Source organism: Actinacidiphila acidipaludis (assembly GCF_019890725.1).
GTDB classification, from domain to species: Bacteria; Actinomycetota; Actinomycetes; order Streptomycetales; family Streptomycetaceae; genus Actinacidiphila; species Actinacidiphila acidipaludis.
On record NZ_JAINZZ010000060.1, the window covers coordinates 1 to 49,541 of the forward strand.

Below are 49,541 nucleotides of genomic sequence, written 5' to 3' on the forward strand. Positions count from 1 at the left end.
ACCCGTTTCCCGCGCGATCCCTCCAGGCGGACACACGGCTCCGCCCGTCCCCCCACCCCCACGATCCCCAGAAGCAGAGGTCCGCCGATGACTCGGCCCCTTCACTCGCTGGCGACAGGCATCGTCGCCGCCGCGCTCGCCCTGGCCGGCACCCTGGCCTACGGCGGCGTGAACGCCACCGCGTCCCACGCCGCCACCTGCAACGGCTACGTCGGACTGACCTTCGACGACGGCCCCTCCAACGATCACACGCCGGCCGTCCTCAACGCCCTCAAGCAGAACGGCCTGCGGGCCACCATGTTCAACGAGGGCCAGTACGCCGCTTCCTACCCGGCCCAGGTGCGGGCCGAGATCGCCGCCGGCATGTGGGTCGGCAACCACAGCTACACCCATCCCCACCTCATCCAGGAGAGTCAGTCCCAGATCGATTCCGAGGTCGGCCAGACCCAGCAGGCCATCGCCAACGCCGGTGGCGGGACGCCCCGGCTGTTCCGGCCGCCCTACGGCGAGACCAACGCCACCCTGAAGTCGGTCGAGGCCAAGTACGGCCTGACCGAGATCATCTGGGACGTCGACTCCCAGGACTGGAACGGCGCCTCCACGGACGCGATCGTGCAGGCCAACTCCCGGCTCACCAACGGGCAGATCATCCTGATGCACGAGTGGCCGGCGAACACCCTCGCCGCGATCCCGCGTATCGCGCAGATGCTGGCGGGCAAGGGCCTGTGCGCCGGCATGATCTCCCCGCAGACCGGCCGGGCCGTCGCCCCCACCGACGGCGGCGGCACGGGCGGCGGGACCGGCGGCACCACCGGAGGCGGCACCGGGGGAACCACCGGCGGTACCACGGGCGGCGGCGGAGGCGGTGGCTGCACCGCGACGCTCTCCGCCGGCCAGTCGTGGAGCGACCGGTACAACCTCAATGTCGCGGTCGCGGGTTCGGGCAACTGGACGGTGACGATGAACGTGCCGTCGCCGGAGAAGATCATCGCGACCTGGAACATCAGTGCCAGTTGGCCGAGCGCTCAGGTGCTGGTGGCCAAGCCCAACGGCAGTGGCGACAACTGGGGCGTGACCATCCAGACCAACGGCAGCTGGACCTGGCCCACGGTCTCCTGCAGTACGAGCTGACGCCTCATCCGTAGCAACCCCCGCACCCCGTACCTCCCCGCGGGCGCGGCGGCCGTTCGGCCGCCGCGCCCTTGGCGTTCCCGGCCACCTGGTGATGTTACCGATGCCATGACGAGACGGACGGAGCATCGGACAAGCACGCCAGACCGAACCGTGACGGCGCAGCATGGGCGGGCAACGCACACAAGCTCAGCCGTACTTCGTTCCCCGCACTCTTGGCATCGATAACAACCTCTGCCATAGTTCCGGCTGACTCGTTCGCCCCCCACGTCAAGGAGTACTCGTGTCAGCTCCTCGGGCAAGACTCTTCGGCGCCGTCGCCGCGGCGGTGCTGGCCCTCACCGCCGGCGGCCCTGCCACCGTCTCCGTCGCGCCGGCCGCCGCCGCGGCCCGCGCCTACACCGTCACGGTCGGCGCGAAGGGGACCTGGTCCAGCCCCGACGACACCCCGGCCGCCGCGTACATCGACAAGGACGGCACGTTCTACTACCAGCAGTCCCACTCCCTGTACGGCGCGAGCGACAGCCGCCAGTGGAGCTTCTTCACCGGCACCACGTTCGACACGGCCACCCGCTCGACCGCGATCGGCAACGCCGGCACCAACGCGGACACGACGGTGTTCTGCAACAACAGCCCCACCGGCGTGGAGGCGACCGCCGCCCCCGCCGGATCCGGCTACTCCCAGCGGAACTACTGCGACCTGGCCGGTGTGTGGGTCGACCCCGACACGGGCGACTGGTACGGGCTGGTGCACAACGAGTTCACCCCGCAACCCTTCGGCGACGGCGTCCACTTCGACGCGATCGACTACGCGGTGTCCAAGGACCAGGGCAGGACCTGGACCATCAAGGGGCACGCCCTCACGTCGCCGTACAGCACCAGGCGCGGGGACACGGCCGCGTTCCCCAACCAGACCTACTCCTACGGGGACGGCGACCAGCGGCTGTTCGTCGACACCGCCTCCGGCTACTTCTACGTGTATTACGGCTCGCGCGTGATCGACAAGAACGGCGGCTGGAAGGCGTTCTACGAGCACGTGGCCCGGGCGCCGCTGTCGTCGAAGATGGCGACCGGCTCCTGGCAGAAGTGGTACGGCGGTTCGTGGTCGCAGCCGGGCGTCGGCGGCAGGGAGAGCAACGTCGTGCCGGTCACCCCGGGCGACACGACGGGCTACACGCCGACGTCGAAGGAGTACAGCCCGGCGACCACCGGGACCACCGACCAGCAGGTGGCGGCGGGCACGGCCCCGCCCACGTCACCGCTGTTCGTCATGGACGTCACCTACGACGCCTACCTCGGGCTCTACATCGGCGAGCCGCAGGCCGTCGACCAGTCGGGCGGCGCCCCGCAGCAGTTCTACGCCACCGACAACCTCGCCACCCAGAAGTGGACGCTGATCGGTGACACCGGCGGCTACACCGACGCCTCCTGGTACCGCTGGTTCCTGGACGGAGTGAACCGGACGAGCTCCACGATCGTCGGCAAGTCCTTCCGCTCCTACTGCTCGTTCGGGTGCTCGGGGACCTCCTCCTCGGAGTACGTCGACCTCACCATCGGCTCGTCCGCTCCTCCCGCGGCGCCCTTCGACCCGGCCAGGACCTACCGCGTCGCCGCCGGGAACGGCCGCGTCCTCGCGCAGGTCCCGGGATCGTCCGCCACCACCTCCCTGGCGGCCGCGAGCGGGACCGGACTCGACGCCTGGACGTTCGCCGCGATCGGTGACGGCTCGTATCGCGTCGCCAACGCCTCCACCGGGCAGTTGCTCGGTGTCGACTCCACCTCCACCAGCCGCCGGGCCTGGGGCACCGCACCCACCGCCACGGCGGCCGGCACCGGAGGACCCTCTGTCGGCCAGCAGTGGTTCGTCATCCCCGGCACCTCGGTCGCCGACGGCACCGCGACCGGGACCTACCGGCTCGTCAACCGTTACAGCGGTCTGGTGATCGGGCTGTCCGGGGCCGCCGGCCGCCTCGCCGAGACCACGCCCACCCGGGCCTGGACCGACACCAGCGGCAGCGGCGTCGGCGCCGGGCGCACCGCGTCCGAGCAGACCCTGAGCATCACTCCGGTCGGCACCTCCGGCGGTTCGCTCGACGGAGCCCACGCCCTCACCGATTCGGGCAAGGCACTCGACGACCCGGGCCACAGCACGACCGCCGGCACCCAGCTCATCACCTGGGGTCCCAACGGCGGGCCGAACCAGACCTGGACGTTCACCCAGCAGGCCGACGGCTCCTACCAGCTCACCAACGGCGAGTCCGGACTGTGCGCGGACGTGGACGGGGGCTCCACCGGCGCGGGTGCCGCGGTCATCCAGTGGACCTGCACCGGGGGCGCCAACCAGCGCTGGAAGGCCTCCCCCCGGCCCGACGGCACGTACACCCTCGCCTCCGTCAAGAGCGGCCTGCTGCTGACCACCGCCTCCGGCAGCGACGGCGCCCTGGTCACCCAGCAGGCGGACACCGGCTCGGCGCTGCAGCACTGGACGATCGCCTAGCCGTTCCGCCGGTGTGAAGCCCCCGGCGGGTCGCCCCCTGCCCGCCGGGGGCGCCTCGCCGTCGGCCCGACCTGGCGCGGTTGGCAGTGGGGGCAGAACACCGTCGTACGGCCGGAGACGCGGATGCTGCCCAGGGAGGTGGAACAGCGCGGACAGGTACGCTCGCGGCCCTCGCGGTGCCCGGTCAGCCACGACGGACGGCCGGGGACGCGGCCGGCCCGCACCGAGAGCCGCAGGACCTGCCGCATCGCGCCGTAGAGGTGCCGGCCCTCCTCGGCGGACAGCCGGTCCGCCGGGCGCGCCGGATGGACGCGGGCCCGCCACAGGATCTCGTCGGCCAGCAGGTTGCCGAGTCCGGCGAGCACGGACTGGTCCATCAGCACCGTCTTGATCCGGGCCCGGCGTCCGGCCAGCAGGTCCAGGAACGGCTCGCGGTCCAGGGACAGCGCATCCGGCCCCTGTCCGGCGAGCGCCCGCTCCACCGCCGCCTCGTCGTCGGCGAGCCGCAGGCCCTGCAGCTTGCGCTGGTCCTGGTACCGCAGGTCCCGGCCGCCGGTCAGGCCGAAGCGGACCCGGTCGTACCGGTGCGCGGGCTCGCCGGGCGAGCAGCACAGGAGCCGGCCGGTCATGCCGAAGTGGAGGAGCACGGCCGCGTCACCGTCGGTACGCAGGATCAGGTACTTGCCCCGCCGTTCGGGCGCGGCCAGCCGCCGGCCCTCCAGGGCCCGGCGCAACCGGGCGGCGCTCACGCCGCGCAGCACCCCCGCGTCCGCCACCTCGACCTTCTCGACGCGGCGGCCGGTCCCGCACGAGTCCAGGACGTCCCGGAACCCCTCGACGTCCGGCAGTTCGGGCATGGCCTCAGGCGCCGGGCGACCGGCCCGGCGGCGCGCAGGACAGGGACGGGTGTCGCCACCCGGTGATCGAACCTCTGGGCATGACGCCCACCTCTCACATGACGGCCGCGGCCCCGGGGCCTGCCGTCAGGTCGTCTTCCCGGACGCCGGCGGGGTACGCGCGGCGGAGCCCGGTGCTCCGTCCGGCACGCGGCGCCCGATCCGCAGGCCGGGCCGCCGGCGGTGGACGGTCAGATAGGACAGGCCCTCGGGCCCGGCGTCGATCCGGCGGGTCGAGCCGTGGGGAAGCCACAGGAGGGCTCCCGCGGTGAGCGCCTGGTCCGCGCCGTCCGGTGTGCCCAGTGTGCCGCTGCCCGCGACGACGAGCAGCAGCACGTCGAGGTCCGGCTCGCGGTGGTCGGCCACATGCCCGCCCGGCGGCAGATGGACGACGTTGGCGTCCAGCTGTCGCCCGGACTCGGCGAGCCGCCACATCGCGCCCGCGGGTGCCGGCAGCTCCCCGGCCAGGGCCTGCACGTCGCACAGCAGATGGGGAGCCGGTGCGGTGCCGGTCGCGCCGTCGGGGGTCTCGGAGGGCGAGGTCATGCCCTTAATTATGACAGGTAGTATTTGGAGAAATTCCCCGGAGGTGAGGAGGCGGATCATGGCTCGCGCCGCCGGCCCGGCCCCTTCACCGCGCGACGACGCCACCGACCCCGGCGCCGCCGGGCTGACCCCGCGCCGCCGCGCCGTGCTCGACGTGCTGCGTGCGGCCGCCGCTCCGCAGGGCGTCGTGGAGGTCGCCGAACGTCTCGCCGTCCACCCCAACACCGTGCGCTTCCACCTCGACGCGCTCGTCGCGGACGGCCACGTCGAGCGGATTCTGGAGGAGCCCTCCGGACCGGGCCGGCCCCGGACGGTCTACGCCGCGCGCGGCGGCATGGACCGCGGGGGAGCGCGGAGCTACCGCCTGCTCGCCCGCATGCTGCTCAGTCACCTGGCCGCGCCCGCCGGGAACGGCGACGCGGGTTCCGCTGCCGATGCCCGGGAGCCGTCCCGAGCCGAGACCGCCGCCGTCACCGCGACCGGTCGCGGCTGGGGCCGTCACCTCGTCGAACGCTTGCCGCCCTCGCGGAAGCCGACCGCAGACGACGCCGTCGAGCGGCTCACCGCCATGCTCGCCGACCTCGGGTTCGACCCCGAGCCGCAGGCCGCGGCGGCCGACCCGATCCGGCTGCGCCACTGCCCGTTCCTCGAGCTCGCCGAGGAGTACGGGCGGATCGTGTGCCCGCTGCATCTGGGCCTGATGCAGGGCGCGCTCGCCGAGCTGGGGGCACCCGTGGCGGCCACCCGGCTGGAGCCGTTCGCCGAGCCCGGCGCCTGCCTGGCCCACCTGACCCGGCCGACCCCGCGACGCGAGCGGTCGCCCGAACGCAGTACCCCCTCGGACGGAGAGACACCCCAGCGATGAACACCACCTCAGCGGCGGCGGCCGGCGCCGTCACCTTCGTCTGGCTCGGCATGGTGCTGGCCATCTCGTTCCTGGAGGCACCGCTGAAGTTCCGCGCGCCCGGAGTGACGATCCCCATCGGGCTGGGGATCGGACGCCTGGTGTTCCGGGCGCTCAATCTCGTCGAGGCGGTCTTCGCGGTCGTCGTGATCGCCCTCGTGGCCACCGCCGGCCCGACGGCGGCCGCCGTCGCCCTCACCGCCGTCGCCGCGGCGGTGCTCGTGGTGCAACTGGTCGCCGTCCGTCCGCCCCTCAACCGGCGGTCCGACGCGGTGCTGGCCGGTGAGGACCCCGCCGAGCACCGCTCCAGCGTCCACCTCTTCTACGTGGGCCTGGAGATCGTGAAGGTCGCCGCGCTGATCGCGCTGGGCTGCGTGCTCCTGGCCCGGTAGGCGGGGCGTTCGGGGCCCGCCGTCCGGCGCATCCCCGGTGGCCCTCTGGGTAGGGGGCCGGGCATGGCCAACGGGTTGATGACGAGACTGCGGCAGGCGGCGCCCCGGCCCGGGGCCGGCGGCGCCTCGCCGAACACCGTCCTGGTCGTGATGTGCGTCGGCTACTTCCTGGTGCTGCTGGACGTGACCGTCGTCAACGTGGCGCTGCCGCGCATCGGGTCCTCGCTCGGCGCGGGCGTCAGCGGCCTGCAGTGGACGGTGGACGCCTACGCCCTGGCCCTGGCCTCGCTCATGCTGGCCAGCGGGACCGTCGGCGACCTGCTGGGTCACCGCCGGGTGGTGCTCGCCGGCCTGGCCGTCTTCGGCGTCGGGTCGCTGGCCTGCGGACTCGCACCCGACGTGGGCTCCCTCGTCGCCGCCCGGGCCGTGCAGGGTGTCGGCGCGGCGCTCCTGCTGCCCGGGACCCTGGCGATCATCAGCCACGCGTACGCCGACGAGGCCGAACAGGCACGGGCGATCGGCGTCTGGGCGGGCATCGGCAGCCTCGCCCTCCCCGCGGGACCGCTGCTGGGCGGCGTGCTGATCTCCGGATTCGGCTGGCGGGCGATCTTCCTGCTCAACGTGCCCATCGTGCTGCTGTCCCTCGGCGCCGTCGTCCTCACCGTCCGGGAGAGCCGCGAACCGCGCGCCGGGCGGTTCGACGTCCCGGGACTGCTGTTCGGCTGCGGGGCCCTGCTCGCCACGGTCTTCGCGTTCGTCCAGGCCGGCCGGTCGGGTGTCGGCTCGCCCGTGGTGATCGGCGCCGCGATCGCGGCGGTGGTGCTGCTCGGCGCGCTCGTGGTGACCGAGCGGCGGGCCGGCGACGAGGCGATGCTGCCGCCGGCCCTGCTGCGGCGTCCTGTCTTCGGGGCGGCCAACACCGCCGCCGGGGTGATGAACCTCTGCACCCTGGGGCTGTTGTTCGTGCTGATGCTGTTCCTGCAGTCGGTCCAGCACCACTCGCCGCTGGCCGCAGGCGTGCTCATCCTGCCGCTCTTCCTCCCGCTGGCGGTCGTCGCGCCGCTGGGCGGCCGGATGACGAGCCGGCTCGGCGCACGGCTGCCGGGGACGGCGGGGCTCGCCGTCGCCGCGGTGGGACTCGCCCTGCTGGCCCGGGCGGAACCGGGTTCGGGATGGCTGGTGCTGCTGCCCGCGTTCCTGCTGTGGGGCGCGGGCATGGGCCTGCTGACGCCCGCCGTGGTCGCGGCGGCCGTCGCCGCGGTGCCGGGGGAGCGGGCCGGACTGGCATCGGCGATCAGCAACACCGCGCGTCAGACCGGCGGCGCGGTCGGGATCGCGGTGGCGGGCGCCGTGGCCGGACAGCCGGGAAGCGGCGGGCACTTCGTCCGCGGCTTCCATGTGCTCGCCCTCGGCAGCGCGGTCCTCTATCTCGCCGCCGCCGCGCTCGTCGCCGCCCTGCTTCCCGGCGCGCCCCCGCCGGACGAGCGGAAGCCCTGACGAGTACGGGCCCCTTCGTGCATGCACGGGCATTGACGTGCGATCACGCTGACGTTAGCGTTCACACGCTCACGTTCCAACAATCTTCGACACATTCGAACGTCACGTCCGACATTCGCTTGGGTGTCACATCGGTCGCACCGGCCGCCCACGGCCGCATCCGCTCAAGGGGACCGCAGTGGAACTGTCTCGTCGTGCCTTCGGAGCCCTCACCGGCTCCGCCCTGTTCTCGCTCGCCCTGCCCGCCGGAGCCGCCGCGGCGGCACCGCCGCCCGCCGGGCCGCCGTCCGCCGGCACCGTCACCTTCGACCGCTACTCGCTGATCATCGACGGCCGCCGGGTCCCGCTGTGGTCCGGCGAGGTGCACCCCTTCCGGCTGCCGAGCCCCTCGCTGTGGCTCGACGTCCTGCAGAAGATGCGTGCCAACGGCTACAACGCCGTCAGCATCTACGCCTCCTGGAACTACCACTCACCCGCGCCCGGCCGGTACGACTTCACCGGTGTCCGTGACCTCGGGCTGTTCCTGCGGATGGCCGCCGACGCCGGTCTGTACGTCATCGCCCGTCCCGGCCCCTACATCAACGCCGAGGTGGACGCCGGCGGTTACCCCGGCTGGCTCACCACCACCCCCGGCCGGGCCCGCAGCAACGACCCCACCTACCTGGGGCACGTCGACGAGTGGCTCAGCGCCGTGAACGCGGTCATCGCCCGGCACCTGCACACCGACGGCGGCGGCAGCGTCGTGCTCTACCAGCTGGAGAACGAGTACGCCTCGCACACCGCCGACCCGGTCGGCCAGCAGTACATGGCGCACCTGTACGCGAAGGCGCGCGCCGACGGCATCGACGTCCCGCTGTTCCACAACGACAAGGGCCGCAACGGCTACTGGATCCCCGGCAGCTTCGACACCGGCGGCGAGCAGGGGCGTTACCTCTACGGCTTCGACGGGTACCCCTCGCCGACCGGAGCCCCGCCGGACTGGGGGTACTTCGGCTCCGGTGGCGCCAAGGGAGGCGCCACCGCCAGCCCGCAGACCCCCGGTCTGATGGCCGAGTTCGGCGGCGGCTGGTTCGACCCGTGGGGCGGCGCGGAGTTCGGCGGCGGCTGGTTCGACCCGTGGGGCGGCGCGGAGTTCGGCGGCAAGGGCTACGCCGAGTCGCGCCGCACCCGCGACGCCGCGTACGAGCGCCGCTTCTACCTCACCAACCTCGCCAACGGCATCAAGATCCACAACGTCTACATGACCTTCGGCGGCACCTCCTGGGGCTGGCTTCCCGCACCGGTCGTCTACACCTCCTACGACTACGGCGCGGCCATCGACGAGGCCCGCAACGCCACCTCCAAGGTCGTGCCGATGCGCCAGACCGGCACCATGCTCGCGACCTTTCCGGACTTCGCCGCCCTCGACCGCGCGGCTGACGCCGCCGCGTCGAGCACCGCGGTGCGCGTCTACCACCTGACCGCCGCCGAGACCGGCGCCCACGTCTACTTCCTGCGCAACGACACCTCCGCCGACGCGACCTGCACCCTGCCGGTGGTCACCGCGGCGGGTACCGTCACCGTGCCCGCCGCGCCGGGCGGCCTGCGTGTCGGCGCCAAGGACATGAAGATCGTGGCCACCGAACTGTCCCTGGGACGGCGCACGTTGCGCTACACGACCGCACAGCCCATGCTGCGCGCGGCAGGCGCCCGGCGGGACGTGGCCGTCCTCACCGGCCGCCCCGGCGACCCGGCCGAGGCGGTCCTGGCCGTCGACGCCGATCCCACGGTGACCGTTCTCGGCGGCAGCGCCGACACCGTCCACGACGCGGCCACCGGTACCCTGCGGATCAACACCGTCCTCGGCGGTCTGACCCGCGTTCTGGTCACCGGTGGCGGCGCCGAGGAGCCGCTGCTGCTGCTCTTCGCGGACGACGACGCGTCCGCCGTGCTGCGCTTGCTGACCGCCGCGGGTGAACCAGTCCTGGTCAGCGGGCCGCCCCTGGTCAGGACGGCGGAACGCGAGGGCGCGGTGCTGCGGCTCACCGGCGACACCACGCAGGACTGCCCGCTGGAGGTCTGGGCCGAGCCCGCCGTCCGTGAGGTCTTCTGGAACGCCCGCCGGGTCGCGGTCACCCCGACCGCGTCGGGCAGCCTCCTCGCGCGCGACCCGCTTACGGGCCCGCCGTCCGTCACACTGCCCGACCTCACCGGCTGGCGGCAGGCCCCGGAGAACCCGGAGTCCGACCCCGCGTACGACGACAGCGCGTGGCGCGCGTGCGACCTCACCACGTCCGGCGGCACCACACCGGTGCCCGCCGGCAGCCCGGTCCTCTTCGCCGACGACTACGGCTTCCACTACGGCGACGTCTGGTACCGCGCGCGCGTCGACAGTCCCGGCGACGCCGGAACGCTCAGCCTGTCGTACTCCAGCGGCACCCAGGGCCTGCTCATGGCCTGGTGGGACGGCCGCCCGCTCGGCACCCACCGCCAGCCGGTGCCCGCCAAGTCCCAGGACACGCAGGGGACCTGGACGGCGACCGTCGACCTTCCGGTCCCCGGCGACCTGGCCGGGCCGGGCCGGCACACCGTGGCCGTCCTGGTGCGCAGAATGGCCCACGAGGAGGACGGCGGCGCCAACGACGCCTTCAAGTCGGCCCGCGGCCTGACCTCCGCACGCCTGGACGGCGCCACCTCCGCCCTGACCTGGCGCGTCCAGGGCGGCAGCACCACCGGCGACCCCGCCCGCGGCCCGCTCAACACCGGCGGCCTCCACGGCGAGCGCGCCGGCTGGCACCTGCCCGGCTTCCCCGATCGCGACTGGGCACCGGCCGCCACCCTCCAGACCGGGCCGCGGCAGGGCGTGTCCTGGTACCGCACCGACTTCCGCCTCGCCATCGACCGCGCGGTGGACGGCTCCGTGGGCCTGACCCTGGACGACGATCCGGCCCACGCCTACCGGGTCCAGATCTTCCTCAACGGCTGGAACATGGGCCAGTACATCAACGACGCCGGACCGCAGCACACCTTCGTGCTGCCCAACGGCATCCTGCGGCCGCGCGGCACCAACACCCTGGCGCTCGCCGTCCTCGCCGACGGCACGACACCCGCCGGTCCGGCCGGCGTGTCGCTCACGCTGATGGGCATCGCGGCCGGGGGAGTGCCGCTGACCCTGGTCGACGCCCCTGGCTACGCCGAGTCGCGGGCCGCCGCGGGCTGACCGGCGGATTCGGCGACGCGCCGTCGCCGCGCGTGACCTCACGTCCCGCGCGGCGACGGCGCGCCCGCAGAGCCGTGACTTCGTGCGGGGACACCGTCCCCCGAGCCGACGCGGCCGCCCCGAGGGCGTCGGCACGGATGCGATTGCCTCGCATTCGGGTCATTCGTGACGCCATCCTGGGTAGCAGGACGAATATGACGACGGAGGTGACCTTCGGGGTCGAGGAGGAGTACCTGCTCCTCGACGAGAAGTCCGGGCAGGCCAGCCCGAGGGCGGCACGCGTCCGGGCGGCGGCCGACCACCAGCCCGGCCTCGGGCGGCACGAGGTCGACGACGAACTGCTGCAGGCGCTCGTCGAGGTCGCCACGCCGGTGTGCTCGGAACTCGACGAGATCGCCGGCCATCTGGAGCGGTTCCGGCGCGCCGTGGCCGAGGCGGCACGGCTGGCCGGCTGCCGCATGGCCGCCACCGGTGGAGCGCCGCTGTCCTCGCAGCCCGTTCCGGTGACCCGCAAGCAGCGGTACCGCGACATGCGCGCCGACGCCGGCCGGCTGGTGGACGAGCAGCTGATCTGCGGCATGCACATCCATGTGGCCGTCCCCGACCGTTCGGCGGGCGCCACCGCCCTGGGCCTGCTGCGGCCCTGGCTGCCGGTGATCGTCGCCCTGGGCGCCAACTCGCCGTTCTGGGAGAGCCACGACACCGGCTTCGCCAGCTGGCGCACGGTGGTCTTCGGGCGCTGGCCGGTCAGCGGGCCCCCGCCCTTCATCGCCGACGGCGCGGTCTACGAGGAGCGCGTGGAGGCGCTGCTCGCCACCGGCGTCATCCCCGACCGCAAGCAGATCTACTGGCACGCCCGCCTGTCGGAGACGTACCCGACGCTGGAAGTCCGCGCCCCCGACGTGCAGTTGGACGTCGAGAGCGCGGTCACTCTGGCCGGGCTGGTGCGCGCGCTGGTGGTCACGGCGCTGCGCGGCGGCCGGCGCGGCCACCGCCCGCTCGACCCGCCGGCCAGCATCCTCGACGCGGCCGGCTGGCACGCCGCGCGTCACGGCCTGAGCGCCGATCTGGTCGACCCCCGGCACGGCACCCCCGCCTCAGCCGCCGACGTGGTCAGCGCCCTGACCGATCATGTCTCCGGCTCGCTGAAGGAACTCGGCGACCACGACCGCGTCACCGCCGGTCTGGAACGCCTGCTGGACGGGGGGACCGGCGCGGAACGCCAGCGCCGCGCCCTGGCCCAGGGCGGCCCCGAAGGGCTGCTCGACGTCATCGCACCGGACCCGGCGGGCGGGCCCGGCCGGTGACGGCGCGAGCGTCGAGATCGCGGGCGGCCCGGGGCTCCCGGACCCTCACGCCTCCTCGAGCAGAGCGTCCAGCCGCTTGCGGGCGGGTCCGAGGGAACGGCCGCGCGGGGCGTGGTCCCACGGGTTGTCCGCCAGCAGTCCCTCCACATCGGTGATCGTCCACCGCTGGGCCGTCAGTTCCGGATCTGCCACGTCGTCCCATGTGATCGGCGCGGCGACGGGCGCGCCCGGCAGCGCGCGCACCGCATAGGGCGCGACGGCGGTCTGCGCGTACGCGTTGCGCCCGATGTCGAGGTAGAGCCGGCCGCGGCGGGCCTGCTTGCGCGCCTCGACGGTCAGCTCGTCCGGATGCCGCGCGGCCAGCAGGCCGGCGACGTCGCGGGCGAAGGCCCGGACCTCGTCGAAGTCGGCCCGGGCGTCGAGCGCGACGATCACGTGCAGACCACGCGAGCCGGTGGTCATCACCACCGACGGCAGCCCGAGATCGTCGAGCAGTTCGCGCAGCACCAGGGCGGCGCGCCGGACCGGTGCGAAGTCCCGGCCGGGCGGGTCGAGGTCGAACACCAGCCGGTCCGGCCGCTCGGGGTGCCCGGCCGTGGACAGGAAGCGGTGCGGGGTGATGCACGCCTGGTCGGTGAGGTAGATCAGGGTCGCCGTGTCGTCGCACAGCGCGTAGGTGACCGTGCCGCCCTGCTGCTTGGGCAACTCCACCCGGTGCACCCAGTCCGGGAAGTAGTCCGGGACGTCCTTCTGCATGAACCCGTGGTCCTCGATCCCGCCCGGGTGCCGCTCCAGCATCAGCGGCCGGTCGCGGACCTGCGGGACCATCCGGCGGGCGACCTCGCGGTAGTAGTCGGCGAGGTCGGACTTGGTGAATCCGTCGTCGGGCCACAGGACCTTGGCGGGGCGGTGGATGCCGATGCTGCGGTTGCCCGCACGGACGGTCTTCTCCTGGGCGCTCATGCGTCACCGTCCGGGGCGGCGTTCGCCATCTGCCGCAGCGTCCGCCCGCTGCGGACCGAGCGTGCCCGCCGTGGATCGGGCGTCTTCGCGTGCGAGGCGCGGCGGTCGGAACGCTTGACCAGCAGCCACACCTCGCGGCCGCCGCGGTCGGTGCGGATACGCGTCAGGGCGTAGCCGCCGTGCAGTTTGCCGCCGTCGAGCCAGAACGACGCGTGCCCGTCGGCCAGGGCCTCGGCGAACGGGACCGGCCGGTGCCTGCGGTCCTCGGTCAGGTTGGTGAACGTGCCCTCGTCCCAGATGATCACGGTTCCGCCGCCGTACTCACCCTCGGCGATGACCCCTTCGAAGTCGCGGTACTCCAGCGGGTGGTCCTCGGTCGGCATGGCCAGCCGCTTCTCCTGCGGGTCGCTCGAAGGGCCCTTGGGGACCGCCCACGACTTCAGGACGCCGTCCACCTCCAGCCGGAAGTCGAAGTGCATCGCGGTCGCGTCGTGGATCTGCACCACGAACGACGGCTGCTCCGCGTCCGCGCCCGGCTCACCGCCCCGTGGCTCGCCGGTCCTGGCGAAGTCCCGTCGCCGGTGGTACTCCGACAGCGTGCCCTTTCCGGCCATGTCAGCCTCCTTCGTACGGCTCCGCGGCTGCCCTGCGGCTACCCGCACGGCCCGCGGCTACCCGCCCCCGCCACGGCGTTTCCCCGCCGCCGACCGGGTAGCCGAACCAGCACAGGCCGTCGCCCCACGCCCGACACGAACGGACCGGGCCCATGGCGGCGGCCGGTCACCGGCCGCACCCGCGGCGTACCCGCCCTCGGCGTTTGAGGAGGAGATTCATGCCGGACCGCGACCCGGGCCAGGCGCAGGACGACGAGGGGCCCGACGAGGGCCGCACGCCGTCGGGCGGGCCGCAGCACGGCCACGACCAGGGCACCCGGGGCGCGGTCCTCGTCGCCCTGGGCGCGAACCTGCTGATCGCCGTCGCCAAGACCGTGGCGGGTCTCTTCGCCGGATCGCCCGCCCTGCTGTCGGAGGCGGCGCACTCCGTGGCCGACAGCCTCAACGAGGTCTTCCTGCTGACGTCGCTGCGGCGCAGCCGCCGTGCGCCCGACAGCCAGCACCCGTTCGGCTACGGCATGGAACGGTACTTCTGGGCCCTGCTGGCGGCCGTCGGCATCTTCGTGCTGGGCGGCTGCTTCTCCTTCTACCAGGGGCTACGTGCCCTGCAGGGCAATGAGCACGAGACGACGACGGGATACATCGCCGGTCTGGCGGTGCTGCTGGTGGCGCTGCTCGCCGAGGGCGTTTCGCTGCTCAAGGCGGTGCGCCAGGCCCGCCGCGTGCAGGGGGCGGGCAGCATCATGGAGGGCGCGCGGGACCCGGCGCTGCGCACCGTCCTGGCCGAGGACGGCACGGCGGTGATCGGCGTCGTCCTGGCCGCGGCCGGCATGGTCGTCCACCTGGTCACCGGGAGCGCCGCGGGCGAGGCCGCCGCGTCGATGGCCATCGGGCTGCTGCTGATGGGCGTCGCGTTCGGCCTGGGCCGCACCGCGCACCGCCAGCTGATCGGCGCGGCCGTCGATCCCGAGCTCCGCGGGGAGATCGAGAAACTGCTCGCCCGGCAGCCCGAGATCGACACCGTCGAGGAACTGCTCACCATGCGGCTGGGCACGGAATCGACACTGGTGGCGGCGCGCATCGACCTCGTCGGGGGCATGGACAGCGAGCTCGTCGAGGAGGTCAGCCTGCGCATCCGCCGTGCCGTCCAGGAGCAGTGGCCGTCGGCCGACCACGTCTTCCTCGACATCACCGACGCCCGCATCGAACGCCGAGGACGCGAGGCCGCCGCGCGCGGCGCGGGTCGCTGAGTCCCGGGTACGGTACCGGTTCCGGGGGTGGTCCGGCGGCCACCGAGCCGCCCGTCACCGGACGGGCACCGCGTGCAGGCAGGGGTGGCAGGCCCGCTCGGGGCCGGGACCGTCCAGCAGCTCGGCGCTGTCGCCGCTGATCACGAAGCGGTAGCGGCCTTCCGCATCGGTGTAGACGCGGCCTCCGGGGCCTGCTTCGGACGTCGCGTGCACCACGATCACCTCGGCTGGCGCATGGGTCCCCGGACGGCTCGGCAGAGTGATCGCGTAGTCCATCGCCATGGCGGTCCGCCTCCTCGGCGTCCCCCGCGGTCCACTGACCCGACTGGGGGACCTGCGGGGTTGTTGTGATCCTCCCGCGACCGGGCCGCCGCGGCAACCCCCGTCCTCCGGCGGCCCCGCGGGGCCGCCGCCCGGAACGGCCCGGCACCACCCGCGACCGCGGTCCGCGGAAGCGCTGCGTATGCGGTCGCGTATCGCGGGTAGCCGAAAAGGCAGCAGAGCACTACGGAGGTGACATCCATGCTGATCCTGGGCCTGCTGCTCCTGGCGTGCACGGCGGCATTCGTCGGGCTCGCCATTGCCGACAACCTCGGCGGCGGCGCGAACCACACGGTGACCATGCTGGGCCACCAGATCGCGGTCATGAACGGCTTGGCGATCTTCTGTGCCGGGCTGGCCCTGGCACTCGTCTTCGCCCTCGGTGTCATGCTGGCCTCGACCGGCATGAAGATGCGCAGGCGCAACGGCCGCAAGCTCCACGCGGCCCGCCGTGAGGCGGCGGCGACCGCCCGTGAGCGCGACGAACTGGCGGCCCGGCTCGACCAGATCCACGCCGAGCACGAAGCCGCTCAGGCCGACACCATGGTGGCCGGAAGCGAAGGATACGAACAGTACGAACGCGGCGACACGGGCGTGGCCCCCGGTGGCAGCCCGGACCTCGCGGCCGAACGCGAGCGGACGGCAGCCGGGGCCACGCAGGACCAGCCGCCCCGTCGCAGGCAGCACGGCCTGCATCTGTTCGGCCACTGATCCCATTCCCGCCCGGGCGGCGCCACGCGTCCGCTCCTCCGGGCACGCAACCGGCGACGCGCCGGCCCGACCGGGTCGGCGCGTCGTTGTGTGCCGGCCCGCACGACCCTGCTTCGATCTGTCCAGGGGACCTCGGCGTCCGAAATGCACCGCTAGGCAGGTGACCAGAGGTGCGCGATACTGCTGCATCGCGCGCACTTCCGCTCATCGCCGCGCGTTCGTTCACGCGTCATGTTCTGGCCCCCCACCCCGCTCGCCCCGTACACGGCGGGAAAGGACAGTGGACATCCATGGAGAAGCACGTCACCCGACGGAGATTCATGGCGCTGTCGGCGGGCGCCGCGGCCGGGGCGACGGTCGCCGGCACCGCCCCGGTGGCCGCCGCCCGCGCCCGGACGGCCGGCGCCGCCGCCGCGTCCTCGACCGGCACCCTCGCCGACGTCCGGCACGTGGTCGTGCTGATGCAGGAGAACCGCAGCTTCGACCACTACTTCGGCACACTCAAGGGAGTCCGCGGCTTCGGCGACCGCAGCGGCATCCAGCTGAGCGGCGGCCACAGCGTCTTCGACCAGCCGAACGGCAGCGGCCGCCAGTACCCGTGGCAGCTCAGCGCCACCAAACCGGCCGGCGGCGCCGACCCCGAGCGGCTCGCCCAGTGCAGCGGCGACCTCGCCCACTCCTGGATCGACCAGCACGCGGCCTGGAACGGCGGCAGGCTCGACGGGTGGGTCTCGGCCAAGGGCAACCTCCGCACGCTCGGCCACCTCACCCGCGCCGACCTCCCGTTCCACTACGCGCTCGCCGACAACTGGACGATCTGCGACGCCTACTTCTCCTCCGTCCTCAGCGCGACCGGCCCCAACCGCACCTATCTGTGGAGCGGCATGATCGACCCCGCGGGCACCGCGGGCGGGCCCGCCACCGACGGCGGCGACGAGTCCGGGCTGCGCTGGAAGACCTACGCCGAAGCGCTGGAGGCCGCCGGCGTGAGCTGGAAGGTCTACCAGAACGCGAGCGACAACTACGGCGACAACGCCCTCGCCTACTTCACCCAGTTCACCTCGGCCCCGGCGGGCAGCGCGCTCGCGGTCAAGGGCATGGGCTCGGTGCCGAAGACCACCGGCCGCACCCCCGACGACATCGCCGCCGCGATCCGCGCCGACGCCGTCGCCGGGAAACTGCCGCAGGTCTCCTGGGTGGTCTCGGACCAGGCCTCCTCGGAACACCCCTACGCCACGCCGCAGGACGGCGCCCACTTCGTGCACATGGTGATCGACGCGCTGGCCGCCGATCCCGACGTGCGCGACTCCACCGTGCTGTTCCTCAACTACGACGAGAACGACGGCTTCTTCGACCACGTCCCGCCGCCGGTCGCACCCGCCGGGACGGCCGACGAGTTCTCCTCCGGCACGCCCATCGGCCTGGGCTTCCGCGTCCCGCTGATCGCCGTCTCGCCCTGGAGCCGCGGCGGCTGGGTCGACTCGCAGGTCAGCGACCACACCTCCGTCATCCGCTTCCTGGAACGCTGGACAGCCGCGCTCGGCACCCCCGCCACCTGCCCCAGCATCTCCGCCTGGCGCCGCAAGGTGTGCGGCGACCTCACCGGCATGTTCGACTTCACCAGCCCGGTCTACGGCCTGCCGTCCCTGCCGGACACCTCGGCCGTGATCGGCCTGGCCGTCTGCGCCCCGCTGCCCAACCCGGCGCCGGTGAACAACGCGCTGCCGCAGCAGGAGGCCGGGACCCGGCCCGCCCGCGCGCTGCCGTACCAGCCGAACGCCTCCCTCACCGCGTTCCAGTTCGGCGCCAACGGCCTGATCCTCGCCCGGATCGCGATGGCCAACCAGGGCACGCCGGCCGCCCAGGCCGTCCACCTCGCCGCCTACGCCAACGCCTACCGCACCGGAGGACCGTGGCAGTACACCCTGGACGGCGGCGCCACGACCACGGACTTCTTCAACTGCGGCACGGGATTCGGCGCCGGCCTCTACGACCTGTCCGTCGTCGGGCCCAACCGCTTCCTGCGCCGCTTCCGCGGCGACGCCACCAAGCCCGGCAAGAACCTCACCGTCACCGCCTCGTACGCGGTCGAGCAGGGCACCGGCAAGCTCGCAATCTGGTTCGCCATGGAGAACGCCGGGACCGGCGCGGTGACCTTCACCGTCACCGCCACCCACTACCGCAGCGACGGTCCCTGGACCTACACCGTCGAGCCCGGCGGCCGGGCCGACGACTACTTCAACGCCGTCGCCTACTGCGACGGCTGGTACGACTTCACCGTCACCGCCGACAGCGACCCCACCTGGTCCCAGCGCTTCACCGGGCACCTGGAGACCGGACAGGCGTCCGTCTCGGGCTGAACCCGCCCCGCCCGGCCCCCGTCCCGGGGCCGGGCGGTCAGCCGTCCTCCGCCGCCCGCCGGAGCACCTCGTCGAGCCGGCGGCCGAGGAAGGCCCGTTCGACGGCGTTGTCGGTGAGCGCCAGCGCCTCCTCGTAGGCCGTCGACGCCTGCGACCAGCGGCCGAGCCGGCGCAGGAAGTCGGCGCGCGCGGCGCTGAGGTAGCCGTAGGTCGCCAGCGCGGGGTCGTCGAGGAGCGGGGTCAGCGCGTCGAGGCCGGCGCGCGGCCCGTCGCACAGACCCACCGCCACCGCACGGTTCAGCTCCACCACGGGGGAGGGCCACAGCCGGCGCAGCACGTCGTAGAGCCCGACGATCTCCCGCCAGTCGGTGGCCTCCCACGACGGCGCCTCGGCGTGCACCGCCGCGATCGCCGCCTGGACCGTGTACCGGGTGGGCGGATGGTCCCGCAGCGAACGCGTCAGCAGGCCGACGCCCTCGTCGATCCGGGCGCGGTCCCACCGGCCGCGGTCCTGCTCCTCCAGCAGCACCAGCGAGCCTGACGCCGACACCCGAGCGTCGCGCCGGGCGTCCACGAGCAGCAGCAGCGCCAGCAGCCCGCCGACGTCGGGCACACCGGGCAGCAGCCGGTGCAGCAGGCGCGCCAGCCGGATCGCGCAGTCGACCAGATCGGCGCGCACCAGCCGGTCGCCGCCCGGCGGGGCGTGGCCGGTGGTGAACAGCAGGTGCACCACCTCGCAGACCGCGCCGACCCGCTCGGGCAGCTCCTCCCGGGCCGGCACCCGGTACGGGATCGCGGCGGCGGCGATCTTCTTCTTCGCCCGGGTGATCCGCGCCGCCATCGTCGACTCCTGCACGAGGAACGCGTGCGCCACCTCGGCGGTGGAGAGCCCGCACACCAGCCGCAGCGTCAGCGCCACCTGCGCCTCCGGCGCCAGGGCCGGATGGCAGCAGGTGAACACCAGCCGCAGCCGGTCGTCCGCGATCGCCGGAGCGTCCACCGCGTCACCCGGCCCGGGCACGGCGTCGTCCACGACCAGCAGCGGCAGCGACCGCCGCCACACCGACTCGCGGCGCAGCAGGTCACGGGCACGGTTGGCGGCGACGGTGGTCAGCCACGCGCCCGGCCGCGCGGGCACCCCCGAGCGCGGCCAGGTCTGCAGGGCCCGGGCGTACGCGTCCTGCGCGCACTCCTCGGCCAGGTCGAGGTCGCGCGTGACGCGCACCGTCGCCGCCAGTACCGCGGCCCAGTCACGGCGGTGCGCGTCCGCGACGGCCTCCGCGACGGCCTCCACGACGGCCTGGGGGAAACCCGGGAGCGCGGTCGGGTCAGACACGGCGCCACGTCACCCGTGCTGCACCAGCGGACGCACCTCGACCCCGCTGTGATCGTGCGCCACCTCGGCCAGACCGCCGGCGAGCGCGATCGCCTCGTCCAGGTCCCGCGCCTGGATCACGTAGAAACCGCCGAGCACTTCCTTCGTCTCCAGGAACGGGCCGTCGGTGATCGCGGGACGGCCCCCGGAACCGGCCCGCAGACTCGTCGCCGTCGCGGTCTCCTCCAGCTCGCCCGCGGCCAGCACCGCCGCGCCCGCCCGCTGCTGGAAGGCGCGGTGGCCCTCGTCGATCTCCGTCCGCTCCTGCGGCGACATCGCGTTCCACCGCTGCTCGTCGCCGTAGATCAGGATCAGGAACTTCGCCATGGCGTCCATCCTCTCGTCCGGGCCCGTCCGCCGGGCCCTCACTCGTACGACGAACCGGCGGGCCGCCCATCGACAGGTCGCGACGACGAGTCCGCGCGGTCCGTCGCGGCCCGGCGCGGGACGGGCGCACCGGGCGCGTCGGCGCGGGGACCGCGGAGCGCCGAGGCCAGCGCGGCCAGCACGGCGAGAACGGCGCCGAAGGCGAACACCACCACCAGGCCGGAGTGGAACGGCCCCGCGATCAGGTGGGGGAAGAACTCACGACCGGTCAGGGCCTGCCGCTGCGCGGCGGTCAGATGGGCCAGCGTCCCGGTGGGCCGCAGCAGATGGTCGACCGGGTTCACTCCGAGCTGGGCGGCGAACAGCGACGAGACCGGCGGCAGCGAACCGACCTGCGCGGCGACGTGCGCGGGCACGCCCTGCTGCCGGAGACCGGCGCCCAGGCTCTGCGGAAGGCTGCTCGCCAGACCGGCGATCATCAGCGAGAAGAACACGCCGATGGACACGGCCGTACCGGAGTTCTGGAACGTCGCCCGCATGCCCGAGGCCACACCGCGCAGCCCGGCGGGCACACTGCCCATGATCGACGAGGAGTTGGGGGAGGCGAACATCCCGCTGGCGATGCCGTTGAGCGCGATCAGCAGGGCGAACGCCCAGTAGGCGAAGTCGATGGGCAGCAGCATCAGGCCGACGAAGCTCGCGCCGAACAGCAGCGCGCCGCTGGTGGCCAGCCCCCTGGCGCCGAAGCGGTCCGACAGATATCCCGACACCGGACCCGCGGCCAGGAAGCCGGCGGTCAGCGGCAGCATGAAGATGCCCGCCCACAGCGGGGTGTCGGCGTAGTCGTAGCCGTGCAGCGGCAGCCAGATGCCCTGCAGCCAGATGATCAGCACGAACTGCATGCCGCCGCGGGCGATGGACACCGCCAGGCCCGCGAGATTGCCGAAGGTGAAGGCACGGCTGCGGAACAGGCCCGGCTGGAGCATCGGCTGCGCCACCCGCCGCTCCACCAGCACGAACGCCACCAGGAGCGCCACCCCGCCGGCGATCAGGGCGATGACAGGCGGGTTCGTCCAGCCCATGCTGTGGCCGCCGTAGGGCTGCAGCCCGTAGGTCACCGCGACCAGCACCGAGCTCAGCCCGACCGCGAACGTGATGTTGCCCCACCAGTCCACCCGGCCCCCGCCCCGGCGGCCGGTCTCCCGCAGGGTGCGGTAGGCCCACACCGTGAAGAACACGCCCACCGGCACGTTGACCCAGAACACCGCCCGCCAGTCCCACGCGGCGAGCAGGCCGCCCGCGACCAGGCCGATGAACATCCCCGCCAGCGCGGCGACCTGGTTGATGCCGAGCGCGAAGCCGCGCTGCTCCTGTGGGAACGCGTCGGTGAGGATCGCCGCCGAGTTCGCCGTCAGCATTGACCCGCCGACGGCCTGGACGACCCGCCACGCGATCAGCCACAGCGCGCCGTGTCCGCCGGTGAACGGATCGAACGACAGCAGCACCGAGGCCGCGCTGAACACCGCGAAGCCCGCGTTGTAGATGCGGACCCGGCCGTACATGTCGCCGAGCCGGCCCACCGTGACCACCAGCACGGCCTGCACCAGCCGGTAGCCCATGATCATCCACAGCAGGAAGGCGATGTTGCCCGGCGCCAGCGGATCCAGGTGGATGCCCCGGAAGATGGCAGGCAACGCGTTCAGCACGATCGAGCCGTCCAGCGCGGACATGAAGACCCCGGCCGTGGTGTTGGTCAGCGCCGTCCACTTGTACCGGTCGTTCTGCCCGCCCGGCCCGGCCCGGTCGTCTCGGCGCGCCGGGGAGGCCGGGGGAGGAGCGCTCATCGGATCTTCCTTCCGGGGACGGGGGATGTCCCTCCGGGACGGAGCGCCGCGGTCCGGGGCGTGCCCCGCGGCCCGGGGTGACGGGCGGTCCGTGACGGCGGTCTGCGTGCCGGGGAGGGGCGGTGCGTCACACGCTCTGGGCGAGCCGTTCCAGCAGCGGCGCGGCCGCGGCGAGCTGCTCCAGTTCGGCCTCGGTGAAGGCGCCGCTGGTCAGGGCGGCCGTGAGCCGCTCGCTGCGGGCGCTGCGCCGCCGCTTCAGGGCCGCCCGGCCGGCGTCGGTCACCGTGAGGACCACGCGGCGGCCGTCCCGTGGGTCCGCGCTGCGCGAGATGAGGTCCTGCCGCTGCAGCCTGCCGAGCGTTGCTCCCATGGCCTGCGCGGTGATCTGCTCCTGCCGGGCCAGCTCGGCCGAGGTGGCCGGACCGCCCCGGTCCAGCAGGGACAGGGCCCGCCGCTCGGGCATCGTCAGTTCCCCCTCGGCGGTGAGGAGGCGAATGCGGCGCACCAGCACGCTGATGCTGGAGAGCAGGGTGGTGGCGACGTGTTCGGCGTCCCGCGGTGTGCTCATACCGTCAAGCTACCTTATCAACCTGCCTGATGGTATGGCCGGGAAGCGGCCCTTTGCGGTCCGGCTCGCGGGAAGGCGGCCCCCGGCCCGGCGGTGTGGGTGCGGGGCGGAGGCGGTGAGCGTCAGAGGGCGGGATCCGGCCCGGGCCCGCTGCTCGCGGCGGCCGAGCGTGCCCCGGCCGTCGGGGCGGGGCCGAGGCGTGCGGCGAGGTGCCCGGCGGCGGGATCCGGCGTGTGCTCCCGGTGGACGGGCGGGCCGTCGTCCCGGACGTCACGCGGCGAGATCCCGCCGCCCGCGGTCACGAGGCGCACCCCACGTGGGCGAGTGCCTGCTTGAGCAGGAAGCCCTGGCCGCCGGGCATCTCCTGCTGCAGATGCGGCGAGGACGCCTCCTGCGGGGTGAACCACTCCAGGTCCAGGGCGTCCTGCCGCGGCATGCAGTCACCGGCCACGGGGACCACGTACGCGAGCGAGACCGCGTGCTGCCGCGGGTCGTGGTACGGAGTGATGCCCTGGGTCGGGAAGTACTCGGCGACGGTGAAGGGCTGCAGCGAGGCGGGGACGCGGGGCAGCGCCACCGGGCCGAGGTCCTTCTCCAGATGCCGGAGCAGGGCGTCGCGGACCCGCTCGTGGTGGAGCACCCGGCCCGAGACCAGGGCCCGGCTGACCGTCCCGTCCGGACCGATGCGCAACAGCAGTCCGACGTGGGTCACCTCGCCGCTGTCGTCGACGCGGACCGGCACGGCGTCGACGTACAGGATGGGCATGCGGGCCCGCGTCATCTCGAGTTCGTCGGGGGCGAGCCAGCCGGGGGTGGTTTCGGTCATGTCAGCCATTCGATGATCGTACGTGGGTGGGGTGGGGGGCGGGAGGTTCCCTGGCGTGGGGCGGTTTCCGGTGTGGCCCCCGGAAGAGGGGGACCCCCGTTCGGGGGTGGGGGGAGAAGAGCGGGCGGGGGCGAGAGGGGCGTTGTCGCAGGCTGTCGCGGCCGAATGGACGCCGCACCTCACCTCGGGTGGGTGATCCCAACACCATTCACTGCCGCCACCATTGACACACCCTCACCCCCCGCGTTGTACTCAACGCTCGTGCAGGTTGACACCGTTGTCAGCTCCCGCAGCACGACAGACAACGTTGTCGATCGGGGAGGCCATCCATCCCCTGGCACCGCCATGCGCGAGGCACAACTCTGTGCGGAGGCAATCTGTGGTCAGACAACGGCGTTCGGGTGCACCGGGTGCCGGCGGCAGGTTCCGCCGGCGCCTGGCCGTGGTGTCCGTCATGGGCATCATGGCCCTGCCGCTCTCATCCCTCGGCTCGCTCGGTTCCGCGTTCGCCGCGTCCGGGCCGGACTTCGTCAAGGACCCCGCGTCCCTGGTGAACCCGCTCATCGGCACCTCGGGCGCGGTCAACACCTTCCCCGGCCCGGACATGCCCTTCGGCATGCTCCAGTGGGGGCCGGACACCACGCCGCACCGCACGCAGGGCGGCGGCTACGAGTACAAGGACAGCAAGATCTCCGGCTTCAGCCTGGCCCACGTCTCGGGTCCGGGCTGCGACGTCGCCGGTGACGTGCCGATCCTGCCGGTGACCGGCGCGCTGTCGGGCAACCTCTCCGACACCTCCGCGGGCTTCAGCCACGCCAACGAGCAGACCGGCATCGGCTACTACGGCGTCACCGACGCGTCGGGTGTGAAGACCGAACTGACCGACACCACGCGGTCGGGCCTCGGCCGGTTCACCTTCCCGGCCGGCGCGCAGTCGAACCTGCTGCTGAAGCTGAGCAGCGGCGCCACCACGGTCGACGGCACCCGCGTCAAGACGGTCAGCGACCACGAGGTCAGCGGCGCGGTCGACAGCGGCCACTTCTGCGGCGCCGGCAACCGCTACACGCTGCACTTCGACATCAAGTTCAACCAGGCGTTCACCGGCAGCGGCACCTGGGTCGGCAGCACCATCAATCCCGACGCGACGTCGCTGAAGCTGGGCCGCGCACCGCAGACCACGGCCAAGCACACGCCGGGCCCGCTGCACGAGCAGCACTTCACCGTGCCGGACCACCCGGCTCCCTCCGTCCACGGCAGCCAGAGCTCCGCCTCACCGAGCGCGAGCGGAACCGCGACCCCGAGCGCGGCCGGCGGCTCGGCCACCGCGGCGGGGGCCCCGGTGACCGGCGCCAACGGGATGTACCTGACCTTCGACACGTCGAAGAACGCGACGGTGACGGCTGCCGTCGCCATCTCGTACACCAGTGACGACAACGCGGCGGCCAACCTGAACGCCGAGGTCAAGGGGTGGGACTTCGACGCGATGCGCCAGGCCAACCACGACGCCTGGAACGCACTGCTCGGCCGCGTCAGGATCGGTGGCGGCACCCACGACCAGCAGGTGCAGTTCTACACCGCGCTCTACCACACGCTGCTGCACCCCAACACCTTCTCGGACGTCAACGGCCAGTACATGGGCATGGACGACCAGGTGCACAAGCTCGCCAAGGGGCAGCTGGCGCAGTACGCCAACTACTCCGGCTGGGACACCTACCGGTCGCAGACCCAGGCCATCGCCATGGTCGCGCCCCGGCAGACCAGTGACATCGTCACCTCGATGGTCAACGGCTACGACCAGACCGGTCTGCTGCCCAAGTGGGCCTCGAACAACGGCGAGAGCTATGTGATGGTCGGCGACCCGGCCGACGGCATCATCGCCGACGCGTACGCCTTCGGCGCCCGGAACTTCGACACCGCCCACGCCCTGGAGGCGATGGAGCACGAGGCCACCGCGGTCAGCCAGAACCGGCCCGGCGAGGCCGTGCGCGACGCAGACGGCTACCTCCCGCTCGACCAGAGCTACCCCTGCTGCAACTTCTACGGTCCGGTCTCGACGCAGCTGGAGTACGACACGGCCGACTACGCCCTGGCGTCCTTCGCCAAGTCGCTCGGCAAGACCGCGGACTACCAGAAGTTCGCCACCCGTGCCCAGGACTGGATGAACGTCTTCAACCCGCAGACCGGCTACATGCAGGGCAAGAACAAGAACGGCCAGTTCGCGGGCGGCTTCACCCCGGGTACGTCCAACGGCTTCGTCGAGGGCACGTCGGCGCAGTACACGCCCATGGTGCCGTTCGACATTGCGCAGCTTGTCACGGCGCGCGGCGGCACGGCGGCGTACTCCTCGTACCTCGACAGCCTGCTCGGCGACATCACCGACCCGGGCGGCACCAACGCCGACCTGAGCAACGAGCCGAGTCTGGAGATCCCCTGGGAGTACGACTACGTCGGTCAGCCGTGGAAGACGCAGGCCGCCGTCCGGCAGGCGCAGCAGAAGCTCTACTTCAACGCCCCCGTCGGCTCGTTCGGCAACGACGACCTGGGGGCCATGAGCTCCTGGTACGTGTGGTCCTCGCTCGGCATGTACCCGGAGACCCCGGGCACCGACACCCTCGCGCTGGGCAGCCCGGTCTTCCCGGTCGCGCAGGTCACCCTCGGCAACGGCAAGCAGGTGCGGATCAACGCCCCGCAGGCCGCCGCCGGCGCCCCCTACGTGCAGTCGCTGAACGTCAACGGCAAGGCGTGGAACAACGCGTGGCTGAGCTTCGGCCAGTTCGAGAAGGCCGGCAGCATGGACTTCACGCTGGGCACCTCGCCGAACACCACGTGGGCGGCCTCGGCGGACTCCGTCCCGCCGTCGGACACCATCGGCGGCGGCCGGGTGCTCGCCGCGACCGGCCCGACCAGTGACGGGCTGATCGTGGCACCCGGCACCAGCAGCCAGGGCGTGCTCAAGCTCACCAACCTCGGTACCGCCCCCGTCACCGTGGACTGGGCCGCCAGCGCACCCGCCGGGGTGACCCTGGGAGCCGCCTCCGGCTCGGTGACCGTCCCCGCGGCGGGCAGCGCCGAGGCGCAGGTCCCCGTCACGGCGGGCGGCAGCGAGGGCTCGTACGCGGTGACGTTCTCGCTCACCAACCGTGCCGGCGGCACCAACCTGGGCGGGGCGAGCCTGCGCGTGGCCGTCGCCAAGCCCGGTGAGCTGTGGCCGTACGAGACCAACGAGGGCATCTACCCCGACGGGACGCACTTCTCCGGCGGGTTCGACGACGGTGGCTGGGCGTACTCGCAGGACGCGCTGACCGCGGCCGGCGCCACCGCCGGCAGCACGATCACCGCGGACGGCATTTCGTACACCTGGCCGACCCCGGCCGCCGGGCAGGCCGACAACCTGGAGGTGGCCGGCCAGACCCTCCAGCAGCCCGCGGGCAGCTCCGGCTCCTTCCTCGGCCTGCTGGGTTCGGCGACCAACGCCCCGACCGACGGCAGCGGCGTCCCCGGCGAGCTGACCGTCACCTACACCGACGGCAGCACCGCGAAGGCGACCGTCACCTTCTCGGACTGGACGCTCAACGGCGGCTCCAGCCAGCCGGTGGCCGGCAACACCGCGGCCGTCACGACCGGCTACCGCAACACCGGAAGCGGCGGCCGCGACACCGTGAAGGCCTACGTCTTCTCGGTGAAGGTGCCGCTGGACGCCTCGAAGCAGGTCGCCTCGGTCACGCTGCCGGTGACCGGTGCCAGCGGCACCGTGCACCTGTTCGCGCTGGGCTACGGCAAGTGATCCGCTGAACCGCGGCGGGAGGCCCCGCGGCCTCCCGCCGCCGTCCGGACCCCGGGCGGCGGCGGAGCCCCGCAGACCGGAGCCTGTTCCCCGCGCCCACACCCCGCGGGGAACAGGCTCCCCCCTTTCACCCCAGGGCGTCCGTGCTCAGAACTCGCCCGCGGCGGCCACGATGGCCTCGCGGATGCGGTGGTAGGTGCCGCAGCGGCAGATGTTGCGGATCTCGTCGAAGACCGCGTCGTCCAGGTCGGTGATCGCGTGCCCGGCGTCCCGGGCCTGCCGCACCTTGGCCACCGCCGCCATGATCTGGCCCGGCTGGCAGTAGCCGCACTGCGCCACGTCGTTGTCCAGCCACGCCTGCTGCATTGGGTGCAGGTCCTTGCCGACCGTGGCCGGCAGCCCCTCGATGGTGGTGACCTCGTCGGTCGGCTGGAGATCGCCCACCGGGACGCAGCAGGGGTTGAACGCACGGCCGTTGATGTGGCTGGTGCAGGCCTGGCAGACGCCCAGCCCGCAGCCGTACTTGGGCCCGGTGACGCCGAGGACGTCCCGCAGGACCCACAGCAGCCGGACGTCGCTCTCCACGTCGACGGTCACGGGCGCGCCGTTGAGGACGAAGGTGTGTCGGGGCACGGGCACTCCTAGTAGGCGCGGCTGAGGCCGTCGGTGGGGGAGGCGGGAACGGGCGGGACGGTGGGCAGCGGCTCGAAGCCCAGCGGCCCGCCGTGGTTGAGCGGGAACGTGGTCGGCACGGTGCCGGTCGCCCGGCCGTAGGCGCAGGCCACCGCCGCCATGGCGCCCGCGACGGCCAGCTCGCCCGCGCCGCCGGGCTCTCCTGTGGTCGGCGGCATGACGATGATCCGCAGCTCCGGTGGGGTGTTCCACTGCCGGGTGTAGAAGTAGTCGTCCCAACTGCCCTCCAAGAAGTGACCGTCCTCCAGGTGCAGGCCGGAACTGAGGGCGACCGCGATGCCGTCCATGATCCCGCCCATCATCTGGGCCTCCAGGCCACGGGGGTTGACGGCGAGCCCGACGTCCACGGCGCACACCACCTTGGTCACCCGCGGTCCGGTGTAGGCGTCGGGGATCTGCCGGCCGGTGGTCTGCGGCCGGCAGTCGATCTCCGCGAGGACGGCCACGAAGCCGTGGTACTCGGGGTGCAGGGCGATGCCCTGCGCGGTGCCGGCCGGCATGGACCGGCCCCAGGACCCGGTCGTGGCCGCCTCGTCCAGCACCGCGCGGGCGCGGTCGTCCTTCAGGAAGCGGCGCCGGAACCGGTACGGGTCCTCGCCCATGCCCTCGGCGAGCGCGTCGACCACCAGCTCCTGCGCACAACGGACGTTGGGCGAGTAGATGTTGCGCATGCTGCCGGTGTTGAAGCCCCGGTCGACCTCGGCGAGCAGCTGGGTCGTGACCCCGAAGGCGTAGGGCGTCTGCTGGGTGAGCTCGAAGATGGTCTCGGAGAACCCGAGGTTCCCGACGGGCAGTTTCGCCGCCAGCGCGGTGATGACCTCGCCCACGCCGTGGCTGAAGTCGGTGCCGACCGAGGTGTGCCGCTGTTCGCAGCTGAGGACCTGCCCCAGGGAGTAGGTCGCGCGCACCCGCGAGATGGACATGGGGTGGGTCCGGCCCTGCCGGAAGTCGTCGGTGCGGTGCCACATCAGGCGTACGGGCCTGCCCATGGCCCGGGAGACCTCCGCCGCCTCCCGGGCGGCGTCGAAGAACAGCTTCCGGCCGAACGAGCCTCCGCCCTGGGTCACGTGCACGGTCACCGCGGACGCCGGCAGACCGAGATCCGCGGCGATCGTCTCCTGTGCGACGATCGGCGACTTCAGGGCCGCCCAGATCTCGGCCCGGTCCGCGCGCACGTCGGCGACCGCGCAGTTGGGCTCCAGCGCGCTGTTGCTCGCGAAGTGGAAGGTGAACCGCAGGTCGACGGCCTTGGTGAGCAGCGGCAACGGCGGTACCACCAGCGGGAGTTCGGCGCGGTGGAGCTCGGCGAGCACATCCGCCTCGGACGCGCCCTCCTCGGTGCCGGGCCCCCAGGCCACCTCCAGTGCCCGCACGGCGTCGATGCACTGGCCGAACGTCCGCCCGCGCACGGCCACTCCGCTCGAAACGGTCACCACATCGGTGATGCCGGGCATCGCCCGCACCGCCGCCAGGTTTGCCACCGACCGCACGGTGCCGTTGACGGTGGGCGGCCGGCAGACCATCGCCGGCAGCGCGTCCGGCACCGTCACATCCATCGCGAACTGCTTGCGGCCCGTCACGGCCTCCAGTGCGTCGATGCGGCCGCGCGGCGTGCCGATCACGGTGAACCGGGACGGCGCCTTGAGGGTGACCGGTACGCCGACCGTGGTCAGGCTCGCGGCCTTCTCGGCCAGCTCCCCGTAGCCGACGGTGGCGCCGCCGGGGCCGTGCACGACCCCGGCCTCGGTCGTCAACTGCGCCACAGGTGCGTTCAGTTGGTCTGCCGCGGCCTCCAGCAGCCGTCCACGGGCGACCGCCGCGGCCACCCGGATCGGGGTGTAGGTGGAGATCGTCGTGTTGGAGCCGCCGGTGAGCTGGTTGAAGAGCAGCTCCGGTCGGGCGTCGGCGAGCGAGACGCGGATCCGGTCCAGCGGCAGGTCCAGCTCCTCGGCGATCAGCATGGCGCTGGAGGTGGTCACCCCCTGGCCGACCTCGGCCCGGGGCAGGGCGAACGACGCGGTGCCGTCGCTGTGCACCTGGATGCTGATGAGGTTCGCGGTGGGCAGGGTCGCGTCGGTCAACAGGTCGTTGAGGTCATACAGTTCGGCCGGCTCGGGGGGCGAGGGGACGGCGGCCGAGGCCCGCGACGGCGCGCCGGCGGCCTCGCCGAGCTGGGCCGCCACCGTGAGCGTGGAGGCGGCGAGCACATAGCCGAGGAAGGTCCGCCGCCCCAGGCCGTGTTCCTGGTCTCCGGTTGCTGCCATGACAGGCCTCTCCTCGCGCCGTCCGACGATGATCGCGCCCGTGGAGCGTGTCATGTTCATACCGGGCAGGGACATCACCCGTAGGAGTGACGGTGGCCGGCCCCTGTACCGTGCCCTCATGCACGACCTGACCTACCCGTCGCCCGGACTCACCGCCGGGGAGGGGGAGCCCTCCCTGCCCGGGTTCCACACCCTGCGGCTCGACACCGACCTGCCCCCCGGGCTGTTCGACGCGGCCGCCGACGCCCTCTTCGGCTGGCGCATGCACCGGGCCGTGCCGCTGCTGCGGGTCGACGCCGAACAGCCGCAGGCCGCCACCGGCGTCCGCGTGGTCCTGCGGTTCGGCCCGGTCGCCGCGCCCTGCCGCGTGGTGTGGGCGGTGCGCGACGAGAACCAGGCGGCCTTCGCCTACGGCACGCTGCCCGGCCATCCCGAGTCCGGCGAGGAGGCGTTCGTCCTGCGTCGCGACCCCGACGGCGGGGCCGTCACCTTCACCGTCCTCGCCGTCAGCCGCCCGGCCGCCTGGTACGCCCGCGCCGCCGGCCCGCTCGGACGCCTCCTCCAGCGGACCATCGCCGTGCGGTACGCCGCGGCGCTGCGGACCGCCGCGACCCGTCCTTCCTGAGCCGGCCGGAGACCGGCGTCCGGTACTGACCGGAATGGCCGCCTCCGCCCCGGGATCCGGTCGTCCGGCTCCTCGCGGACGCCTGCCGTTCCTCTGTTCCACGAGCGGATCAAGGGGGTAGCCTTCCCCGGTCGTGCCACGTCAGCGGCCACCCGCCGTGCCGGCCACGGGCGAGGCGACCGTTCGACCGGAGGTCCACGCATGCTCAGGTTCACCCGCGCGAAGCTGCTCACGATGCTGTCCGGGGGCCTGGCGGTGCTCGGGGTCATGGCCGCCGCCCCCGCCCTGGCCGATCCGCCCCCGCCGCCCGGCGCCCCCACCGCGACACCGTTCGACGGCATATCCACCGTCGGCCCGCTCTTCCGCAACGGACTGGACCACAACCACGGGTGCACCGCGAGCGTGGTGGCCAGCCCGGGCCACGACCTGCTGCTGGCCGCCGCGCACTGCGTCTCGGGCACTGCCGCCGGCTGGCAGTTCGCCCCCGGGTACCGCAACGGCCAGACCCCGTACGGTGTGTGGACGGTCACCCGCGCCTACGTCGACCCCCACTGGCTCCGCGACCAGGACCCGCAGTACGACTACGCGGTCCTCGAGGTCGCCGACCAGTCCATCGGCGGGCGGCGGACCGGCGTCGAGGACGTCACCGGGGCGAACATCCTCGGCCGCGCGCCCCGCGCCGGGCAGACCATCACCGACGTCGCCTACAACGCCGGCATCGGCGACCGGCCCGTGAAATGCACCACGACCGTGTACGACACCAACGGCTTCCCGAGCTTCAACTGCCACGGCTACGTGGGCGGAAGCAGCGGCAGCCCGTGGCTGTCCGAGGTGCCCGCCACCGGCCTCACCGAGGTGGACGGCGTGATCGGCGGCCTGCACCAGGGCGGCTGCTACGAGTACACCTCCTACTCCTCGGCGTTCACCTGGCAGGCCTGGAAGCTGCTCCTCCGGGCGTCGCTGGGCCTGCGTCCCGACGTCGTACCGGCCGCCGGCAGCGACGGCTGCTGAGCGCGGGCTGCTGAACGCCGTCGGTTGAGCGGCATCGGCTGAGCGGCGCCCGGCGGCCGGGCGGACGCCTATGGTGCCGGCTCACCGCGCCCGCCGATCACCCCCAACTGCGCCCGCAGAAAGCGCAGTTGCACCCGCAGTACCTGCTCGGAGGCCGCCGAGCCGACGACCTGGTGGCCCACGCCCGGCAGCAGCAGCACCCGGTGGGGACGGCCGGCGGCCAGCAACGCCTCCGACAGGCGCAGGGTGTGGGCCGGGTGCACGTTGCCGTCGTCCAGTCCGTGGATCAGCAGCAGCGGACGGGTCAGCCGCGCGGCCGCGCCGAGCGCCGAGCCCGCGTCGTACCGGCCGGGGAACTGCTCGGGGTGGCCGAGGAATCGCTCCCGGGACCGGGCGTCGTAGAGCAGGTTGTCGCTGACCGCCGAGGCGGCGACGGCGGCGTGGAAGACGTCGGGGCGGCGCAGGACCGCCTGCAGGGCGAGCGTGCCGCCGTACGAGGAACCGCGGACGGCGACCCGGCCGAGATCCAGGTCGGGATGCCGCGCGGCCGCCTCGTGGAGTGCGCACACCTGGTCCTCGACCGCGGGGCCCGACAGGTCGCCGTGGCCGGCCCGTTCCCACGCCGGACCGCGGCCGGGCGTGCCGCGGCCGTCGGTCACCAGCACCGCGAAGCCCTGCTCGGCGAACCACTGGGAGAGCGCGGAGCGCCAGTCGGGCGCCGAGACGACGCGCTGCCGGCTCGCCCCGCCGTAGGGATCGACCAGCACAGGCAGCCGGGCGGTCCCGGGGCGGTGCCACGAGGGCAGGTACAGGTCGCTGCGCAGTTCCCGTGAGCCCAGCACCAGCCGCGCCGGACGGCCTTCCACGGCGGGCCGTTCGGCCAGGGACGCCAGCGGCACCGGTGCCGCCCCCCGGCGCGTCACGGTGACCCGGCCGTGCGGTGCGACGCCCTCGGCGACCACCAGCAGGGTGCCGCCGCGCTGGGCGCCCGTGTGCACACCGGGTCCGCCGGTCAGCCTCCGGAGCGCGCCGGTGGCCGCGTTCCGGCTCCACATGTGCGTCCGCGTCGGGTCGTCCGCGTCCGAGGCGGTGAACAGCACCTCGTCGTCCTCCGTCCCCAGTACGGCCCGCAGGTGGAGGCCGGGCGGCGTGACGGGGACGCCGTCCACCGTCAGCCGCCGTGTGCCGTCGGCGTCCGCGTGGGCTAGCAGAGTTCCGGCGGCGGTGCGGGCGGGCGACCCGGGGACGATCTGCACCCAGTGGGCGTCGCGCTGCTCGGCGAGGACCGTCGTCCCGCCGCGGGCGGCGTCGACGGCCAGCATCCGGACCGTGCGCTGGTCGCGCGTCTGCACGACGGCGTACGGGCCGTGCCGGTCCCAGCCCGCGTTCACGAGGTAGGTGAACGTGCCCTCGTCGCAGCGGACGTCGGTCGCCGTGCCGTCGAGCCCCACGATCCGCAGCGTGACCGCCGCGACCGGTTCGCCCGCCGCCGTGTAGCGCACGGCCCGGGGCCGCGCCGCCGGATCCGCGGTGCCGCCGAGGTGCCACAGCGGGACGGCCGCGGAGTCCACCCGGGCCACGAGCAGCCGGCGGCCGTCCGGCGCCCACCAGAAGCCGCGCTCCTCGCCGGACGCCATCGCGGCGGTGTGGTCGCCGATGCCGAACTCCACGTGCGGGCCGTCCGGTACGGCCACCGCACGGTCGTCGGTCCCGTCGACCGCGACCACCCGCAGCGCGCCGCCGGTCAGGTACGCGATCCTGCGTCCGGCGGGATCCGGGCGCGGCTCCGCCGCCGGCTCCACCACGTCGAGCCGCCTCGGCGGTTTTCCCCCGGCGGTGTCCACCACCCACAGCGCGCCGCCGAGCGTGAACGCCGCGCACCGGGCGCCCTCGTCGGTCGCGTAGGAGCGGATCCCGCCGCCGGGAGCGCCGAGGGACAGCACCGACGGGTCGGCCAGCAGCAGTTCGGCCCCGGAACCGGAGTCCAGCGCCCAGAGGCACCGCGCCGGATCGTCCCCGGCCCGGCTGCGCAGGAAGAGCAGGGTCGTCCCGTCCGGGGTGAGGGTGAAGCGTCCCGGCGCCCCGAGGGTGAAGCGCCGCGTGCGGTGAAGCTGCCCGGGCAGCGCGTCCGTCTCCATGCAGCCGACCCTGTCACGGGAGCCGGAGGGGGAGAAGGGAGCGCCTCGGACAGGGGAAAGGTGCGCCTCGGACGGGAGGTGGACGCGCCTCAGGAGTGGGCGGCCGCCGCGGTGCCGAGCGTGCCCGGGGTGTGGACGGGCGGCGGGGGCCGCCTGAACAGGGCGTTGACCGGGGACCGCGGGTCCAGGTCGCGGTGCACGACACGGGCGACGGCCTCGATGGTCGCGACGCCGTAGGCCATCGTGCTGTCGTCCTGCGTGAGCACCACGATCGCGTAGTCCCGGCCGCCACCGGTGAACGCGCCCACGCTGTGTACCCGCCAGCCGTGGGTGGCCCGGGACAGCCAGCCGTTCTTCACATGGACGGTCACTCCGGACGGTGTTCCGGCCGGGACACCCCAGCGCTGTGCGGGGACCACCTTGCTCATCAGGCCCAGCGCGTACGCCCGTGCGGCCGGTCCCAGAACGGTGTTGCCGGATGTCATCAGTGCCATCAGCTTGAGTTCGTCGCCCGCGGTGATCCGGGTCAGGCCCCAGTAGCCGTCCGTGCCGGGCGTGGTCTGCGTCATGCCCGCGAGGGACAGGAAGTGCCGGACGCGTCCCACGCCCAGCTGGTTCCACAGCGCGGTCGTCGCGGCGTTGTCCGACTTCGTGATCATCGCGGTGGTCAGCCCGACCTCGCGCGAGGTCAGGGACCGGCCCGCCTCCTGCGCCTGCCGCAGCAGCGCCGCGAGCACCGTCACCTTGACGGTGCTCGCGGAGTCGAAGCGGCGGCTCGCGTCGAGCGTGCACCGCGTGCCGGTGGTCCGGTCGTAGAGGGCCACGGCGGCCGTGCCGCGGCGGCTCCCGAGGGCCGCGGTGATGTCCCGGGCGAGACCGGGCGCGATCCTCGCCCGGGCGGAGGAGCAGACCACCTGCGGTGCCCCGGCGGCGGCCGGCGCGGCACCGGCGATCACGGGGACGAGGGTGCCGGCGGCCACGACGACGGGCAGCACGGCTCTTCGGACGAGGTGTGCGGTCGGGCGTGCGGACATGAGCCGCCTCCGTCCTGTCTCGGGATTCCGGGCACCGCGGGCACGGCCCCGGGCGTGTCGCCACGCACCCGGGCCCCGCCCCCGTGCCCCCGCGGGCGGGCCGGCGTCGGCCACCAGCCCGCTCGCCCGGGACGACGCACCGGGCCCGTCACCCGGTTGCACCCGTCCGGCACCGCAACAGGACCCGCTACGGGGTGAGTTCGGCGACCCGCGTGAAGGCGCCGTTCTGGGCCTGCGAGCCGGTGACGACGATCCGGGTGCCGGTGGTCGTCACGGGGGAGCCGAACGGGATCCACCGGTCAAGCGCGGTGCTGCCGGTCACCTGCGCCCGGGTCACCCACGAACTGCCGTCCCACGTCTGCACGGTGAAGTCGGTGGGGACGCCGTCGACGACGGACGAGAACCCGACGCCGTGCAGCGTGACCGGTGCCGGCGCGGTCACGGTGAGGGTGTCCGGGTACTGGCCGGAGGTGTCGTCGTTCCAGAACGTCGCCGGATCCCCGTCGATCGCGTTCGCCGGGTCGTAGGTCCGCTGCTGCCCCTCGTACACGTTCGGGGCGTGGAAGCTGGACGCCGAAGCCGCGGTGTCCTGGGGCCAGTTGCCGAAGACCAGCACCTGGGCCCCGGTGCGCGCGCTCGTGCCGTCCGCGGCGGCGGTGAGGGTGATCGTGCGCGGCCCGCCCGCGGCGTCCGCAGGGGCGTGGACCGTCACCGGGACGACCGTGTCCGTCGGGCCGTCACGCGTGTCGAGCGTGAAGTCCGCCGGGTCCGCGGTCCAGCCGGCCGGCACGGACGCCGTCACCGTCCCGTGCAGCAGCGTGTCGCCGGTCGCGCTGACCGTGACCGGAACGCTCATCGTCCCGCCCGCGCGCAGCGGGGTGCCGGACGCGGTGGTCAGCGACGCCCCGAGCGCGGTGGCCACCCGGCCGAGTGCCCGGCTGCCGATGTCCGCCCGGGAGGGAACGCCGCGCAGGACGACGTAGTCGCCGTCGGTGTGGGCGCCGTACGCGAGTCCCGCGCGGCCGTTCCACACCACGCGCCCGTCGACCGTCACCGTGGTCCTGGCGCCGAAGGTGGGCACGTCGATCTCGGCCACGGCGGCGGTGGGTGCGTCGACCTGCTCGGTGAACGTCCGGTCGTGGGTGTCGTGGTGCCAGGCCAGCCGGATGTCACCGAGCGGGGTCTTCAGCGAGCCCTGGGCGGAGGCCAGGTCGCCGGGCTCCGGACGCAGTGCGTAGCCGCCGCTGACGGACTGCGGACGGATGCCCAGCACGTAGAAGGTCAGCGCCGAGGTGGGGCCGGTGGCCCAACCGTGGGCGGCGCTCATGTAGGCGCCGCCGTAGCCGAACCGCCCGTCGGCGAGGTAGCCCTCCCAGAACGTACTGCCCGTGCCCAGGGGTGAGTCGAGCATGTACCCCCATTCGCGGCGCATCAGGTCCAGGGCGCGGGTCGCGTCGCCGGCCTGCAGGTGTGCCTGCAGCTCCATCGACCCGGGGAAGGTGGCGATCTCGGAGTTCTTCTCCGGCGTCGTGGCGCCGTAGGCGTTCCAGCTACGGGTGAGGGCCGCGCTGACCCGCAGGGCGCGGTCCGGCGGTGCCACCTGGAACCAGACGGCCGCGGAGTTGCCGTCCTGCGGGTGCAGACCGCTGGACGGGTTGTCCCGGTACTGGCCCGCCGCGTCGTCCCACAGACGGGAGTTGACGGCGTCCTTGAGGGTGGCGGCCGTCGCGGTCCAGGCCGCCGCCGACGCGTCGTCGCCCTCGACCCGCGCGAGGGCCGAGCCGGTCACCAGGGCCTGGTAGAGCAGCGCGTTGGCCTCGATGTTCTCGCCGCCCTGACCGCCGCGGGCCCAGTCCGCCGTGCCGGTCACCGACATCAGCCCGTCCGGCTGGACCTTGGCCAGCGAGAAGCCCAGGGCCCGCTTGTACGCGGCCCATTCGCCGTCCAGCCAGGCCCGGTCGTGGGCGTACTGGTAGTAGTTCGCGGTGCCGATCAGGGTCCACAGGTGGTAGGTGTCCGAGCCGTAGAAGTTCACCTGCGGCCCCGCGAAGGGGAGTTCACCGGACGCCGCCTGATGCTGGTACAGCGTGGTCAGTGCGTTGCGGGTGGGGGTCAGGTCGCCGAGGGACGCGTACTCGGTGGGCACCGACACGCCGAGATCCCCGGGCCACACGGTGCGGTCGCGCTTGGCACCGTCCACCAGCACGGTGTCCCCGGTGCCGACGGTGGCCGAGTTGTCCCAGCCGCTCGCCGGCGGCCCCCAGACCCGGCCGGTGGACGGGGCGATGGTGTTGGTCTGCACGGTGTACGCGCCCGCGTACCAGATGCGGTTGAGCAGCGGGTCGCTGGAGGAGAAGGAGTTGGCGTACGCGCGCAGGTCCTTCATGGTCGGCGCGAAGCTGATGGCGAGGGAGACCCCGTCGAGGGAGACCGGCGTGTCCGAGGTGCCGAAGAGCGTGAGGTAGCGGAAGCCGCCGCGCAGCGAGGCCGCGGGCATCGTCCAGGTCGAACCGGCGGTGACGTCGGCGAAGATCGCGCCGTCGCTGCCGCCGCCTCCGTTGCTGGCGTCGCTGGTGGTCCCGATGTACTGCGACGACTCGGTGAAGGCCAGGCCCAGCCGGGCGCCCGTGGCGGTGCCGCCGGCGAAGCGGAGGGTCACCAGGCCGCCGACCTCCTCGCCGAAGTCCAGCGTGAGCGAGGAGCCGGCGCCCGTGAGCGTCGTCGGATGCCCGTCAAGGACGGCGGCGGGCGCGTCGACCGAGCCGGTCGTCCGCGTCACCCGGACCGGAGCGACGGTCCGGGTGGCGGGAGCGAAGTTGGCGGTGCCGCCGTCGTCGCCGGGGCGGGCCGCCGACGCGGCGGAGGCGGTGGCCCCTGCCGCGGGCAGGCCCGCGAGGGTCAGGCCGGCGAGCGCCAGGCAGATGCCGAGACGTCTGCGGCCGCGGGGGCGGACTGCACGGGGTGGCGTGGCCATGGGGGCTCCCGATGAGGTTCGGACAGGACAGAAGGGGACCGGAAGAGCAGCGGAAGAGCAGCGCAAGAGGAGCGGAGAGCAGCGGAAGTACGGCGGAAGTGCACAGGAAATGGGACATTGAGCCGTGTGTGAAACGATTCATCTCCTGGAATACGCGGCGGAATATACGGAGGTGGTTCCCGGGCGTCAAGAGGCCGGACGTCGACGACCGGAGAGGCCACGGGAACACTTCGCCGCACCTCCCGGGTGACGTCGCCCGGGAACACTGTCAATTGAAGACGTTTCAATTGCACCGTTCCGATTCTCGTGACGAGCCGATGACGCACGCCTCTTGACCCATGGTCAGCCGCGCCCTAAGTTCTCGGTCGCTTGCTTGAATCGTTCTATGGCTCTGGGTGGATGTGGGCAGTCGCCACCAGTCCGCACGAAGGTGTCGACGGCTCCGCCTCCGAGCGGGCCCGCCGGAACGCCCGCGGCGCGTCACCGCAGGGAAGCCGCCGAGAACCGCCGAGAACCGCTGAGATCCGCTGAATCGTTTGCATCTCCCGAGGAAGGTGTGTGCCCATGCCATGGCCTGGGGTTCGGCGAGGCCGGCGGCCTCGCACGACAGGAAACCCGGTGGCGGCGGTGGTCGCCGGTGTCGCGGCGGGAGCCGCACTCGCCGCGATGGCACCGGCGGTGCCCGCCGCCGCGTCGGCCGCGGCACCGCGCCTCGACGCGGCCTCCGCCGGCCCGCTGGCGCCGGCCGGTCTGCGGGTCGACGGCCACGGCGCCGGTCTGCCCGCCGGCGAGAGCCGCCCGCTGCTCTCCTGGACCGCGCGCGACACCGGCCGCGCCGAGGCGCAGACCGCCTACGAGATCCGGCTCGGTCCCGCCCCCGGCCCGGCGCGGGCCCGCGACCAGGCGGCGACGTGGGACTCGGGGCGCACCAGCTCGGCCCAGTCCACCGGAGTCCCCTACGGCGGGCCGCGGTTGAGCAGCGACCACAGCTACACCTGGTCGGTGCGGACCTGGAACAGCCAGGGCCGGCCGTCCCGCTGGTCGGCCCCCGCCACCTTCGACACCGGGCTGCTGGACCCCGCGGACTGGTCGGCCTGGTGGATCCAGGCCGACGACGGCGCCCTGGCCAGAGGCGACGTCGACATCACCAAACCCGTCGCCCGGGCGCGCCTGTACTTCGCCGCGCAGGGCCTCGCCGAGCCGCACCTGAACGGCGCCGTCGTCGACCCCACCGAGGTGCTCGACTCGTCGGTCACCGACTACGCCGCCCGCGCCCTGTACCGCGACATGGACGTCACCACCCTGCTCCGCCACGGCCGCAACGCCCTCGGCTTCATGATCGGCAAGGGCCAGGCGAGCGGCCGCCCGGCGTTCGTCGCCCAGCTCGACGTGACCTACACCGACGGCACGCACGACGCGTTCGGCACCGGCCCGGACTGGAGGACCACACCGGGCCCGGTGACCGGCGACGACTTCTACTACGGCGAGACCTACGACGCCCGCCGGGCGGTGCCCGGCTGGGACACCGCGGACGCCGAGGTCACCGACGACAGCGCGTGGACGGACGCCCGCGCGATCGCTCCCGCGTCCCACCCGCTGAGCCTCGCCCAGGGCAGACCGGTCACCGCGCACGACACCACGTCCTGCTGCGGATGGTCGCCGGCCGCGCTCACCGACGGTGTCGACGGCTCCTCCGACGCCTCCGAGGGCTACCACTCGGCCATCGAGAGCAGCGCCGACAGCACCAAGTGGGTGCAGACGGACCTCGGCGCGGACCGTGCCGTCCGGCAGATCGCCCTGTTCCCCGCACGGCCGACGAACGACCCGGCCGGTGACTTCAAGGGCGCCGGATTCCCGGTCCGCTACAAGGTCGAGGTCAGCGACGACCCCTCGTTCGCGACCGCGACCACCGTCGCCGACCGCACGGACAGCGACCAGCCGCAGCCGGGCACCGATCCGGTACGGCTCCCGGCCGACGCCACCGGCCGGTACGTCCGGGTCACCGCCACCGAACTGCGCTGCATCGGGGCCAGTTGCACGTTCCGCCTGGCCGAACTGGGTGTCTACGGCGCACAGCCGGTCACCGGCTACTCGGCGATCACCCGGCTGGAGGCCGACACCGCACCTCCCACCCGCGTCGTGCGGACCCTCACCCCGGTCCGGCAGACCCGGCCGGGGAACGGGTCCCGTGTGTACGACTTCGGCCAGGACGTCACCGGCTGGGTGACCGTCAGCGCCACCCAGCCGGCCGGTACCACGGTCGACATCAAGAAGGGCGAGATCCTCGACGCGGCCGGTCACGTCACCACGGCCAACATCAGCTTCTCCGCGGCCGATCCACCCCGCCAGACCGACCACTACACCTTCGCCGGCACCGGCACCGAAAGCTACGCCCCGCACTTCAACTACTCCGGCTTCCGCTACGCCGAGCTGACCGGCCTGCCCGACGACGCGGACGTCACCGTCACCGCGCAGGTCGTGCACACCGACGTCGCGACCACCGGAACGTTCAGCACCTCGAACCCGCTGCTGGACTCGATCCAGGACGCGGTCGCCCGGACGCAGCTCAACGACCTGCAGTCCATCCCGCTGGACTGCCCGACCCGGGAGAAGCACGGCTGGCTCGGTGACGCGGGGGACTCCGACGTGGAGGCCATGGCCAACTACGACATGCAGTCCTTCTACACCAAGTGGCTCGGCGACGTGGTGACCAGCCTCAACCCCGACGGCAGCATCCCCTCCGTCGCCCCGGCCAACGGCGGCCAGAACTCCTGGCGCACCGACCCCGCCTGGGGTTCGGCCTACCCGCAGATCGTCTGGGACGCCTACCAGGCCTACGGCAGCACCAGCCCCATCACCGCCAACTACGCCCAGGTGAAAGCCTGGGTGGACTACCTCGGCACGATCAGCGACGCCGACCACATCGTCGTCGACGCCCCGACCTCCTGGGGCGACGACTGGGTCGCCTCCGTCAGCACCCCGCACGACTACTTCCAGACCGGCTTCTTCTATCTGGACGCGCAACTGCTGTCCAAGATGGCGCGCGTGGTGGGCGACACCGCCGACGCCACGCACTACAGCGCCCTCGCCGACCAGATCGCCGCGGGTCTCACCAAGCGCTACTTCGACGCCGGCACCGGGGTCTACGCCAACGGGACCCAACTCGCCTACGCGATGCCGCTGATGCTCGGCATCGTGCCCGCCGGGCACGAACAGGCCACCGTGGACCGGCTGGTGCAGGACATCGCCGCGCACGACGACCACCTCACCACCGGCTTCGTCGGCTCCACCATGGTCTTCCAGGCCCTCGGCGCCCACGGCCGCAACGACGTCGCCCTTGCCGTCGCCGAACGTACCGACTTCCCCAGCCTCGGATACATGGTCCGGCAGGGACCCGGAACCATCTGGGAGAAGTGGCCCGACTCCGCCGCCCCCGACGGCACGTCGTCGAAGGACCACATCGGTCTGGGCGGCTCGATCGGCCAGTGGTTCTACCAGCAACTCGCCGGCATCCAGCCCGGATCGGGGACGGGGAACACCGCCCTCACCCTCGCCCCGAGCGTCGTCGGGGACCTGACCAGCGCGTCCGGACAGCAGGAGACCGCGCACGGCACGGTCGTCAGCGCCTGGCAGCGGGACGGCAGCACGCTCACCTACCACGCCGTCGTCCCGGTCGGCGCCACCGCCACCGTCCGCCTGCCGCTGCTCGGCGGCGCCGGGTCGGTCGTGCGCGAGAGCGGTCGCACCGTCTACGCCGCCGGCGGAACGGCCCAGCAGGACCCGGGGCTCACCGTGGGCGCCGCGACCTCCGACACGGTCACGCTGACCGCGGGCTCCGGCGACTACACCTTCACCGTGCTGCCGCCCGCCCAGCCGTTCACCCGCCTGTCGGTCACCGCCGCCCAGGCCGCCGCCGCACCGATCATCCCGGGCGGCAGCGGCGACCTGACCGCCGTGGTCGAAGGGCGCTCCACCGGCACCGGCACGGCCACCGTCGGCGCGAACGTGCCCGCCGGCTGGACCGCCACGGCCGAACCCGCCGGCATCCCGCTGACGCCCGCCACCACCGAGACGCGCGCGACCGTCCACCTCACCGTGCCGGACGGCACTCCCAGCGGCGTCTACCCGGTGACGCTGACGGTCCGGGCGCCGGACGGCACCCACGCCGCCACCACCGTCGACGTGCCGGTCTTCGGACGCTGGGCCGCGGGGACCACCGCGACGGCGTCCAGCGCCCACGCACCCAATGTCGTCGACGGCGCCACCCGCACCTACGACGCGGCCAACGCCATCGACGGGAACCTCGGCACCTTCTGGAACGACGACACCCAGGGCCGGTACCCGGACACGCTGACCGTGACCGCGCCGGACGCGGTGCCGCTCCACGGCGTCGGATTCGCCTCCTTCAGCGACGGCGTACCGGTCGACTTCACCGTGCAGACCTGGGACGGCACCGGCTGGGTCACCCAGGCGACGGTCACCGGCAACTCCGCGGTCCACCGCTGGATCCCGTTCTCCTCCCCGGTCACCACCACCCAGGTACGGCTCACCGTCACCGCGACGCAGGACGGCTTCACCCGGGTCGCCGAACTCACGCCCTGACCCGGCCCGCCCTACCCGTCACAGAAAGGCAGGACACACGATGCCAGGACGTCCCCCGCCCCTGCGCCGCAGAGCCGCCGCCCTGCTGGGCGCGCTCCCGCTGCTCGCCGCCGCTCTGCTGACCGGGCCGGCCGCGCACGCCGACTCCGGCGGACCCGAGGTCCACGACCCGGTCGTGGACGGCACGGCCGACCCGCAGGCGGTCACCGAGCAGCGGCCCGGCCTCGGCTGGCAGCTCACCTCACCGCACACCGGCGAGCTCCAGACGGCGTACCGGATCCTGGTCGCCGACAGTCCCGCACGCCTGACACCCGGCCGGGCGGACGTGTGGGACAGCGGGAAGGTCTCCTCGGACGAGTCGGTCCGCGTGCCGTACGGCGGACCGGCCCTCGCGGCGGGTCACCGCTACTACTGGAAGGTCCGCGTCTGGGACAACCACGGTGAGGCCTCCGGCTGGAGCCGCACCGCCACCTGGGACACCGCCCTGGCGTCGCCCGCCGACTGGAAGGGCGCCCAGTGGATCACGCCCGACCGCTCGGGCGTGTCGAGCTGGTCCGACTTCACCCTCGACACCGACTTCACCGTCAAGTACGCCGCCGCGGCCGTGGTGTTCCGGGCCAAGGACGCCTCCGACTACTACATGTGGCAGATCAACAACGCCAGTTCGCCCGGCAAGGTGCTGCTGCGCCCGCACGTCGACCTCGGCGGCCGGTTCACCACCCTCAAGGAGGTCGACCTCAGCCCGGTGATCACACCGGCCGACGCCGGGGACCGGCACCACCTGCGGATCCGCGCCGAGGGCAGCACCATCACCACCTGGGTCGACGGCACCCAGGTGGACACCCTCACCGACACCTCCCTCACCGCGGGCACCATCGGGTTCCGGGAGTCCACCACGGCCGGCCGACAGGAGGACAGCCTCTACGACGGCCTGACCGTGCGCGGCCTCGACGGCACCACGCTCTTCAGCGACGACTTCTCGACCGCCCCCGACCCGTCGTTCCCCGGAACGAAGGTCACCGACGGGGAGTTGGAGCCGGCCGGCGACCCCACGCTGCTCGACCGCGACGCCGCCGCGCCGATGCTGCGCACGACCTTCACCCTCGACAAGAAGATCGCGCGGGCCCACGCCTACGTGTACGGCCTGGGCCTGTACGAACTCCACCTCAACGGCGCCAAGGTCGGGGACCATGTGCTCGCCCCGGCCGGCACGCCGTACACGCAGCGGAACCTCTACGACACCTACGACGTGACGTCCGCGCTGCGGCAGGGCGGCAACGCGGTCGGCATCTGGCTCGGCACCGGCTACGGCCCGCACTTCAGCCCCTACGGCTTCCGCTGGACCGGCCCGCCGCAGGCCGTCATGCTGATCGACGTCACCTACGCCGACGGCACCCGGAAGACCGTCACCACCGACCCGTCGTGGAAGTGGTCGACCGGCCCGATCCTCGCCGACGACCTGTACGACGGCGAGGTCTACGACGCCCGCGCGGCCCAACCGGGCTGGGACACCTCCGCGTTCGACGACGCCGCCTGGCACCCCGTCACCACGGCGACCGCCCCCAGCAGCACGCTGGTGGCCTCCACCATGCCGCCCGTCAAGGTGGTGGGGAACCTCGCGCCGGTGAAGGTCACGCAACCGCGTCCCGGTTCCTACGTCTACGACTTCGGCCAGAACTTCGCCGGCTGGGAACGCCTGACCGCCCACGGCCCCGCGGGCACGGCCATCACCCTGCGCACGGCGGAGGAACTCAACGCCGACGGCACGCTCGACACCACCACCAACCGGAACGCGGCCTCCACCGACACCTTCGTGCTCGCCGGAACCGGCGGCGCCGAGACCTACGAACCGCGCTTCACCTACCACGGGTTCCGCTACCTGGAGGTCACCGGTTACCCGGGGACGCCCACGGCCGCCGACGTCACCGGCCGCGTCGTGCACGCCGACGTGACGTCCACCGGCACCTTCGGCTCCTCCGACCCCCTGCTGAACACCATCTGGCGGAACAACCGCTGGAGCATCCTCAACAACTCCATGAGCATGCCCACCGACAACCCGGTGCGCGACGAACGCACCCCGCCCGGCATGGACGTGCAGGCCTACCACGACGCGTCGGTCCGGGAGTTCGGGATGGACGCCTTCTACGCCAACTACCTGGCCGACATGCCGCCCGGAACCGCCCTGCCGAACGACGCCGGGAACGCCCAGCAGCCCGACATGGGCGGGGACCAGGTGACGCTCGCCTGGACGCTGTACGAGCAGTACGGCGACCTGGCCACGCTGGCCGCCGACTATCCGGCGATGCGGGCCTTCGTCGACAAAAACGCCACGGATGTGCCCGGCCACATCTGGCCGGACGACCACGGGTTCGGGGACTGGTGCCCGCCGTACTACGGCCCCGGCACGAACGACGGCATGGGAAGCCCAGGCGCGGGCAGCTGCTTCAGCGAGGTGTCCCTGGTCAACACGGCTCTGTCGTACCTGCAGGCGGCCGACGTCGCCAAGGCCGCCCAGGCGCTGGGCCGTACCGACGACGCAGCGCACTACTCCGCGCTCGCCGACAGCGTCAAGGACGCGTTCAACGCCCACTTCCTCAACAGCGCGGGCGACACCTACGGTGACGGCCGGCAGGTGACGAGCATCCTCCCGCTGGCGTTCGGCATGGTGCCGCCGGACCGGACCCAGGCGGTCGGCGACCAGTTCGTCCGCACGCTCACCACCACCGACGGCGGCCACCTGGACACCGGCATCTTCGGCACCCGGTACCTCGTCGACGCGCTCGCCGCGATCGGCCGGACAGACCTGGCGATGACCGCGCTCGACAAGACCGACTACCCGGGGTTCGGGTTCGAGATCGCCCACAACGCCACGTCCTCGTGGGAGGAGTGGCTGTACAGCTCGGGCATGGAGACGCACGACCACGCGATGTTCGCGGGCGTCAACGCGTCGCTGTACACCGCGCTCGGCGGAGTGCGGCCGGCCTCGGCCGGCTACCGCACGGTCACCGTCGCCCCGCAGGTACCGGCCGGACTGCGGAGGGTCTCCGTGACGCAGGACACCGTCCGCGGCCGGATCAGCAGCAGTTGGGTGCACGAGGGGACGTCGTTCGACCTCACGGTGACGCTTCCGGCCAACAGCACCGCCGTGGTGCGGGTGCCCGTGCTCGACGCCGGACGGACCGTGCACGCGCCCGCCGGCGCCGCCCCGGTCGGGGGCGGTGGCACGACGGCGGTCTCCTACCGGGTGGGCTCCGGCACCTGGCACTTCCACGTGGGCTGACGCGCGGAACGGAAGACGGGACGGCGGCGCCACCACGGGCCGCCGTCCGGTCCTCCGTCGCCGGGCCGGGTCGGCCGGGCACGGGTCGCGTCGGGGAGGAGCAGGTCGGGCAGGATCACATCAGGGACGCGAAGTCCTGGGTGAGCCAGACCGATCCCGAGGCGTCGCGGTGGACCGCGATGCCGATGTACGTGAAGCCGCCGCTCAGGATGTTGCGGCGGTGGCCGTCGTTCGGCGCCTGCTCGTCGAGCATGCTCTGGGTGAGGTTGACGGCCATCGCGGCGATCGCCTGCGGTGTGTCGGCCACCGGGCCGCCGACGCCGATGTTCTCGCCCGCCGAGGACCAGTGGACGCCGTTCGCGGTCTCCCGGTCGCCGATCGGGCTCTCGCCGGGGCACTGGTGGCTGAGGCCACAGCCACCGGACATCACCTGGTTGTGCTGTGTGGCGCTGCTCGTCAGCCCGTCCAGCAACCGGTAGGCGGGCAGGCCCTGCTGGGCGCGCGCCCGGTTGATCAGGTCCAGGACCTGCTGGACCGCGTCGTCCGAGGCGACCGGACTCGCGCTCGGGGCCGGGGACGCCGGCGGCGTCGCACTGTGGGAGGGCGCGGGGGTCGACCGCGTGGGGGAGGGGGTCGCGGTCGGCCGCCGCGGGTGGTGGGCCGGGGCGGTGCCGTGGTGGTGCGCGGTCGGGGCGTGCCCGGGCTGCGCGGGCGGCGGGGTGGTCGCGTCGGCCGGAGTGCCGTCGTGCCAGTCGGCGGGAACGATCAGGTGGAAGGGGGACGTCCCGGAGGCGCTGTGGCCGGGCTGGCCCATGCAGGCGAAGGCGGTGCCGCCGCTGACCACGGCCAGTGCCGCGGCACCGGTCAGGGCTATTCGGGTACGGGGCTTGCGCGGGGCGCGGTGACGATGCGGCCGTGGGGTGACGGAGTGCGAACTCATCGCGGCCTCTTTCCTGGTCGGGGAGGGGGCCCGAACGGCGGTGGCTCGGCAGCCGGGTGGGGGGATGAAGCTGCCGGGGACAGACCGACCGCCGCTCGGGCGTGATCGAACCTAGGCTGTCGCCCGTCGGAAAAGGACCGCTGATCGCGGAACTTAAGGTTCTGCTGAGAATCGCTTCATGTTCCGCTGCACCCCGGGACCGGGAGCCCGCCTCACCAGGACGTCTCGGTGGTGACGGCGTTCGGCGAGGGGCGCAGGGTGGCCACCACCTTCGACCGGTGACCCGATCCCTCGAAGGTCACCGTCAGCGTGTCCGGCGCGCTCTGACCGGTCCTGGTGGTGAAGCCCTGCGCGGGTACCGCGGACACCAGGCACACCGCGTCCGCGCCCCAGCGGATCGTCACCTGACCGCCCTGCGCCTGGACGGTGTGGGTGCCGACGCCGCCCTGGCAGTCGTTCGCGGAGGCGCCGGTGGACGGGTGCGGTGTGGACGTCCGCGGTGACGGCGTGGCGGTCCGGCGCGGGCGCGGTGACGGCTTCGACGGTTTCGGCGACGGCACCGGGTGGGAGGCGGGCGACGGCGACTGCGTGCTCGGCACGAGCGTCGGGTCGTCGAACGACGTGGGCCGTGCGTGCGCGGTGGGCGGCAGCGGAGCGGTGGAGTGCACCACGAAACGCACCGTCAGGAACACGACGGACACGGTCACCGCCGTGCACGAGAGCCAGACCAGGAAGTAGCGGAGCAGCCGGGGCACCGGCCCATCATGGCGGATCCGCTACGGTGTGCCGCATGGCCAGCGTCCTGGTGGTGGAAGACGATCCGGTCATCCGGTCCTCCCTGATAGAAGCGTTGACCGCGTTCGGCCACGTCGTGCGCAGCGCGGCCGACGGGTTCGGCTGTCTGCGGGAGGTCACGCGGATCCCGTTCGACGCGGTGGTGCTCGACCTGGGACTGCCGGACCTCGACGGAGGTGACGCGCTGCGCATGCTGCGCGGCATCTCGCAGGTGCCGGTGGTGGTCGCCACCGCCCGCGACGACGAGACCGAGATCATCCGGCTGCTGAACTCGGGAGCGGACGACTACCTCGTCAAGCCGTTCTCCGCGGGTCAGTTGGAGGCCCGCATCGCCGCGGTGCTGCGGCGTTCCCAGGCGCCGAGGCCGCGCACGGCGACGCCGGGCGGGGGTGGCCGCGCGGGAGCGGCCCCCTTGCGCGTCGGCGACCTGCAGATCGACGTCCGGGCCCGCACGGTGGAACTGGCCGGTCGTGAACTGGCCCTCACCCGCCGCGAGTTCGACCTCCTCGCCTATCTGGCGGTGCGCGCCGGCACGGTGGTGTCCAAACAGGAGCTTCTCACCGAGGTGTGGCGCGAGCCGTACGTCGACGACCAGACCGTGCACGTCCACCTGTCCGCCCTGCGCCGCAAACTCGGTGAACGCGCCAGCCGCGCCCGCTATCTGCACACTGTCCGCGGGGTGGGGTTCAAGCTGGTCGCACCGCGATGAGACGGACGCTGGCCGGCATCGCCCTCGCGGTCACCACGATGGTGGCCCTGTCGTTCCAGATCCCACTGTCGCTGCTGGTGCGGTCCGAGGCGCGCACCCAGGCCGTCACCGCCGCCGAGCAGCGCGCCGCGGCGCTCGCGCCGGTCCTCGCCCTCACCACGGACAGTGCCAGCCTGCGCCAGGCCGCGGCCGGCGTCGACCCCGACGACCGCCTCGCCGTGCACCTCCCCGACGGCCAGTCGATCGGCACCGGCCACGCGCCGGCCTCCCTGCTGCGGCGGGCGCAGCAGGAGGGGGAGTCACTCGCGCGCGACGTCCCGGGCGGCTGGGCCTACCTGCAGCCGGTGGTGCTCGGCGGCGGACGCGTCGCGGTGATCGAGGAGTTCGTGCCGGCGAAGGAGCTGACGCGCGGTGTCGCCGTGTCCTGGTGGGTGATGGCGGCCCTGGCCGTCGGCCTGGTGGCGGGCTCGGTCCTGGTCGCCGACCGGCTCGCGGCCCGCGTGGTGCGCTCCTCCCAGCACCTGTCCCGCGCGGCCAACGCCCTCGGCGGCGGCGACCTCGACACGCGGGTCGAACCGATGGGACCGCCCGAACTCTACGAGGCCGGGCTGGCGTTCAACGCCATGGCGGACCGGATGGTGCAGCTCCTGGCCACCGAACGGGAACTCGTCGCCGACCTGTCGCACCGGCTGCGGACCCCGCTCACCGTGCTGCACCTCGCCGCGGAACAGGCCGCCACCAGCGCGGACTCCGAGCGCATCAACGCCGCCGTCGCCGCGCTGGAGACCGAGCTCCAGGCCGTCATCGAGACCGCAAGGGCCCCGCTCGCGGTCCGTCCGGCCGGGCCCCCGGCCGCCGGCCTGCCCGGCGGCACGCACTGCTCCGCGGCGGAGGTCACCGCCCGCCGCGCCGGGTTCTGGGCGGTCCTCGCCCGCCAGCAGAACCGGCCGTTCGAGCTGGCCGTCACCTCCGAACCGGCGCCCGTCGCCCTGCCCGAGGACGAACTGACCGCCGTCATCGACGCGTTGAGCGGCAATGTGTTCCGCCACACCGCCCCCGGCACCGCCTTCGCCGTACGGCTGGAGCGCAGCGCCCAGGCGGTGACGCTCGTCGTGGAGGACGCCGGGCCGGGCATCGCCGACCCCGACGCGGCGCTCGCCCGGG

Annotated in this window: 34 protein-coding genes; 17 read left to right on the plus strand and 17 right to left on the minus strand. The window is 73.3% G+C overall.

The window, feature by feature from the left end:
• Positions 1-87: 87 nt before the first annotated feature.
• Both K7862_RS30745 and K7862_RS30750 read left to right on the plus strand, forming a co-directional pair.
• Complete coding sequence (locus tag K7862_RS30745; RefSeq protein WP_222968110.1) at positions 88-1,131, plus strand: polysaccharide deacetylase family protein; 1,044 nt, start codon at positions 88-90, stop codon at positions 1,129-1,131.
• A gap of 283 nt (positions 1,132-1,414) precedes the next feature.
• A complete protein-coding gene (locus tag K7862_RS30750) occupies positions 1,415-3,628 on the plus strand; it encodes an RICIN domain-containing protein (protein ID WP_222968111.1) in 2,214 nt (737 codons plus the stop codon).
• Here the strand turns inward: K7862_RS30750 and K7862_RS30755 are convergent.
• On the minus strand, positions 3,625-4,485 hold the full coding sequence (locus K7862_RS30755; protein ID WP_222968112.1) for an Fpg/Nei family DNA glycosylase: 861 nt from the start codon (positions 4,483-4,485) through the stop codon (positions 3,625-3,627). The two genes, K7862_RS30750 and K7862_RS30755, sit on opposite strands and share 4 nt — an antisense overlap.
• A gap of 126 nt (positions 4,486-4,611) precedes the next feature.
• Positions 4,612-5,070, minus strand: coding sequence for a cupin domain-containing protein (locus K7862_RS30760; RefSeq protein ID WP_222968114.1), 459 nt, complete (start codon positions 5,068-5,070; stop codon positions 4,612-4,614).
• A 58-nt stretch (positions 5,071-5,128) separates the two neighbouring features.
• Here K7862_RS30760 and K7862_RS30765 point away from each other — a divergent pair, with 58 nt between their 5' ends.
• From K7862_RS30765 to K7862_RS30785, 5 genes are all read left to right on the plus strand, one after another.
• Entirely contained in the window at positions 5,129-5,935 is an 807-nt protein-coding gene (locus tag K7862_RS30765; protein ID WP_262414087.1) for a helix-turn-helix transcriptional regulator, read from the plus strand.
• On the plus strand, positions 5,932-6,366 hold the full coding sequence (locus K7862_RS30770) for a hypothetical protein (RefSeq protein ID WP_222968115.1): 435 nt from the start codon (positions 5,932-5,934) through the stop codon (positions 6,364-6,366). Before K7862_RS30765 ends, K7862_RS30770 begins: the two co-directional genes overlap by 4 nt.
• A 78-nt stretch (positions 6,367-6,444) precedes the next feature.
• Positions 6,445-7,863, plus strand: coding sequence for an MFS transporter (locus K7862_RS30775; protein WP_262414088.1), 1,419 nt, complete (start codon positions 6,445-6,447; stop codon positions 7,861-7,863).
• A gap of 178 nt (positions 7,864-8,041) precedes the next feature.
• The gene (locus K7862_RS30780) at positions 8,042-11,062 is read left to right on the plus strand and encodes a beta-galactosidase (RefSeq protein WP_222968116.1); all 3,021 of its coding nucleotides are present in this window, start codon (positions 8,042-8,044) and stop codon (positions 11,060-11,062) included.
• 194 nt (positions 11,063-11,256) lie between these two features.
• Positions 11,257-12,369 (plus strand): carboxylate-amine ligase, encoded by a 1,113-nt coding sequence (locus K7862_RS30785; protein WP_222968117.1) that lies wholly within the window; start codon positions 11,257-11,259, stop codon positions 12,367-12,369.
• A gap of 45 nt (positions 12,370-12,414) precedes the next feature.
• On the opposite strand, the gene ligD is transcribed toward K7862_RS30785, so the two are convergent.
• The gene (gene ligD, locus K7862_RS30790; RefSeq protein ID WP_222968118.1) at positions 12,415-13,332 is read right to left on the minus strand and encodes a non-homologous end-joining DNA ligase; all 918 of its coding nucleotides are present in this window, start codon (positions 13,330-13,332) and stop codon (positions 12,415-12,417) included.
• Complete coding sequence (locus tag K7862_RS30795; protein WP_222968119.1) at positions 13,329-13,946, minus strand: DNA polymerase ligase N-terminal domain-containing protein; 618 nt, start codon at positions 13,944-13,946, stop codon at positions 13,329-13,331. The genes ligD and K7862_RS30795 overlap by 4 nt, the downstream gene beginning before the upstream one ends.
• Before the next feature lie 218 nt (positions 13,947-14,164).
• On the opposite strand from K7862_RS30795, the gene K7862_RS30800 reads away from it, so the two are divergent.
• Positions 14,165-15,196, plus strand: coding sequence for a cation diffusion facilitator family transporter (locus tag K7862_RS30800; RefSeq protein ID WP_222968120.1), 1,032 nt, complete (start codon positions 14,165-14,167; stop codon positions 15,194-15,196).
• Positions 15,197-15,250: 54 nt separating this feature from the next.
• Here K7862_RS30800 and K7862_RS30805 read toward each other — a convergent pair whose 3' ends face one another.
• Positions 15,251-15,478 carry a DUF6296 family protein gene (locus K7862_RS30805; RefSeq protein WP_222968121.1) on the minus strand — a complete coding sequence of 76 codons (228 nt, stop codon included), beginning with the start codon at positions 15,476-15,478 and terminating at the stop codon, positions 15,251-15,253.
• 240 nt (positions 15,479-15,718) lie between these two features.
• On the opposite strand from K7862_RS30805, the gene K7862_RS30810 reads away from it, so the two are divergent.
• Both K7862_RS30810 and K7862_RS30815 read left to right on the plus strand, forming a co-directional pair.
• The gene (locus K7862_RS30810; RefSeq protein ID WP_222968122.1) at positions 15,719-16,228 is read left to right on the plus strand and encodes a hypothetical protein; all 510 of its coding nucleotides are present in this window, start codon (positions 15,719-15,721) and stop codon (positions 16,226-16,228) included.
• 290 nt (positions 16,229-16,518) lie between these two features.
• The gene (locus K7862_RS30815) at positions 16,519-18,588 is read left to right on the plus strand and encodes a phosphocholine-specific phospholipase C (RefSeq protein WP_222968123.1); all 2,070 of its coding nucleotides are present in this window, start codon (positions 16,519-16,521) and stop codon (positions 18,586-18,588) included.
• 37 nt (positions 18,589-18,625) lie between these two features.
• On the opposite strand, the gene K7862_RS30820 is transcribed toward K7862_RS30815, so the two are convergent.
• The 5 genes from K7862_RS30820 to K7862_RS30840 all read right to left on the minus strand — a co-directional run bounded on the left by K7862_RS30820 (position 18,626) and on the right by K7862_RS30840 (position 23,537).
• Positions 18,626-19,924 (minus strand): RNA polymerase sigma factor, encoded by a 1,299-nt coding sequence (locus tag K7862_RS30820; RefSeq protein WP_308012282.1) that lies wholly within the window; start codon positions 19,922-19,924, stop codon positions 18,626-18,628.
• 9 nt (positions 19,925-19,933) lie between these two features.
• On the minus strand, positions 19,934-20,290 hold the full coding sequence (locus K7862_RS30825) for a YciI family protein (protein ID WP_262414089.1): 357 nt from the start codon (positions 20,288-20,290) through the stop codon (positions 19,934-19,936).
• Between the two features lie 38 nt (positions 20,291-20,328).
• On the minus strand, positions 20,329-22,134 hold the full coding sequence (locus K7862_RS30830; protein ID WP_222968125.1) for an MFS transporter: 1,806 nt from the start codon (positions 22,132-22,134) through the stop codon (positions 20,329-20,331).
• Positions 22,135-22,261: 127 nt separating this feature from the next.
• Entirely contained in the window at positions 22,262-22,702 is a 441-nt protein-coding gene (locus K7862_RS30835; RefSeq protein WP_222968126.1) for a MarR family winged helix-turn-helix transcriptional regulator, read from the minus strand.
• 298 nt (positions 22,703-23,000) lie between these two features.
• Positions 23,001-23,537, minus strand: a complete 537-nt coding sequence (locus K7862_RS30840; protein ID WP_222968127.1) for an NUDIX hydrolase family protein — start codon at positions 23,535-23,537, stop codon at positions 23,001-23,003.
• Between the two features lie 445 nt (positions 23,538-23,982).
• Between K7862_RS30840 and K7862_RS30845 the strand changes: the two genes are divergently transcribed.
• Positions 23,983-27,312, plus strand: coding sequence for a GH92 family glycosyl hydrolase (locus K7862_RS30845; protein WP_222968129.1), 3,330 nt, complete (start codon positions 23,983-23,985; stop codon positions 27,310-27,312).
• Between the two features lie 147 nt (positions 27,313-27,459).
• Here K7862_RS30845 and K7862_RS30850 read toward each other — a convergent pair whose 3' ends face one another.
• The gene (locus K7862_RS30850; RefSeq protein ID WP_222968130.1) at positions 27,460-27,945 is read right to left on the minus strand and encodes a (2Fe-2S)-binding protein; all 486 of its coding nucleotides are present in this window, start codon (positions 27,943-27,945) and stop codon (positions 27,460-27,462) included.
• Positions 27,946-27,953: 8 nt separating this feature from the next.
• Positions 27,954-30,269 carry a molybdopterin cofactor-binding domain-containing protein gene (locus K7862_RS30855; protein ID WP_222968131.1) on the minus strand — a complete coding sequence of 772 codons (2,316 nt, stop codon included), beginning with the start codon at positions 30,267-30,269 and terminating at the stop codon, positions 27,954-27,956.
• A gap of 118 nt (positions 30,270-30,387) precedes the next feature.
• Here K7862_RS30855 and K7862_RS30860 point away from each other — a divergent pair, with 118 nt between their 5' ends.
• Both K7862_RS30860 and K7862_RS30865 read left to right on the plus strand, forming a co-directional pair.
• Positions 30,388-30,894 (plus strand): DUF1990 domain-containing protein, encoded by a 507-nt coding sequence (locus K7862_RS30860; RefSeq protein WP_222968132.1) that lies wholly within the window; start codon positions 30,388-30,390, stop codon positions 30,892-30,894.
• Between the two features lie 201 nt (positions 30,895-31,095).
• Positions 31,096-31,905 carry a trypsin-like serine peptidase gene (locus K7862_RS30865; protein WP_222968133.1) on the plus strand — a complete coding sequence of 270 codons (810 nt, stop codon included), beginning with the start codon at positions 31,096-31,098 and terminating at the stop codon, positions 31,903-31,905.
• Positions 31,906-31,973: 68 nt separating this feature from the next.
• Here K7862_RS30865 and K7862_RS30870 read toward each other — a convergent pair whose 3' ends face one another.
• From K7862_RS30870 to K7862_RS30880, 3 genes are all read right to left on the minus strand, one after another.
• Positions 31,974-34,043, minus strand: coding sequence for a S9 family peptidase (locus tag K7862_RS30870; RefSeq protein ID WP_222968134.1), 2,070 nt, complete (start codon positions 34,041-34,043; stop codon positions 31,974-31,976).
• An 89-nt stretch (positions 34,044-34,132) separates the two neighbouring features.
• Positions 34,133-35,077 carry a serine hydrolase gene (locus tag K7862_RS30875; protein ID WP_222968135.1) on the minus strand — a complete coding sequence of 315 codons (945 nt, stop codon included), beginning with the start codon at positions 35,075-35,077 and terminating at the stop codon, positions 34,133-34,135.
• Positions 35,078-35,264: 187 nt separating this feature from the next.
• Positions 35,265-38,051: an alpha-L-rhamnosidase-related protein gene (locus K7862_RS30880; protein ID WP_222968136.1), complete on the minus strand. Its 2,787-nt coding sequence runs from the start codon at positions 38,049-38,051 to the stop codon at positions 35,265-35,267.
• A gap of 618 nt (positions 38,052-38,669) precedes the next feature.
• Here K7862_RS30880 and K7862_RS30885 point away from each other — a divergent pair.
• A complete protein-coding gene (locus K7862_RS30885) occupies positions 38,670-42,653 on the plus strand; it encodes a family 78 glycoside hydrolase catalytic domain (RefSeq protein ID WP_222968137.1) in 3,984 nt (1,327 codons plus the stop codon).
• A 40-nt stretch (positions 42,654-42,693) separates the two neighbouring features.
• Positions 42,694-45,933, plus strand: a complete 3,240-nt coding sequence (locus tag K7862_RS30890; protein WP_222968138.1) for a family 78 glycoside hydrolase catalytic domain — start codon at positions 42,694-42,696, stop codon at positions 45,931-45,933.
• Between the two features lie 115 nt (positions 45,934-46,048).
• Here the strand turns inward: K7862_RS30890 and K7862_RS30895 are convergent, their stop codons facing one another.
• Entirely contained in the window at positions 46,049-46,873 is an 825-nt protein-coding gene (locus K7862_RS30895) for a CAP domain-containing protein (protein ID WP_222968139.1), read from the minus strand.
• Positions 46,874-47,085: 212 nt separating this feature from the next.
• Positions 47,086-47,628 (minus strand): hypothetical protein, encoded by a 543-nt coding sequence (locus tag K7862_RS37935; RefSeq protein ID WP_262414090.1) that lies wholly within the window; start codon positions 47,626-47,628, stop codon positions 47,086-47,088.
• A 35-nt stretch (positions 47,629-47,663) separates the two neighbouring features.
• On the opposite strand from K7862_RS37935, the gene K7862_RS30905 reads away from it, so the two are divergent.
• Positions 47,664-48,377 carry a response regulator transcription factor gene (locus K7862_RS30905; RefSeq protein WP_222968140.1) on the plus strand — a complete coding sequence of 238 codons (714 nt, stop codon included), beginning with the start codon at positions 47,664-47,666 and terminating at the stop codon, positions 48,375-48,377.
• Positions 48,374-49,541 (plus strand): sensor histidine kinase (locus K7862_RS30910; protein ID WP_222968141.1); only part of this gene is annotated, 1,168 nt, incomplete at its 3' end. The genes K7862_RS30905 and K7862_RS30910, both read left to right, overlap by 4 nt.

Coding starts and splice junctions, on each gene's coding strand:
- K7862_RS30835 (WP_222968126.1), bottom strand. CDS start 22,702: ATGAGCACACCGCGGGACGCCGAACACGTCGCCACCACCCTGCTCTCC.
- K7862_RS30760 (WP_222968114.1), bottom strand. CDS start 5,070: ATGACCTCGCCCTCCGAGACCCCCGACGGCGCGACCGGCACCGCACCG.
- K7862_RS30905 (WP_222968140.1), top strand. CDS start 47,664: ATGGCCAGCGTCCTGGTGGTGGAAGACGATCCGGTCATCCGGTCCTCC.
- K7862_RS30815 (WP_222968123.1), top strand. CDS start 16,519: ATGGAGAAGCACGTCACCCGACGGAGATTCATGGCGCTGTCGGCGGGC.
- K7862_RS30870 (WP_222968134.1), bottom strand. CDS start 34,043: ATGGAGACGGACGCGCTGCCCGGGCAGCTTCACCGCACGCGGCGCTTC.
- K7862_RS30865 (WP_222968133.1), top strand. CDS start 31,096: ATGCTCAGGTTCACCCGCGCGAAGCTGCTCACGATGCTGTCCGGGGGC.
- K7862_RS30745 (WP_222968110.1), top strand. CDS start 88: ATGACTCGGCCCCTTCACTCGCTGGCGACAGGCATCGTCGCCGCCGCG.
- K7862_RS30830 (WP_222968125.1), bottom strand. CDS start 22,134: ATGAGCGCTCCTCCCCCGGCCTCCCCGGCGCGCCGAGACGACCGGGCC.
- K7862_RS30770 (WP_222968115.1), top strand. CDS start 5,932: ATGAACACCACCTCAGCGGCGGCGGCCGGCGCCGTCACCTTCGTCTGG.
- K7862_RS30880 (WP_222968136.1), bottom strand. CDS start 38,051: ATGGCCACGCCACCCCGTGCAGTCCGCCCCCGCGGCCGCAGACGTCTC.
- K7862_RS30895 (WP_222968139.1), bottom strand. CDS start 46,873: ATGAGTTCGCACTCCGTCACCCCACGGCCGCATCGTCACCGCGCCCCG.
- K7862_RS30825 (WP_262414089.1), bottom strand. CDS start 20,290: ATGGCGAAGTTCCTGATCCTGATCTACGGCGACGAGCAGCGGTGGAAC.
- K7862_RS30755 (WP_222968112.1), bottom strand. CDS start 4,485: ATGCCCGAACTGCCGGACGTCGAGGGGTTCCGGGACGTCCTGGACTCG.
- K7862_RS30845 (WP_222968129.1), top strand. CDS start 23,983: ATGGGCATCATGGCCCTGCCGCTCTCATCCCTCGGCTCGCTCGGTTCC.
- ligD (WP_222968118.1), bottom strand. CDS start 13,332: ATGAGCGCCCAGGAGAAGACCGTCCGTGCGGGCAACCGCAGCATCGGC.
- K7862_RS30860 (WP_222968132.1), top strand. CDS start 30,388: ATGCACGACCTGACCTACCCGTCGCCCGGACTCACCGCCGGGGAGGGG.
- K7862_RS30855 (WP_222968131.1), bottom strand. CDS start 30,269: ATGGCAGCAACCGGAGACCAGGAACACGGCCTGGGGCGGCGGACCTTC.
- K7862_RS30775 (WP_262414088.1), top strand. CDS start 6,445: ATGACGAGACTGCGGCAGGCGGCGCCCCGGCCCGGGGCCGGCGGCGCC.
- K7862_RS30800 (WP_222968120.1), top strand. CDS start 14,165: ATGCCGGACCGCGACCCGGGCCAGGCGCAGGACGACGAGGGGCCCGAC.
- K7862_RS30875 (WP_222968135.1), bottom strand. CDS start 35,077: ATGTCCGCACGCCCGACCGCACACCTCGTCCGAAGAGCCGTGCTGCCC.
- K7862_RS30890 (WP_222968138.1), top strand. CDS start 42,694: ATGCCAGGACGTCCCCCGCCCCTGCGCCGCAGAGCCGCCGCCCTGCTG.
- K7862_RS30840 (WP_222968127.1), bottom strand. CDS start 23,537: ATGGCTGACATGACCGAAACCACCCCCGGCTGGCTCGCCCCCGACGAA.
- K7862_RS30795 (WP_222968119.1), bottom strand. CDS start 13,946: ATGGCCGGAAAGGGCACGCTGTCGGAGTACCACCGGCGACGGGACTTC.
- K7862_RS30810 (WP_222968122.1), top strand. CDS start 15,719: ATGCTGATCCTGGGCCTGCTGCTCCTGGCGTGCACGGCGGCATTCGTC.
- K7862_RS30765 (WP_262414087.1), top strand. CDS start 5,129: ATGGCTCGCGCCGCCGGCCCGGCCCCTTCACCGCGCGACGACGCCACC.
- K7862_RS30785 (WP_222968117.1), top strand. CDS start 11,257: ATGACGACGGAGGTGACCTTCGGGGTCGAGGAGGAGTACCTGCTCCTC.
- K7862_RS30805 (WP_222968121.1), bottom strand. CDS start 15,478: ATGGCGATGGACTACGCGATCACTCTGCCGAGCCGTCCGGGGACCCAT.